The following is a 56,041-nucleotide window of genomic DNA, read 5'->3' on the forward strand; positions in this document are numbered from 1 at the left end:
CCGAGCACGGCATCAAGGTCAACGCCATCGCGCCGATCGCCTACACCCGGATGCTGACGCACTCGATCGACGGCGCCGGCCCGCAGGATGACCCGGCGGCGAAAGCGGTGCTGAATGACCTTGTGGGCCAATACCTTCAAAAGCTGGACCCGGCGCAAGTCGCGCCGGTGGCGGCCTTCCTGACGCACCGGGAATGCCCGGTTTCCGGAGAGATCTACACGGTCGGTGCCGGACATGTCGCGCGCTTCTTCATCGGCCGGACAAAGGGTTTCTACGACCCCGACCTGTCGATCGAGGATGTGCGCGACCATCTCGATGAGATTCGCGACGAAGCCGGCTACACGGTCCCCGGTGGGCCCGCCGACGAGATGGCGGAGCTGTTCGCGACCATCACGAACAGCTGAACGCCGTGCCGACGCCGTCCGGTGCGGGCGCCGGCCGCAGGCAGCCGTACGGCTGGCTGCCCGCGGGGCTCAATCGGGCGGCCGACTGGTGGGCGTAGTTCACGCAATACAGTCCGGTTTGATCGGCGCGGCAACGATAGTCGCCGAATGACAGCGAGTCACCGTTCGCCAACTCCGAGCCATTGCCGTTGATGAACGGGCCGGGATCGGCGCGCGAAGCACCCACCTGCAGGTTCGCCCCGTCGAAGGTCACCCAGCCGCCCTGCCAGCCGCCGTAGGACGTCGGGGGAGCGGGTGGTGGGTTGGTCAGGCTCACCAGGCAGAGCAGGGCGGCGCCCGTGTGCTTGGAATCGGTCGTGCAGGATGCTTTGCCGGCGGCGGCCGTGAATGCGATGTCGTTGCCGAGCGGTGTGGTCGCACCGTCCCGGATCGCGTCGTGATAGCGACCGGGGTCCGCGGGATGGCCGGCCTCGATCCACGCGACGACGTCGGAGATCGAGGCCCCGGCCGCCGGCGCGGCGTTCGGGGCCGGTGGTTTGCCTCCCGACGGGGTGGTCGCAGCGGTCGTGGGGGCATGGGTTTGCTGGGACTGGCCGGCGACGGTGTGGGAGCACCCGGCGACGAGTAACGACGCTGCCAGCAGCGCGGCAATCCGCATCTAGTCAGGCTAAACCGCCATGCTCGCAAAATAAGGCGCTGCGCGCGCGTTACGCCCGGCATGTCCGCTAACGTCGGGTTATGCATCAGCGCACCGTCCGCGCACGCACCACCGTCGGCACCGTGGAAGGTTTCACCCGCGACGCCGTCCACCGCTGGCGATCCATTCCGTACGCCCGACCGCCGGTCGGGCCCCTGCGATTGCGGGCGCCGCGGCCGGCGCAACCGTGGTCGGGGGTGCGGCACTGCCACGGCTTCGCCAACTGCGCGCCCCAGCAGCGCCGCTACACGATGCTCGGGGTCGGCCGCTACCAGCCGATGGGGGAGGACTGCCTCACCCTCAACGTCGTCACCCCCGAGGGCCCCGCCGAAGAACCGCTGCCCGTCATGGTCTTCATTCACGGCGGCGGCTACATCCTGGGCAGCTCGGCCACGCCGCTGTACGACGGCGCCGCGCTGGCGCGCCGCGGTTGCGTGTACGTATCGGTGAACTACCGGCTGGGCGCGTTGGGCTGCCTGGACCTGTCGTCCCTCTCGACCCCGGACATCGCCATCGACAGCAACCTGTTCCTGCGCGACCTGGTGATGGCGTTGCGCTGGGTGAAGGACAACATCTCCGCGTTCGGTGGCGACCCGGACAACGTCACCATCTTCGGGGAGAGCGCGGGCGCGCACATCACCGCCACCCTGCTGGCGGTGCCCGCCGCCGAAGGGCTGTTCGCCCGGGCCATCTCGGAGAGCCCGGCCGCCGGCATGGTCCGGTCGCAAGAGACCGCGGCGGAATTCGCGACGCGCTTCGCCGCGCTGCTGGGGGCGCGGCCGGAGAATGCCGCCGAGGTGCTGATGCAGGCGTCCCCGGCGCAACTGGTCGACGCCCAGCACCGGCTGATCGACCAGGGCATGGAGGACAGGCTGGGCGCTTTTCCGATCGGCCCGGTCGCCGGCGACGACGTTGTGCCCATCGACCCGGTCGAGGCGATGCGCGGAGGGCACGCGCACCGGGTGCCGCTCATCGTAGGCACCAATGCGGAAGAGGGGCGCCTGTTCACCCGCTTCCTCAAAATGCTGCCGACCAATCAAGAGATGATCGAGGAACTGTTGGCCGACACGGAACCGGCTGCGCGCGAACGCATTACGTCCGCATACCCGGACTACCCCGCGCCGTCGGCATGCGTCCAGCTCGGTGGCGACTTCGCCTTCGGGTCGGCGGCCTGGCAGATCGCCGAGGCGCATAGCGCGCACGCGCCCACCTATCTCTACCGCTACGACTACGCCCCCCGCACGCTGCGCTGGTCGGGGCTGGGCGCCACCCATGCCACTGAGTTGCTGGCCGTTTTCGACGTCTATCGCACCCGATTCGGCGCGCTGCTGACCGCCGCTGCCGATCGGCGCGCCGCGCTACGGGTCAGTAACCAGGTGCAGCGGCGGTGGCGGTCCTTCAGCCGCCACGGCGCCCCGGGCGACGACTGGCCCACCTACACCACCGCCGACCGTGCCGTCATGGTCTTCGACCGCAAGAGCCGCGTCGAGTTCGATCCACATCCGCACCGCCGGATTGCCTGGGACGGCTTCTCCCTGGCGCGGTGACCTGGCACGCTGACCCTCATGCATGCCGACACCGCACAAGTCATCGAAAGACCCGGCGACCTCACCGCCGCATGGCTGGAATCGATGGTCGGCGCCGGGCCCATCGCCGATTTCGCGGCGGAACGCATCGGCACCGGACAGATGAGCGAGTGCTACCGCGTCCGGCTCAGCTATGCCGATGGCGCCGCGACGCCCGGCAGGCCCGAGTCGGTGGTCCTCAAGGTCGCGGCGACCGACCCGGTGAGTCGGCAAACGGGGCTGGCGCTGGGCCTCTATGAGCGCGAGGTGCGTTTCTACGCCGACATAGCGCCGCGCCTGGGCGGCCCGATAGCGCCCTGCTACCACGCCGCCGTCGATACCGCGACGGGCGCGTTCGATCTGTTGCTGGGCGATGCCGGACCGGCCGTCGTCGGGGACGAAATCGCCGGTGCGACAGCCGAACAGGCGCACCTCTGTGTCGTCGAGCTCGGGCGGCTGCACGGGCCGCTGCTCGGCGACACCACCTTGGCCGAGGCCCCGTGGCTGAATCGGGAATCGCCGCTCAACCAGGCGATGATCGCCCCGCTGTACGCCGGGTTCATCGACCGCTACGGCGACCAGATCGCGCCGGAGCACCGCATGGTGTGCGAACGCCTGATCGCGTCCTTCGACGGCTACCTGGCCGCCGAGTCGGCGCCCGACCGGATCTGTGGGCTGATGCACGGCGACTACCGCCTGGACAACCTGTTGTTCGGCACCGCGGGGGCCGACCGGCCGCTGACGGTCGTCGATTGGCAGACGGTTTCCTGGGGTCCGGCCCTGACCGACCTGTCCTACTTCCTCGGCTGCGCGCTGCCCACCCCGGATCGCCGGGAGCAGTACGATGCGTTGTTGCGGGCCTATCACGAGGCGCTGGGGCCCGCGGCGCCGCTGTCGCTCGCCGACGTAGCCGAAGGTGTTCGCAGGCAAAGCTTTTTCGGCGTGATGATGGCGATCGTCTCGTCAATGCTGGTGGAACGCACCGAGCGCGGCGACCGGATGTTCATGACGATGCTGCAACGGCACTGTGATCACGTGCTCGACACCGACGCGCCGACGACCCTGCCCGCCGCCCAGATGCCCGAACCCCTGCGGCCCACGGAGGAGGACGAAGGTGCGCACGCGCCGACCGCCGAACCGCTGTGGAGCGAGAGCTGGTATGCCGACTTCGCCGATGCGGCACAGGGATTGGGCGGCTGGTTCCGCCTCGGCCTGATCGCCAACGAGCAGACGGCGTGGGTGCATGCGCTGCTCTGCGGGCCCGGCATGCCCACCGTGGCCGTCGACGCGCAAGTACCGCTGCCGGCGAACCCGTGGGACGTGCGCACCGAATCCTTCGAGCTCGGCCACGCCGCGCCCACCCCGCTGCAGACCTACCGCGTCCACCTGCACGCGCGCGCTCAGGCTTACCCCGATCCGTCGGCGTTGTTGCGCGGGGAGCCCGGCACGCCCGTCGAAATGACGATGAGCTTGGTGTGGGACACCGACGGCGTCCCGTACAAATACCGGTTGACGACGCGCTACGAGATCCCGTGCCGGGTCTCGGGCACGGTCACCATCGGTGACGCCAGCTACCGCGTCGAGTCGGCCCCCGGCCAGCGCGACCACTCGTGGGGCGTGCGTGACTGGTGGAGCATGGACTGGATTTGGAGCGCGCTGCACCTCGACGACGGCACCCACCTGCACGGCGTCAACATCCGGATTCCCGGCGCGCCGGCCTTCAGCATCGGCTACTCCCAGGACGCGCGGGGAACGGTCACCGAGCTGGAAACGGTAGAATCACGAGAGTCGTTCGGCGCCAACGGGTTACCGCTGGGGGCCACCTTGGCACTCAATCCCGGCGAGATCACTGCGGACGTCGAGGTCCGCGGCCAGGCGCCGGTGCGTCTGATCGCCGCGGACGGCCGGGTGAGCCAGTTCCCGCGAGTCTGGGCGACCATCCAGACGGCCGACGGACGCAACGGCGTCGGCTGGCTGGAATGGAACCGCAACCTCGCGTCAGAGTGAGCGGACGGGCCCCCGTCGTGGTGATGGGTGTTTCCGGATCGGGTAAGTCGACCGTCGGAGCGGCGCTCGCACGACGCTTGCGGGTGCCGTTCGTGGACGCCGACTCCCTGCACCCGCCGGCCAACATCGCCAAGATGGCGGCCGGTGAACCGCTCGACGACGACGACCGCTACCCCTGGCTGGACAAGGTCGGGGAGTGGTTGGCCGGCCACCGCGACGGAGGCGTGGCGAGTTGTTCGGCGCTCAAGCGCAAATACCGCGACCAGTTGCGCACGCACTGCCCGCAGGTCGAATTCCTGCACCTCGCCGGTTCACCGGCACTCATCAGCGGCCGGCTGGCCGCCCGGACCGGTCATTTCATGCCGGCCGGGCTGCTGCGCTCCCAATTCGACGCGCTCGAGCCGCTCGGCGCCGACGAGGCCGGCGCGACCGTTGATGTCGGCCCGGGCGTCGATGCCATCGTCGACGCCTACCTGCGCGGCGACGCGTGAGCCGTCAGGAAAGCTTGCGGCGGCCGGTCTTGACCTGTTCACCGAGTCGTTCGCGTGCGGTGTCGGCCAGGTAGCCGCCCCGAGCCCGGGCCGTGTCGGCGAGGTAGATGCCGCGCGCGCGGGCGGTGTCGGCGAGGTCCTCGCCGCGATCCAATGCCGTGCTCGCCAGGTCCTCACCGCGCTTGCGTGCCTTCTTGGCCAATTTCTCGCTGCGCTTGCGGGCCTTCTTCGCCAACGGCGCCGCCCAGTCGGCGGCTTCGTCGGCGAGTTCTTCGCTGCGCTTGCGTGCCTTCTTCGCCAACGGCGCGGCTCGCTCGGCCGCCTCGTCGGCCAGCTCCTCGCCCCGTTTGCGGGCCTTCTGGGCCAGCGGCTTGCTCCGCTCGGCGGCCGTGCTGGCGAATTCACGACCGCGTTCCAGCGCGGCCTCCGCGTACGGCGCGCCCCGTTCGGCCGCCGTGCTGGCCAGTTCGCGACCGCGTTCGGCGCCGATCTGCAGGCCGTGCACGATCTTTTCGCCCAATTCCGAAAAGTCGGTATCGAAGTGGGCGTCGTCGGAGCCGGGCAGCGCCGACGACACTCGCTCGGAGAGCCGCTCCGCCGCCCGGCGACCGCGCCACCCGAGCGACGGCTTGCCTGCCGTGTCGGCGGACGCGATGAGCAACCCGCCGACCAGGCTGAGGTCGGTGAGGAACTGCTGGCGCTTCTGCGCCTTCGCCTCCGGATCGCTCTCGTTCCAGAACGAGTGCGCCCCGAGGTTGGCCGGTAGCACCGTGAACGCGAGCGCGGCCGAGGCGACGCGCGGCAGTTTGCCGGTGGCCAGCAGCAGGCCGCCGCCGATCTGAACGGCCGCCGTGATTTGTGCGACCGTCTCGGGGTCACTCGGGATGTTGCCGCTCACCGAATTCGGCAAAGCCTGCAAACCATCCACCGCGGGGGCGGCGGCTGCGGCCGCCGATTTGGGGTTGAGCAGGGAATTGACTCCTTGGCCGACGAAAGCCACTGAAAGCAACGGGCGCGCGATTCTCCGGATCAACATGGCCGGTGGATTACCCGACTGGTTGGCGAACAAACCGTCCCACCCATACGCCCAGCTGAAGCGCCGTGGTGGGCGACACCGATAGGGTGAAACGCGTGAGGGCGTTGATCATCGTCGACGTGCAAAACGATTTCTGCGAGGGCGGCTCGCTGCCGGTGACCGGCGGTGCCGCCGTGGCGCCCGCCATCAACGACTACCTCGCCGGCGAGTCGGGCTACCGGCACGTCGTAGCAACCCAGGATTTCCACGTCCGGCCAGGCGACCATTTCTCCGACCGACCGGACTATTCATCGTCATGGCCACCGCACTGCGTCGCCGGAAGTGCCGGTGCGGAGCTGCGGCCCGACCTCGACACCAGCCGGATCGAGGCGGTCTTCCGCAAGGGCGCCCATGCCGCGGCATACAGCGGTTTCGAGGGCCTGGACCAGAACGGGACCCCGCTGTTGGACTGGCTGCGGGAGCGTGGTGTCGACGAGGTCGATGTGGTCGGCATCGCCACCGACCAGTGCGTCCGGCGGACCGCCGAGGATGCCGCGCGTGCGGGCCTGTCCACCAGGGTGCTGCTCAACCTGACCGCGGCCGTCTCGCCGGACTCGGCCGCCGAGGCGCTCCAGGCGATGCGGACCGCGGGCGTCGAAATGGTCGGGGGTCCGTGATGGGGTTGGCGCCGGATCGGGAGCATCTCCTGGCCGCCGTCGAGCGCTCGCCACAGGCGGCCGCCGCGCACGACCGCGCCGGATGGGTGGCGTTGTTCACCGACGACGGCCGGGTCGAGGACCCGGTCGGGTCGCGGCCGCACGCCGGGCAGGAGCAGATCGGCCACTTTTATGACACCTTCATCGGTCCGCGCGACATCAAATTCCACCGCGACCTCGATATCGTCGTCGACACCGTGGTGCTGCGCGACATCGAGCTCGAGGTTGCGATGGGCTCGGCGATCACGATGTACATTCCCGCGTTCCTTCGCTACGACCTGCGAGACGTCAACGGCGAGTGGCGCATTGGCGAACTGCGGGCCTATTGGGAACTTCCCGCGATGATGCTGCAATTCCTGCGGACCGGATCACGTGCGGTCGGACCCGCCCTGCAACTGTCGCGGGGCTTGTTGAGCAATCAGCGGTTGCGCGGCACCACCGGCTTCATGACGGGGTTCCGGCGGGTGGGTGCGCGGCACAAGAAGCTCGCCGAGGCATTCCTCGGTGCCGCCTCGCGCCAAGATCGGATCGCGGCCGCGCGCGCGTTATCACCGCGCGCCACAATCACTCTCGGCGACCACGACGTCCTCGACCTCGCTGAACTGGTCGAGCAGCTGGACGGCGGCGGGTCGACCAAGATGATCGGCGCGGGCCCAACGGTGACGATGTCGGTCCACTCCGGCCGTGGACGGGGAATACTGTTCGCCGACATGGCCTGGCGGGGCGACGCCATCAACCGGATCCGGTACTTTCCCGGCTGATCGCGACCCCGGTCAACGCAGCACCATCAACGCAAGCGATGCCACCGACATGCACAGGTACGCGCCGGGAAACGCGATGTTGTACAGGACGCGGGCGCGCAGGTGGGTCACGACTGCGCCGACGAAGAACAGCACCAGGCCGGTTGCGGCAGCGATTCCCAAGGCGGGAAGGCCCACCAGGCCCACGATCAGCCCCGCCGCGCCGGCCAGCTTGACCGCCCCCAGCGCCGGCAACCACGAACGCGGCACCCCGACTTCGGCGGAGTTCGCCAGGACGAAACCCGCCGGGATGAGATCGGCAACGGCGATCCCGGCGGTGATGGCGGCGGTAAACAGCGTGATCGCAACGTACGCGGTGTTCATCTGCGGCAAACCCTTGTCAGACAGCCGTTTTTGCGGCGGCGAGCCGGATGGTCGCCGCACGCGCTACGGCGCACAATCGATAAGGTCATGGTGCTGGCCTCCTTTGCAACAGAGAGCTTGATGGACGCAGTCATCTTCTTGACGGCTCCTGTGCGGAAAAGGTGACCCCGTGAGCGCCCCGAAAAATTTGACGGATCTCGCCCAGCGTTTCGACGCCGACCGGCGACACCTGAGGTCTGTCGCATTACAACTGCTGGGATCGGCGGCCGATGCCGACGACGCGGTTCAGTCGGCGTGGCTGAAGGCCAGCCGTGCTGATTTCGCCGCGGTCGACAACCTCACCGGCTGGTTCACCACGATCACCGCGCGCGAGGCCGTCGACCAGCTCCGGGCGCGCAAGCGACGTGCGGAACAGCCGCTGGCCACTCCCGAAGAACTGGACCGGATCGCCGCGACCGCGTCGCCGCCGGCGGACGAGCAAGCGCTCTTGACGGAGTCGGTGAGCAGCGCGCTGCTCGTGGTGCTCGACCGGCTCTCACCGGCGCAGCGAGTCGCATTCGTCCTGCATGACGTATTCGCGGTGCCGTTCGAGAGAATCGCAGGTCTGCTGGACCGGTCGCCGGAAGCCGCGAAGAAGCTGGCAAGCCGGGCGCGTGCGCGGGTGGCCCACCCGGGCGGCGAGCCCGAGCGCATGGCGAAGCACCTCGAGGTCGTCGAGGCGTTTCTCGCGGCGTCCCGCGGCGGTGATATCGCCGGTCTGCTCGCACTGCTGGCCCCGGACGTGGTGCGCAGGGTCGATCGGGCACTGGTCCCCGACGACGTGCCGACCGAGCTGCGCGGCGCCAAGCGGGTCGCGGAGGAGACCCGTCGATTCGCTCTCCGGGCACGGGCCGGCGCGGTCGTGCTCATCGACGGGGCTCCGGGGATCGCCATCGCGCCAAACGGGCGCGCTGAGGCGCTGCTGCTGATCGCCGTCGGAACCGATGACCGCATCCACGCGATTGACATCACCGGGGACGCCGGCCGCATTCGCCGGGCCGTGCTGGCCCTGCCGAGTTGGCCGATCCAGCAACACCACAGCCGCATCGGGTACCAAGGACAGGAGAAACAAACGGCCGGGCGGCCGGCAACGGGGCGAGAACGGGAGCACCATGCTCGATAAGCCGTTCGGGCGGCGCGGGCTGCTGCGCGGTGCCGGCGCGCTCACCGCGGCATCCCTGGCGCCGTGGGCGGCCGGCTGCGCACCGGAAGAAGACGCCTTGACGTTCTTCTTCGCGGCCAACCCCGACGAACGCGATGCCAGGATCCGCATCGTCGACGAGTTCGCGCGCCGCCACCCCGATATCAAGGTCCGCCCGGTGCTTTCGGCTCCGGGCGTGATGCAGCAGCTGTCGACGTTCTGCGCCGGCGGAAGATGCCCGGACGTTTTGATGGCGTGGGACCTCACCTACGCCGAGCTGGCCGCCCGTGGCGTGCTGCTCGACCTCAACACCATGCTGTCCCGCGACCAGGCCTTCGCCGCCGAGCTGAAGTCGGACGGCATCGGGGCGCTCTACGACAGCTTCACGTTCAGCGGGGGCCAATACGCACTCCCGGAGCAATGGTCCGGAAACTACCTGTTCTACAACAAGCGGCTCTTCGCCGAGTCCGGGGTGCCGCCCCCGCCCAAAACGTGGCAAAACCCGTGGAGTTTCACCGACTTCTTGAACACCGCCACCGCACTCACCAGGCGAGATCGCTCCGGGCGGGTGACCCAGTGGGGCTTCGTGAACATGTGGTTCTCCTACTATTCGGCCGGGCTGTTCGCCATGAACAATGGGGTGCCGTGGTCCACCCCGCTCAAAAACCCGACCCACTTCAACTTCGACCACGACGCCTTCATCGAGGCGGTGCAGTTCTATGCCGACCTGGCCAACAAGCACAAGGTCGCGCCCAATGCGTCCGAGGTGCAATCGATGTCCACGCCCGACCTGTTCGCGGCGGGCAGGGCGGCGATGGCCATGGGCGGCCACTGGCGCTACCAGACATTCATCCGGGCCGAGGGCCTGGACTTCGACGTCACGTCGTTGCCGGTGGGGCCGCGCCGGCAGGGCCAGCCCGCACATTCCGACATCGGTTCAACCGGATTGGCCATCTCCGCGAGCAGTCAACGCAAGGAGCAGGCATGGGAATTCGTGAAATTCGCGACCGGGCCCGTCGGGCAGGCGTTGATCGGTGAATCCAGCCTCTTTGTACCGGTTTGGCAATCGGCGCTCGACTCGGCCGGCTTCGCCAAAGCCCACCAGAACGTCGGCAACCTCGCCGTCCTCACCCAAGGGCCCGCGTACTCCGAAGGGCTCCCCGTCACCTCGTCATGGGAGAAGATCGTCGCCTTGATGGACCGCAGCTTCGGGCCCGTGCTGCGTGGATCACGGCCCGCCACATCGCTGGCCAGTTTGTCGCCCGCCATCGACGAGGTGTTGCGCAGCCCATGACATCGGTCGACGCCACCACGCGCACACCCGCCAAGGGCGCCGGTCCGTGGCGACGGCGGGCCCGCGCCGGCCGCTTGTTCGTGGCGCCCAATCTGGCCGCCGTTGCGGTGTTCATGCTGTTTCCGCTGGGATTCTCGCTCTACATGAGCTTTCAGCGGTGGGATGTCTTCCGCCCGCCAAAGTTTGTGGGCCTGAGGAACTTCCAAGAGCTCTTCACCTCGGACCCGCTCTTCCTCATCGCCATTCGCAACACCGTCGTCTTCACCGTGGGAACGGTTGTGCCGACCATCGGCGTGAGCCTCGTGGTGGCCGGCGTGCTGAACCGAAAGGTCAGGGGCATCGGCTTTTTCCGCACCATCGTCTTTCTGCCGTTGGCCATCTCGTCGGTCGTCATGGCGGTCGTCTGGCAGTTCGTCTTCAACACCGACAACGGATTGCTCAACATCATGCTGGGCTGGGCCGGGATCGGCCCCGTCCCGTGGTTGGTCGAACCCCGATGGGCGATGGCCTCGCTGTGCATCCTCAGCGTGTGGCGCAGCGTGCCCTTCGCCACCGTCATCCTGCTCGCGGCGATGCAGGGCGTTCCCGAGACCGTATACGAGGCGGCGCGAATCGACGGCGCCGGCGAGATACGGCAGTTCGTGTCGATCACGGTGCCGCTGATCCGTGGGTCGATATCGTTTGTGGGCGTCATCTCGATCATTCACGCGTTCCAGGCTTTTGACATGGTCTACGTCCTCAACGGCGCGAACGGCGGGCCCGAAACCGCCACCTATGTCCTGGGCATCATGCTGTTCCAGCACGCGTTCTCCTTCCTGGAATTCGGGTACGCCTCCGCGCTGGCGTGGGTGATGTTCGCCATCCTGCTCGTGCTGACCGTGGTGCAGCTGCGGATCACCCGGCAACGGTCTTGGGAGACTTCTCGTGGCCTCAGCTGAGCGGGTATTCACGCGCAATGTCGTTCGTAGCCTGATGGTCTACACCGCCCTGCTCGCCATCGCCTGGTGCTGGTTGTTTCCGATCGCCTGGGCCGTGTCCGGCTCATTGAAGCGGGAAGGCGAGATCACCGAGCCCAGGCTGCTGCCGGCGCACCCGCGGTGGTCCAACTACATCGAGGTGTTCTCGTTGATGCCGTTCGCGCGGATGTTTTTCAACACCGTGCTGTACGCCGGGTGCGTGACCGCCGGCCAGGTGTTCTTCTGCTCGCTGGCCGGATACGCGTTCGCCAGGCTGCAATTCCGCGGTCGCGACACGCTGTTCGTGTTATACCTTGGCACCTTGATGGTGCCGCTGACCGTGACCGTGATCCCGCAGTTCATCTTGATGCGGACCCTCGGCTGGGTCGACACACCCTGGTCGATGATCGTGCCGGGCTTGTTCGGCAGCGCATTCGGCACCTACCTGATGCGGCAGTTCTTCCGGACGCTTCCTACCGACCTGGAAGAGGCGGCGATACTCGACGGTTGTTCGCCGTGGCAGATCTATTGGCGAATCCTGTTGCCCCACGCCCGCCCCGCGGTGATGGTGCTGGCGGTGCTCACCTGGGTCAACGTCTGGAACGACTTCCTGTGGCCGCTGCTGATGCTCCAGCGCAACAGCCTGGCCACGCTGACGCTCGGCCTGGTGCGACTGCGGGGCGAGTATGTGGCGCGCTGGCCGATCATCATGGCGGCTTCGATGCTCATCATGCTGCCGTTGGTCATCATCTATGCCATCGCCCAGCGGTCCTTCGTCAGGGGAATCGCCGTCTCGGGGCTGAACGGGTAGCCCATGGCCTCAGTGACTTTCGAGCAAGCGACGCGGTGTTACGCCGGAGCCGACCGGCCGGCCTTGGACAGCCTCGACCTGGACGTCGGCGACGGCGAGTTCGTCGTCCTGGTCGGTCCCTCCGGATGCGGCAAGACCACCTCGCTGCGGATGGTGGCGGGGCTGGAATCGCTGGACTCCGGTCGCATCCGGATCGGCGACCGCGACGTCACCACCGTCGATCCCAAGGACCGCGACGTCGCGATGGTCTTCCAGAACTATGCTCTCTACCCGCACATGACGGTCGCGCAAAACATGGGCTTCGCCCTGAAGATCGCCAAGACACCGAAGCCCGAAATTCGCGATCGGGTCCTGGACGCCGCGAAATTGCTTGACCTGCAGCCCTATCTGGACCGCAAACCCAAGGACCTCTCCGGTGGGCAACGCCAGCGGGTGGCGATGGGACGCGCGATCGTCCGCCGGCCGCAGGTCTTCCTGATGGACGAGCCGCTGTCGAATCTCGATGCCAAACTGCGGGTGCAAACCCGCAACCAGATCGCGGCACTGCAACGGCGACTCGGCACCACCACCGTCTACGTCACCCACGACCAGGTCGAGGCGATGACCATGGGTGACCGCGTCGCCGTCCTGTGCGACGGTGTGCTGCAGCAGTTCGCCGCGCCACGCGAGCTGTACCGCAACCCGGTCAACGTCTTCGTCGCGGGTTTCATCGGGTCGCCGGCAATGAACCTGTTCACCCTGCCTATCGTCGATTACGCTGTGTCGCTGGGGGATTGGCACATCCCACTACCGCGTGAGCTCACCGATGCAGCGAGCGAAGTCGTCGTGGGGGTCCGCCCCGAGCACTTCGAACTGGGCGGCCTCGGTGTCGAGATGGAGGTCGATGTGGTCGAGGAGCTTGGGGCGGACGCCTACGTCTACGGCCGAATCACCGGCTCCGGCAAGGTCATTGATCAGCCCGTCGTTGCGCGTGCCGATGGGCGCCGGCCTCCGGAAAAGGGCAGCCGGGTGCGCCTGCACCCGGAACCGGGGCACCTGCACTTCTTCGGTGTCGACGGCCAACGAATCTGTTGAGGGGGGTGGGCCTATGGCGCCGGCGGTGAGTACGTTTCGTGCCGATCTGGTGTGTGAGGGCGGCGGTGTCCGGGGGATCGGGCTGGTCGGCGCGGTCGATGCGCTGTCCGGGGCCGGTTACCGGTTTCCCCGCGTCGCGGGTAGCAGCGCGGGTGCGATCGTCGCGTCGCTGGTCGCGGCGCTGCAGGTCGGGGGCGAACCGCTCAGCCGGCTCGCGGAAGTCATGCGGTCCATCGACTACCGGAAGTTCCTGGATCGCAGTCTGATCGGACACGTGCCGCTGATCGGCGGGGGATTGTCGCTGTTGGTGTCGGACGGTGTCTACCGTGTGGCCTACTTGGAGCGCCTGCTCGCCGGTCTGCTCGCCGACCTGGGTGTGCGGACGTTCGGTGACTTGCGCACCGGCGAGGAGCCGGACCAGTTCGCGTGGTCGCTGGTGGTGACGGCCAGTGACCTGTCCCGGCGCCGGCTGGTGCGCATCCCGTGGGACCTCGCTTCCTATGGCATCGACCCCGACGATTTTCCGGTCGCCCGCGCCGTGCACGCCTCGTCGGCGATCCCCTATGTGTTCGAACCCGTTCGGGTCAGCAACGCCACCTGGGTCGACGGCGGCTTGCTCTCCGATTTTCCGGTGGAGCTGTTCGACCGGCCCGATGCTGAGCCGCGATGGCCGACGTTCGGGATCCGGCTGTCCGCGCGTCCCGGCATCCCGCCCACCCATCCGGTGCACGGACCAGTTTCGTTGGGAATCGCGGCAATAGAGACACTGGTGAGCAATCAGGACAACGCCTACATCGACGACCCCTGCACCGTCCGGCGCACCATTTTCGTCCCGGCCGAAGAGGTCAGCCCGATCGACTTCAACATCACCGCCGAGCAACGCGACGGCCTGTATCAACGAGGATTGCAGGCGGGCCAACAGTTCCTGGGGACCTGGAGCTACCCGGACTATCTGGCGGCGTGTGGCGGACCGGCGAAAGGCGCTAAGTAGGAGTCAGGTCCCGCGTCGGGGCTTATCCGCGCGCGCAGCGGATCTCGTCGAGGCGATGTCCGACCCGCTGGACGTCGGCCGGCAACGGCAATTGATTGGTGACACGGGTGATTTCCACACCGATATCAACGGGGCTGATCGGCCAGAATTGGCGCCTCATGAGTTTGCTTGCAATGGCGGTGATCTCGTCGTCGCAAAGTCGCCGGCGGGCCAAGGCCGCCAGGGGCGCATATCCGGTTGTCGGCATGCCGGTGGGATAGCCGGCCCGCACGAAAGCCACGATGCTCGACACCCAAAGGGCCAGGTCCATTTTCCCACCTCGCTCACCGCCGCGATGTAAAGAGCGGCAGATCCTACAACTAGCAACGTACCATCGGCAACGTCATCAGCTGAGTAACGCCACACAGTTAAAACGCATTTTTTACTCGCCGGTGTTGCGCGGGCGGCGGCGCGATCTTGGCCACGATCCTCCTCCGGCGGGCGCGCCATAACGACGTTTGGCCGCAAGGCTTTCTAGGATTGCCGCGTGGTTGATCGCTACGGAACCGACGTCCTTGCCGCAGGCCGGCGCAAGCCCCGCTCGACCGAGCACCCAGCCGAACTGGGCCTCGTGGTCGAGGACGTGCAAACCGGGTACGTCGGTGCGGTGGTAAGAGTCGAGTACGGGCGGGTCGATCTGGAAGACCGGCGGGGGCACGTGCGCGGCTTCCCTTTGGGCCCTGGCTATTTGCTCGAGGGCCGTCCGGTGATCCTTACCGCGCCGCGTCGTGTGGCGCCTGCCGCCGCCGCGAGGACGGCATCCGGCTCGGTCGCCGTGCCGGGAGCCCGTGCCCGGGTCGCCCGCGCCAGCCGGATCTACGTCGAGGGGCGGCACGACGCCGAACTCATCGCGCAGGTGTGGGGCGAGGACCTGCGGATCGAGGGTGTCGTCGTCGAGCACCTCGGCGGCGTGGACGACCTGGTGGAGATCGTGGCGGAGTTCGCACCCGGTCCGGGGCGCCGGCTTGGTGTGCTCGTCGATCACCTGGTCACGGGTTCGAAGGAGGCGAGGATCGCCGACGCGGTGCGGCGAGGGCCGGGCGGCAGCGACACGCTGGTGGTCGGCCATCCCTACGTCGACATCTGGCAGGCGGTGAAACCCCAGCGGCTCGGTCTGGCGGGGTGGCCGGATGTGCCACGGCACATCGAGTGGAAGCACGGTGCATGCCGGGCGCTCGGCCTGCCCCACGCCGACCAGGCGGACATCGCCAGGGCATGGCGGCATATTCGGTCCCGGGTGCGTGACTGGAACGACCTTGAGCCGGCGCTGATCAGCCGGGTCGAAGAACTCATCGACTTCGTGACGCAGCCGGCATCGTGACGCGGCGGCCTTAGGCTAGGCTAAGCCGGGGTCCCGACCCCCGGGACAGAAATCGGGCGCATGCAGGGCGTATTCGGCGTACTAATCGGCACCTTTCTCATCGGTCTCCGCGAAGGCCTCGAGGCGGCGCTCATCGTGAGCATCGTCGGCGCCTTCCTGAAACGAAACGGCCAGCCGATACGGCCGATGTTTGCCGGCGTCGCCTCGGCGGTGCTGATCAGCGTCGCGGTCGGCGTGGGCCTGAACCTGTTCGCGACGAGCCTGCCGCAGGCGCAGCAGGAGATGATGGAAACCGTCATCAATGTCATCGCCGTGGTGTTTGTGACGTCGATGATCATCTGGATGAACGGCAACGCCGCGCAGGTCAAGGGCGAGCTCGAGCGCGATGCCCGGCAGGCGATCAACCGCGGCGGTGCGCTCGCCTTGGCCGCGATGGCCTTCCTCGCCGTCCTCAAGGAGGGCTTCGAGACATCGGTGTTCTTGTTGGCGGCCGCCCAGACGTCGCACGGCAACCGGTGGTTCGCCGTGCTGGGTGGTGCGCTGGGGATCGCGGCGGCGGTCGCGATGGGTGTCGCGCTGTACTTCGGCGGATTGAAACTCAATATCGCCCGGTTTTTCCGGGTCACCGGCGTGTTCTTGGTGTTGATCGCCGCCGGGCTGGTGCTGGGGGCGCTGCGCACCGCGCACGAGGCCGGCTGGGTGAATATCGGCCAGCGGCGGGTGCTCGACCTGTCTGCCTGGCTGCCCAGCAACTCGATCCTCGGCGCCGTGACCGCCGGGATGTTCGGGATACCCGCCGACCCCCGAATCATCGAGGTGGTGGGCTGGTTGCTCTACGCCGTACCCGTGCTCGCCATCTTCTTGTGGCCCGCTCACCTTGCCGCCGCCCCGCGGGCCAGGGGGCGCCTGTTGGCGGCCGCCTCGACGCTGCTGCTCCTCACCGCCGCCGGACTGGTGGCGCTGGTGCCGGGCGGTGGTCCTTCCGGCGGAGCGCGGACCCGCACCGTCACCGACCGCTCCGGCCACACCGCCACGGTGTCGATGGTGAACGGGCCGCACGGACGCGAGCTGGCCGTCGGCGCGCAGGGCAACTCAACCGTCCGCAACATCGTGCTCGTCCCGGCGGAGAACAAAATCGTGGACGGCTTGCCGGTACAGGTATGGCAAGCTTCCGAGGCTGCCGGGGCCGACGGCGCGTCGGAAGTCACGCTGGATCAGTTGCTGAGCATGACCGGGGGCCGGCTCCCGGTCGGTCTCGCGGCTGGGCGCACTCCGGGGCCGTTTCAGGGTCAATGGTCAACTACCACCGCGTATACCGTGCTTGCGCAAGGTGATTCCGTGCTAAATGCACAGGCAACGAGCAACCGCACGGCGGTTTTGACCGGCGGTGGTCTGACCGGGGCCAAGACCGTCAGTCTTGGCGGGCTTGCGACGGACTGGTCCACGTCCGCTGCCGAAGACCGGTCGGCCGCCGCGCAGATCGCGGCAAGTTATCTCAACCGTGCGGAAGCGCAACTGTGGAAGGTATGGCTTCCACTGACACTCGGTGGCTTCGCTCTGGCCTGCGTCCTTGGCGCTGTGGCCGCCGCGCGGCGCGGCACGCCGACCGAACAGGAAAGGAAGACGGTTGACACCGAATCGAACCGCCCGAAGGCACCGGCCCTTTGAGATCTGGCCATTCGCAACGGCTTTGGCCGCGGTTGCGGTGTTCTCAGCGACCGCATGTGGTCACTCGAATGGCAACTCGGGCCACGCCGAAGCGGGAAAGCCCACCGCCCCGAACGCGGTGAAGGTCACCATGGCCAATAACGCGGGCAAAGACGGCTGCGCCCTTGACAACACCAGCGTGCCCGCGGGGCCGGTGACCTTCACGGTGGCCAACACGAATGCGCCCGGGATCAGCGAAGTTGAATTGCTCAGGGACCAGCGGATCGTCGGCGAGAAGGAAAATCTCGCGCCCGGCCTGGATCCGGTCTCGTTCACGGTCACGTTGGACGGCGGCGCGTATCAGCTCTACTGTCCGGGCGCGAGCACCGAATACCAAACCCTCACCGTCACGGGCAAAGCACCGGCGACGCCGACGGGCACCTTGGCCGGCATCCTCAGCCAGGGCACCAAGGACTACGCGGGCTACATCGTCGGCCAGATCAGTCAGCTCAACGATGCCGTGAAGGCACTCGACGCCGCCGTGCAGTCGGGCAACGTCGACGCCGCGAAGAACGCTTACGCCAAAGCCCGGCTGTTCTGGGAGCGCTCGGAGTCCACCGTGGAGGGCTTCGTGTTGCCGGGCTTCGCGGTCGGCGACAATGCCGGCAGCCTGGACTATCTGATCGACATGCGTGAATCCACGCCGGTCGACGCCAAGGTCGGGTGGAAGGGCTTCCACGCCATCGAGCGCGACTTGTGGCAGGGTGGCGCGATCACCCCCGCCACCAAGGCATTCAGCAGCGAATTGGTCGGAAACGTCGGCAAATTGAACGGCATCGTCGCCAACCTGCAGTACAAGCCCGAGGACTTGGCCAACGGTGCCAGCGACCTGATCGAAGAGATCCAGAACACCAAGATCACCGGTGAGGAGGAGGCCTTCAGCCACATCGATCTGGTCGACTTCTCGGGCAACGTGGAGGGCGCTCAGCAGGCGTACGCTTCGCTGCGGCCGGGCCTGGAGAAGATCGACGCCAATTTGGTCAACCAGATCGATCAGCAATTCCACACGGTGCTGGCCACTTTGGACGGATACCGTGACCCGTCCTCGCTCGGCGGCTTCCGGCCTTACACCTCTGCGCTGAAGGCCAGCGATGCGCCGAAGCTCACCGCGGTCATCCAGCCGCTGCACCAGAGCCTGTCGACGGTCGCCCAAAAAGTCGTCTCGGCGGGCTGACCTCGTGACCGACGACACGACCGAAACCGACGAAGCCGCAGCGGTTTCGCGCCGGCGGATGCTTGGCGGGGCCGTGCTGGCCGGACTCACCGGCACCGCGGTCGGCGCCGCCGGTGGGGGCTTCGCCGGTTACGCGCTGGCAGCCGAACGCAAAGGCGATGACCACGACAACGTCGACCTGCGGCGTAGTTATCCTTTCTACGGCCAGGTGCATCAGGGTGGAATCGCCACGCCGCCACAGCGTTACGCCATGTTCATGTCCTTCTCGCTGGCCGCCGGCGCTGGCCGCACCGAGCTGCAGACCCTGCTGGCGCGCTGGTCGGCGGCGGCCGCGATCCTGCAGCAGGGAAAGCCCGTCGGCACCGTGCAGCCACAGGTCGAGGTGCAGCCGCCCGTTGATACCGGGGAGGCCTATGGGCTTAGTCCGGCCAGTCTTACCGTGACCATCGGGTTGGGACCGTCGCTGTTCGGCGATCGCTTCGGGCTGGCCGCACGGCGGCCCGCCCTGTTCATCGATCTGCCGACGCTCAACGGGGACAACCTGGACCCGCGCCTGCGCGGCGGCGATCTGTCGGTCCAAGCGTGCGCCGACGACCCCCAGGTCTGCTACCACGCCGTGCGAAACCTGGCCCGCCTGGGCCGCAACATCGTCTCGCCGTCCTGGGCGGTGCTGGGATTCGGACGAGCATCGGCCGGCCCGGGCCAGCACACGCCGCGAAACCTCCTGGGCTTCAAAGACGGAACCCGCAACATCGCCACGGATGCGGAGTACGAGCGGTTCGTCTGGGTCGAGGACAGCGACCAGCCGTGGATGAACGGCGGGACGTATCAAGTCGTGCGAAAGGTCCGGATGCTGCTCGAGACGTGGGACGTCGACCGCATCGGCAATCAGCAGCGGATCTTCGGCCGCACCAAAGAAGAGGGCGCGCCGCTGAGCGGCAAGGGCGAATTCGACACCCCCGACTTCACCGCCAAAGGCGCCGACGGCAACCCGCTGATCGACCCGATGTCTCACGTCGGCCTGGCGGCCCGGGAGAACAACGACGGCATCATGATCCGGCGCCGATCCTACAATTACACCGACGGTCTCGACGCCAACGGCCAACTCAACGCCGGCCTGCTGTTCATCTCGTATCAAAAAGATCCGCAAGATTTTATTCGCCTGCAGAACCGGTTGGGCGCCCACGACCTGCTCAACGAATACATCCGCCACATCGGCTCAGCAATCTTCGCGGTGCCGCCGGCGCCCGCCGAAGGCCACTACATCGGGCAAAGCCTTTTCAGCTAAGCAAATCTCCGAAAGAGTCGTCCGACGTTGGACGGCGCCGCGTTTCGGCTGTGTGATGTTTGGTGTCGCCCACGTAAATCAATCTCGCCCGCCGTCACACATCGGCCGTCGCAGAGCACTAACTCCGTGAAGCCGCAAAATCAGCGAAACGGAGGAAGTCATATGACCGACGCGCTCGTCATCGACGCCGCAGGCCTCGACAAGCTGTCGTGTAACGCCAGGGCCAACCCGGAGACCGGCAGGAAGACCCTGAAAGCCAAGACGGTGTGCGAGACGGGGTTCCGCAACATGACCTACGTACGCGACCTGGCGCCGATGCTGGTGGGCGAGCCGCCCGCGCTGCTCGGCGACGACTCGGCGCCCAACCCCTCCGAGACCGCGCTGGCGGCGCTGGGATCGTGCGTGTCGGTGGGCCTGCTGGCCAACGCGACGCATCGCGGGGTGACCCTGACCAAGATCGAGGTCGAGATGGAGGGCGACATCGACATCTCCGCGGTGTGGGGGGTGGGTGACACGCCCGAGGGAAAGCGGCTGGGCTTCAGTGCGGTGCGGTGCAAGGTGACGCTGGCCGGAGACGCTGACGACGCGACGCTCAAGGAGATCCACGACAACGCGATCGCCTGGTCACCCGTGGTGAACACGTTCGCCAACCCGGTGAGCGTCGACTCGACTCTGACCACCGAATAGGAATTGAGTCGGGAAGCATTCCGTGGCAACAACATTGACCAAGACCGAGCTTGCCGAGCTGATCAGGCTGGCCCGCGTCAAGCGGGGATCGAGCTGGACGAAGATCGCCGAATCGATCGGCAAGGACCCGGTGTGGACCGTCGCTGCGCTACTCGGGCAGCATCCGCTCTCGGCCGGCGACGCGGCAGCGGTCGCGTCGCTTCTCGACCTCGACGACGAGGCGGTAACGGTCCTGCAAATGATGCCGTACCGGGCTTCGGATGTGACCATGGCGGCAGACCCGACGATCTACCGGTTCCATGAGGCGCTGGCCGTCTACGGCCCGGCGATCAAGGAACTCATCCATGAAGAATTCGGTGACGGCATCATGAGCGCGATCAACTTTCAGATGAGCGTGCACCGGCGCCCGCACCCCGAAGGCGACAGAGTGGTCGTCACTTTTGACGGCAAGTTCCTCGATTACGCGTGGAAACACCCCGCCCAGGAGGTATCGAGATGACGGCGACGATGAATCCGGCTGCCAGTGAGTTGAATATCGAACTATTGGAAGACATCCGGGCCCATGCCGGGGCGCTGGACCGCGGCGAGCAGCAATCCCGTCGCAGTTTCCCCGCACTGGGTACCGCCGGCCTGCTCCGGCTGGGTGCACCGGCCAACGCCCACGGCAGGCTCCCCGACATGGCCGAAGTGATCCGGTTGATCTCCGGAGAATGCATGAGCACCGGGTTCTCGTTGTGGGCCCATCGCATGGCGGTGGAGTACTTGCTCACGGCGGCAACGCCTTACAGTACGGTGGCGGCCCGGCCGCTCCTTGCCGGGACCACGCTGGGGGTGACCGGCATGGCGTCGGCATTCAAGGAGGCGGCGGGCTGCGGAAGCCTGGAGCTGACCGCCACGCCGGTCAAGGGGGGCTACGTGGTGACCGGGCCGATCAGGTGGGCCAGCAACCTCTACCCCGACTCGACCATGGTGACCGCGGTGCGTACCGACGCCGGGGAGAGGCTGATCGTGGCCTTGCCGCTGAACACGCCGGGTGTGGTGGTGGGCGATCACTTCGACCTGCTGGCGATGGGTAGCACCGCCTCGTCATACCTGAACCTGACGGGCGCCTACGTACCCACGGAGCAGGTGTTGTCCCGTGACTTCGAGGACTTCCTGCAAGCGGTCCGCCCGACATTCCTCGTCTTGCAGTCGGCGATGTGTCTGGGCCTGACCCGGACTGCGGTAAACCAGGCCAAAATCGGTCTCGGCGGGGTGAACTCGGTTTTCAGCGCCCAGGTCGAGCACGTGGCGGAAAGGCTCGCCGATGCGGAAGCCACGCTGGCGGACCTTGCCGCAGCGGTGGGCGGTGACGAGTCGCCCACCAAGAAGGAGCTGTTGTCGCTGCGGCTCGACGCGGCCGAACTGTCCAGCGCCAGTGCGGATCTCGAGATCCGCACCGCCGGTGGCAAGGGTTATGCGAGCAGGACATCGGCCAGCCGTCGCTACCGGGAAGCGGCGTTCATCCCGGTCCAATCCCCTTCCGAAGGGCAGCTCCGCTGGGAACTGGCCGCATGCGCTTGAGTGCGAGACGATGGTGACCCCGGTGGCGGTGCCGCCGGGGGGCACCAAATCGGAACCCGTGGTCGGCGGGATTCCGCTGGCGGATCTGGTCCGCGACTTTCATCGGCCGATGGTCAATTTCGCCCGCACCATGGTGGATTCGGCGACGGTGGCCGAAGAGGCCGTGCAGGAGGCCTGGGTGCAGGTCCTGCAGTCCGCGGATTCATTCGAGGGGCGTTCCTCGGTCGGAACCTGGCTGTTCGGGATCGTGAAGAACACCGCGTCGCGGCATCGGCGCCGCGAATCCCGCATCCGCGACCACGAGGTGCTGTCCGCGGATGACGTCGACCCCCTGGTCGGCCGCATGCATCCCCCCGGCCATCCCGATGCGGGGCACTGGAGTATCCCGCCGTCGCGGCGCTTCCTGCCCGAGGACCACACCGTCGAGAACGAGCTCATCGGGTACGTCCGTGTGGCGCTGGACGCGCTACCCGAGCGGCAACGGCAGCTGGTCATCCTGCGGGACATCGTCGGCACGACTGCCGAAGAGGCGGCCGGCCTTCTCGAACTGACCGCCGAGGGGCAGCGCGCGCTGCTCTACCGCGCCCGCGGAAATCTTCGCCACGAACTGGAAAAGCGGTATCGCCGATGACCATCCACGACAACGCAGTCCCCGCGATCGACTGCGTCGACTTCGTCCGCCTCGTCGACGAACTCGTCGACTGCGACCCGCAACAGTGGGGACCGATAGTGGCCAAGCACCTCGACGAGTGCCCCCCGTGCCTGGTTTACCTGCAACAGATGCTGGATCTGAGGATTCTACTCAACCACGTCTTCGAGGGGGAGAAGCTCAGCGCGGAGCACATCACCGGGGTCATCAACGCGATCAACGCTTTACGGAAAGGCGAACACCCATGACTCTCGAAGCGCAAGCGCCGCGATTGGAGGACGAAGCGTCCCCGCCGAACGCCCTGCCCGGCTTGACTTCTCGCGGGACGCCGAACGTCGTCCCCGACGATCCGTTCGAGCCGCTCAGCGTCGGCGCCATGGTGGACCGAGTGGCCGCCATGGCCGTGGAAAAGGCGGCACACCCGTGGGCGTTTCTGATGCGCTCGTTGGTCGGCGGGGTGATGGTCGCCTTCGGAGCGCTGCTGGCATTGATGGTAAGCACCGGGGTCAAGACCCCGGGCGTCGCCAGCCTGTTGATGGGCCTGGCGTTCGGCATGTCGTTCGTCCTCATCCTGGTGTCCGGCATGTCGCTGATCACCGCCGACATGGCCGCGGGATTTCTGGCCGTCCTCAACCGCACCATGAGCGTCGGGGGCTACGCCTTTCTGGTTACCGTCGGCCTCATCGGCAACGTCCTGGGCGCGCTGGTATTCGTCACGGTGTGCGGGGCCGCGGGAGGCCCATACCTGGGCGCCTTCGCCGAACGGGCGGCTGCCGTCGGCGCGCAGAAGGCCGGCCAGCCGTTCTGGACCGCACTGCTGCTCGCCGTCGTGTGCACCTGGTTCCTGCAGACGTCGATGTGCATGTTCTTCAAGGCTCGCAGCGACGTCGCCCGCATGACCTTCGCATTCTACGGACCGTTCGCATTCGTCATCGGCGGCACCCAGCACGTGATCGCCAACGTAGGCTTCCTCGGTCTTCCCCTGTTGCTCAACCTGTTTCACCCGGCGGCACCGCGCGGCGGGATCGGTTGGGGGTTCGGCCAACACGGCCTGCTCACCAACCTCGGCATCACCACCGTGGGCAATCTGATCGGCGGCACGCTGTTGGTGGCATTACCTTTCTGGGTCATCGCGCAGCTACAACGACACCGCGCCTAGCCGGTGAGTGACCGCGCGGTTACGGCGGGCTTAACAAGTCCCGCGAAAGCCCTCCGTCCCGTTGGTTAGGGACTTAAGCCTCACGACCGACTGCCGCCTGGGTTTATAGCGTCGCCGGTGATGGAGGGAGAGCGAAATGTCCGGACCTGATCAACAGCGCGGCATCGTCGTCGCGGTGGACGGCTCGAAGGCATCGAATGCGGCGGCGATCTGGGCCGCCCACGAAGCGGCGATGCGTAAGATTCCGCTGACCGTCGTCCACGCGGTGACGACCCCGACCGCCACCTGGCCGCCGGTCCCATACCCCGAGTCTCTAGCGGTGCGGCTGGAAGACGAGGGCAAGAAGGCGATCATGCACGCGATCAAGCTCGCCGAGGAGGTGCTCCCGGCGGACCGAAAGGTCGCCATCCACCGGGAACTCGTGTACTCCAGCCCGGCACTGGCCCTGATCAACATGTCCGGCGAGGCAGAGCTGATCGTGGTGGGCACGGCGGGACGAGGGCTGCTGGCCCGGGGCGTGCTCGGTTCGGTCAGTGCGACCGTGGTGCGGCACGCCCATTGCCCGGTCGCGGTCATCCACGGCGACGACATGCCTGACGTGCACAACGCTCCCGTCGTCGTGGGGGTCGACGGGTCGCCGGCCTCCGAGCTCGCGATCGAAATCGCCTTCGACGAAGCCTCCCGTCGTGGTGTCGGCCTGACGGCCCTACACGCATGGAGTGACATCACGGTAAGCGAACTCCCGGAAGCGGATTGGTCTTCCCTGGAAGCGGAGGCCCACCGGAGCCTGGCCGAGAACCTGGCGGGTTGGCAGGAACGCTATCCGGATGTGACGGTGCAGCGACTGGTCGTACGTGACGGGCCGGCCAGGCAGCTCGCCGAAAAGTCGGAAACGGCCCAGCTCCTCGTCGTGGGCAGTCACGGGCGCGGTGGCCTGACCGGTGTGCTGTTGGGATCCGTCAGCAACGCGGTCCTGCATTCGGTTCGGACGCCGGTGATCGTCGCTCGGCCCGGGGCATCCGCCTGAAGTGCGGCGGGGCGAAGGACGGTTGCCGTCCAGGCACAAAGGGCGACAAGGTCGCGGTCGGCGTGCGCCACGGTGCGGTCGGGTCGCACCAGTGCGGCGGCGGCACGGCCTCGTTCTAGCCATGCCGCCAGCGGGCTGCCGGCCTCGGCGACCAGCACGGTCACGTGGCGCTGCCGCAGCGCCGCCTCGTCGGCCGCACCGGGGCGGGCGGTGCTGATCAACGCGAAACCGCCGCCGAGTACGTCGTCCAACCGTTGACCGTCGCGTAGCACCGGGTTCGGGCAGAGCGTGCCGGCGAGCCGGTGCGGTCGCACGAATCGGCGTACCAACGCGGAACGGTGCAGCGCAGGGGTTCTCGAGTCGACGACCTTATCTCGCAGGCCGGGGATGAGCCGCAGCCGTGGCAACACCGCCCGGCGGACCGCATTGCCCAGGCGGCCGCCGCCGGTCATGGCCCAACCGACGCTGAGCGCCAGGCGAATCATGGATCGGGTATGCGGTTTACGTTCCCGCTCATAGGTTTCCAGAACACCCGGCGCCAGGGTGCCGTGGTGGACTCCGGCGATCTTCCACGCGAGGTTGGCCGCGTCTCGCAGTCCCGCTCCCATACCTTGGCCGATGAATGGGGGAGTGAGGTGGGCAGCGTCGCCGAGGATGAAGACATTACCTCGACGCCAGCGGTCGGCGATCTGCGCGCGGAAGGTGTACTCGGCGACCCGCAACAGCGTCAGCTCGCCGATGGATACGGTGCTCGTCCACGGCTCGATCAACGGCCGCAATCGGTCCAGGCTGTCGAAGTCATTCGCGGTTTCGCCGGCCAGCAATTGGAACTCCCACCGGTATCGGGCCGGCCCGATGCGCATGTATGTCCCCGCGCGATCCGGGTCGCACACCTGGTGGACCCCGTCCCACTGGCGCAGATCCGCATCGCTTGCGATGTCCACAACCAGCCAGCGCTGCTGAAAGTTCAGGTCCCGCATGGCCGAGCCGATCCGGGCGCGCACCACGCTGTTGGCGCCGTCGCAGCCGAGCAGGTAGTCGGCGTCGACCTGATGAACGTGGCCGTCGGAGCGGTCGGTGAAGGTGACCCGGACGTGTGTTCCGTCCGTCACGATGTCGGTGACTTCGGCGTTCCCGCGTAGCCGGGCGTTGGGGTGGCGTTCGAGATTGGCCCGCAGCAGGGCCTCCAATTCCGGCTGGTCGAACATGTTGGCCGGCGGATAGCCGTGCACATCCCGCGCGGGATCGCGGTTGAACTCGGCCAGCGTGCGAAACCGGTTGTCTACCAGCCGCAGGCCCAGCGTCGGCCGAGAGATCGCGGCGAACTCGTCGGCGATCCCGAGGCGGGCGATGATGCGATAGATCTCATCGTCCAGGTGCACGGCGCGCGGCTGGGTGTACACGCCGGGCCAACGGTCGAGCACCAGGCAGTCAACACCGTACTGCGCCAACAACGTGGCGGCGGTGACGCCGGTCGGTCCGGCGCCGACGATGACGACGGGGACCCGGCAAGTGGACGGGGTGCTCACGCGAATCGGATTGCGGTGCGCTGCGTTCCGAGATCGATGGCCCCGTCGTCGGTGGCCACCGACGCCTCGACGACGTCGCCGTCATGCAGGTAATTCTGGTTGGCGGCCTGGCGCGAGAAGAACATCTTCCATTTCATGGCGGGCGGCAACAGGTTTCCGATGAGCTGCACGGGCTTCGGCGGCGCGCTCAGCGCGGTGCCGGCCGGGGTGCCGGTGAGCACCAGGTCGCCCGGGGCGAGTTCCTGGAACTGGGTGAGCGACTGCAGCGCCTCCAGTGGCCGGTACAGCATGTCGCCCTCGACGAGCGCGTTTTGACGTTCCTGGCCATTGACACGCAGGCGCAGGCGCAGATCGCCGAAGCGCTTGAGCTCATTGGCGGTGAGTAGCACCAGCTCCGGGCCGACCGGCGTGAACGTCGGATACGACTTTGCCTCGTAGAACTGGGTTTGCGGGAGTTGAATGTCCCGCGCGGAGACGTCGTTCGTGACGACCAACCCGGCGACGAAATCGTCCAGGTTGTCTTCGGAGATGGTGGTGCCGATGGCAATCGCACGACCGATGACCAGGCCGATCTCCACCTCGTAGTCGAGCAGCCTGACGTGCCGCGGTTTGACGATGTCATCGAAAGGCCCGTTGATGGACGCCGATGCCTTGCGGAAGAACGTGAGCGGGACTGACGCCGGATCCATGCCCGCGTCCCTGACGTGCGATTCGTAATTGGTCATCTGGGCGATGACTCGGCACGGCCGGGTCACCGGTGAGATCAAGTTGAGGGTGTCGACGGCAACGGTCTCGGTACCGTTGGCCGCCTTCTCGATGGCGGCCCGGTCGGCCAGCAGCGCTGCGGTGCTGGTGGCCGTGGTGTCGATCCTGACTGCGCCGTTGGCGGTCTTGAGCCACCAGGGGGTTTCAGAGGCGGTGTGCAGCACGGAAAGGGTCATGAGGTGGGAACTTTCAGTAGGCCGACCAGACGTTTGACATCGAATTCGTTGTCCGCGCGGAGCGCGGTGGCCATCGAAACCAATTCGCGCCGAGCCGATTTCGCGTCGGTTCCGAGGAAATCCCTGCTAGCCGGTGGTCCCCACTGAGCCAGCCCGGATGCGGTGAAGGGCGCCCAACCCGGGTCCAGCGTGTTGTCGAACAAGTCGCCATCGGTGAAGTGCTCGAACAGATAGCCATCGGGATCGCGCCAGTAGTCGAAGATCTGGCTGCCCTGAATGTGCCTGCCGATTCCCCAGGACCGGGAATAGCCGCGCGCACCAAGGTATTCGCCGCCGGCGGCCAGCGCGTCGAGATCGCTGACCTGATACGCCGAATGGACGTAGCGGTTGGCCGGACCGAGGGCCATCGCCAAGGTGTGATGGTCGGCCGGCGTCGAGCCACGGTCGCACCGGATGAAACTCATGGTTGGGCCCCGGTCGCGCTGGCCGGGGAAGTACAGGAAATCGCTGACGATCATGCCCAGGTTGTCCAGATACCAGTTCAGCGTCTCGACGTACTTGGTCGACTGCACCACCAGGTGGCCCAGGCGCTGCACCCGCGCGGGCTCTCGGGGCGGACGCTGGCCGGTGTTCACGCGCCGCATCTCGTTTCCGAAATTGAAGGCGGGTGGTCGTTGGCCCGGCAGTTCCGGGAGTTCATGCAATCCGGCGACGACGCGGACCGGCATGCCACTGGGGTCGATCAACTCGACCGACACCCCGCCGATGGTTTCCGGCAGCGGTCGCACGGATGCGCCTACGGAGTCCGCCAACCGGAGCACGTCGGCCTCGTCGGGCGCCCGGAACGCCGCGCCGGCGAAGCGGCTGCGCCGGCCGCGCCGCAAGATGAGGCACGGCGCTCCCGCCCACGTTCCGCGGAACTGCAGTTCGTCCGGGCCGTGTTGTGCCGTGTGGAAGCCGAACGCCCGCGCGAACGCCTCGGCCCGGGTCAGGTCCGGGCGCTCGAACTCCAACCACGCGATGTCGGCGACTTTGATCACCGGGTTACGCGACCGCCCCGGATGCTCGCCGGGCCGCGCGGTCTGCTCGCTGTGCGCCTTCAGGCGGGCGCTCTCGGTCAAATCCATGACTACTCCCAACTAACTGACGAAATCGTCACATACGAGAGAACGTTCAGTCAAGGATCTGACGGAATCCTCATAACTGATGCATACTGCTGTGAATGAGCACGATGGCAGAACCGACCAGGCTGGAGCGGCGCAAGCGGCGTACCCGGGCTGCGCTGGTCAAAGCCGCGCAGCGGCTGATCGCCGAGGGCAAGGTCAATGTCCCGGTCCTGGAAATCACCCAGGCCGCCGATGTCGGGATGGGATCCTTCTACAACCACTTCGACAGCAAGGAGCAGTTGTTCGAGGCCGCGGTCGCCGACGTACTCGACGCCTACGGCTCGATGCTCGACCGGCTCACCGAGGCCATCGAGGACCCGGCCCAAACTTTCGCCACCAGTTTCCGGCTGACTGGCCGGCTGTTTCGTCGGCACCCGCAGGAGAGCCGGATTCTGTTGGCCAACGGGCTGGAATTGCTGTCGTCGGAACGGGGTCTGGCGCCGCGCGCACTCCGCGACATCAAAGCCGGCGTGGCGGCCGGGCGGTTCGACGTCGAGGACCCCGAGTTAGCCCTCGCCATGGCCGGGGGTGCGCTGCTGGGCCTCGGAAATTTGTTGCGTGACCATCCCGATCGCGACGACGCGCGCGCCGCCGACGTCGTCACCGAGCACGTTCTGCGGTTGTTCGGGCTCAGCGCCGACGAAGCGCACGCCATCTGCCAACTCCCCTTACCGGACGGGGGACTTTTCGAAGGCTAGCGGGCGACGGCGTTGACGGCGAATGCGACGTTTCGACCCACTCCGCCGTCATCGCCGGCCTCGCCCGGCTTGGTCCACACCACGTGTGCGGTGCCGGTTATGTGCAGGGTGGCGCCGGTTGTGAAATCGAGGAACAGCAAAGCGGCCTCGTCGTCGACGGCCAGGTTGCCAAAACTGTTGAACATGTTGTTTCCCGGAAAATCCGGCCACCACAGTCGGCTCGGGGAGTCGACCCGGACGAACCCCGGCGGTCCTCCGCGATGTGACGCATCTCGACCACGGGTGGGATGGCTGGTGCCCAGAAAGAACGTGTCGGCCCGTGCAATCAACGCTTGGTCGGATGCGTCCAGAACGGCCGCGCGTCTCGCGGGTATTCGAGCAGGCGTAGCGAGCGTGGCCACATCGATGGTATGGCGATGAATGTACTTGGGGCAGTTGCCGTATGACTGATCGACGCGGATGGTCATACCACCGGGGTCCTCAGCACTGACTAGCTCGCCGTTGACCCGCAGCCTGCGGCGGGTGGCGAAGTCGATGGCGATCAGTCCCACCTGTTCGCCAGTAGGGATCTCGTGCAGGGGATCGCCGCCGCGGGGGAACGCCGACACCCGCAAGATGTCATGGTGGCCGCGGAGGAAACCCGGCGGTGCGGCCAACGGCGAGATCCAGAGGACCCCCGCGTGGTCGCGCGCTGTCAGCGCGGCGAACCGTTGTGATGCGAGAAATTTTGCGGCGCCCGGGGACAGCCCCGATGAGTCGAGCATGGCCTCGAGCCGCCCGGCCTCGGCTTCGACGCCCGCCCGGCGCTGCGTTTCGGTCTCGCCCTCGTGGAAGCCGGTTGCGGTCACATGGGCCGTAACACCGCCGCGCCCGCAAACCTTCCGTACATCGCTGGAAAACCAGCGGCTGTTGCCCCTAGGCGACCGACACGATGCGGGCAACCAGCTTGCCGCACCGGATGACGTCGATCGTCTGGCCCGCCGCAACCTCGTCGAAGTAGCGCCCCGCACGCTTTCGCAATTCGTCGAGCTCGACCCCGCCGCAGGCGTCGACCGGGCTCGGGGTCCTCTCCGTGTCACCGGCGGACACGATCTGTGCCAACAATCTGCCGCCGCGAACGACGCTGATCGTCTCCCCGGCCGCTACCCGGTCGAAGCAGCGCCCGGCGCGGGTTCGCAGTTCATCCAGACCGACCCACCCACCGGCATCCCGCGCCGCGAGTTTTGCAGAGCGCGCCGGGATGGGAGCCACCCTCCAGTCACCGACGGGCACCATCCGCGCGACGAGCTTGCCGCGACGGACGACATCGATGGTCTCCCCGGCGGCGACCCGTTCGAGATACGTGCAGGCGTCACTCCGAAGTTGGCCCAGGCCAATCGCTTCCCGCATTTCAATCCAATCCCTTCATCGGCTGGCCGGCGGCGCCAGCATGTCCTTCCAGCCGTCGTCTCCCGTTTTGCTCGAGTTTTCGACCGCGTACTTCACACCGTCGGGCCCCACCAGTTCGCCGCTCTGGGGGAGGTATACGGCCGGGGGAGGACCGCCGGGGGTGTAGACGCAGGGATTCGGCTGCTGCCCATTGCATTCCACGGTTCCCGATCCCGGCCGCTGCAGTGGATCGCTGGTCGGGGGTGGCGTCCCTGCCACCCTGTCGGAGGGCGCCGGGTTCAGGCCGTTGTTGATCGACGGCGCGGGTATCACCAGCCCAGGTTTCACCGGCTGGTCACATCGCGCCGCCGGCGCCGGGCAGGTGACGAGCTGGTTGGGGTCGCCGTACCACGGGTTGGTTCCCAACGGAACATAGGGTTTAGGGTCGCGGCACTCTCGGGGCGTCGCAGCTCGTTTACCGGGGACATCGACACACGGAAGGTTGCGTGCGCCGCGCACCGCGTTGGCAGGGGTGTCCTGCGGGATCTTGCAATAGGTTCCGGAGGGCATCGGCGCCAGGCTGGTATCCGCGGGAGACCGCCACTGGGATGCCGGGAGAAACCCGGTCAGGCACGGCGGGGGCTGGTTGATCGTCAGCGAGGTCCCCAGCGATGCGTAGCCTGGGAAGGCACTCGTGACCGTCTGGCCCTCCGAAGCGCCCTGCGGATAGGCCACCAGCAGTTGCTCGACGCCTTTGTGGTAGCGCTTGAGCATGTCGAGCACGATTTCGAGATTCGCCAGTGTCTGCGGGAGCGACTCTCGGACATCGCTGAACACCTCGTTGACCTGATCGGCGGTCGGCGCCGCTTGGGTCAGGATGCTTTGCAGGTGCTGGTCGTTTTCCGCGCTCTGCGCGGCCAGGATGTTCAGGTTGTGCGACCAGCGTTCGATCGAGTCGCCGGAGTCGACCTGGCTGTCGATGATGGGCCCGGAGTTTTGGACGATGTCGTTGATGTCGGAGATGTTGGTCTTGAAGTCACCGGCGATCGCCTGCGTCGCGTCGACCAGTCGTTGCAGCGCGGGGCCCAATCCGCCTACCGCTTGGGCTGTTTCGTCGAGCAGCGAGGCGATCTTGTCCTTGGGCAGCGCGGCCAGCCCCCGGTTGGCGGCATCGATCGCCGGCCCGATGTCGGTGGGGATGGTGCCCTTGGTGATGGTCTGACCGGGCGAAAAGTATTGGCGCGGGTTGCCCACCGACACCAGGTCGAGATACTGCTCACCGACCGCCGACACCGAATGCACGTTCGCCGACGCGTCAACCGGGATCCTGTAGCGATCGCCGATGCTCATCGTCACCCGCGCGCCCGTAGCGGTCGGGTCGACAGCGGTGACCGTGCCGATGGTTTCACCGCGATACGTCACGTTCGACGTCTTGTACAGGCCGCCCGACGCGGGCAGGTCCGCCTTCAGCATGTACTGCCCGATCCCGGCCGCAGCGGGAATCTGCAAGTAATACCAGCCCAGCGCAACCGCGGTGATTGCAGTCAGGACGCCGAACATGACCAGCTGGCGCTTGATGAAGCGGGTCAGCATTGCCTATCCGCCCTTTCGACCAGCGGGCCGCCCGGGGCGTCGTTGGGGTTCGGCGTGTATCGGACGTCCGGGATCATCGTCTCGGGGTCGCGGCCCCACGATTGCTCGAGCGCACGCAGCGCTCCGGAGAACCCGGTCCCGGTGAGGACCGCGTTGTCGACAGCGCTCATCGTCAGGTCGAGCGTCAGCGACAGGTTGAAGTAGTCGCCGCGGAACGCCTTGGGCACGGCGTCGATGTCGAACGGCCGCACGAGTATCAGCTTGAGTGCGCGAATCAGGTAGGGAGACCCACGCCCGAGTTCCCGCAACGGGCACTGCAGCGACAACAGGTCCTGGTGGAGGTCGCCCCGCGCGGCCGACAGGTATTGGTCGGCAACTCCGCTGAGCCGCCCGGTAGCGTCGACCGCGTCGATCAGAAGTTTCTGTTTGTCGGCGAAATGTTTGAGCAGTGGCGGGAATTCGGTGAGGACCCGATCCAGGACGTCCGAGCGGGGACCGACGTACGCCAGCAGCCGGTTGGTGGAATCGATGGCTCGGGTGATGTCAGCGCGTTGCTCGTCGAGCCGGGCGGTGAAGGTGTCCAGCTTGCCGAGAAAGGCACGGATCTGCTCGGCGCGACCGTTGACGATGTTGTAGACCTCGTTCTGCAGCACTTCGAGGTTCGGGATGCCTCCGCCGCGCAGCACGATGGCGAGACTCGCGAGCGTCTGCTCGGTCGTGGGGTAAGTGGACGCATTCTTGAGCGGGATGGTGTCGCCGTCCCTCAGTAGCTCCGGGGACGGGTTGGGTGGTGCGGCGAGCTCCACATGCTGCGAACCCAGCAGGCTGGTCTGCCCGATCTTGGCGGTCGCGTTCCTGGGCAACTTGACGTTCTTGCCCAGACGTAGCGTCAGCGTCGCGACCCAGTTCTTCAGTTCGATCGCGCGCACCGTGCCGACAAAGACATCGGCCACCCGCACCCGGCTGTTGTCGTTGAGGGCCAGCGTGTCGGGCATCTGCACGTAGACGGTGTAGTTGCCGGGCCCAGAGCCCGGGCCGCCCGGCATCGGTACGTTCGCGATTCCATGCCACTTCGCGCACGACGTCAGCATCACGACAGCAGCCAGTAGTGCGAATCCCTGCCGCGCCCGGTATCGGGCTCGAATAGCCAAGGCGCGCAATGCGTTCATGATCCCGCTCCCGTCGCCGCGGCCACGGGCGCCGGCGTCGGCGCGACCGGACCCGGAATCACACCCGGTCCGGGCGGCGGTGCCGGGATCGGTACCTGCGGGGCCCGCAGGCCGATCGGTGGCACCACCGGGTACTCGTCGTAGGCGTTCGGCGGCCCGGGCGGGGTCTGCAGCCCCGGGGGCGGGGGTCCGGTGTCAGGGCCGCCCATCAATTCGGCCAGTGATTCGGGGGTCAACAGGCCGCCCGTGATCGGCCCCACCTGTGTGCCCTGCATGCCCGGCGCGACAACCCAGCCGGGCTGGGTGTTGCGGTGCGAGAACGGGGTGTCGGGCACCCAGATTCCGGGCACCGTGGTGTCCTTGTATCCGTTCGGCGGGTGCAGCCTCGGCTCGGAGTAGGCGACCTCCTTGGGTAGCGCCTCGGCGGTGCTGAACAGGTTCAGCCCGAACGGCAGGTAGTTGAACTTGATCGCATCGAGGACTGGCGCCAGGTATTGCGCACACAGCTCGGCGGACTCTTGATAGCCCAGCCGGCTACCGGCCTGAATCATGCTGCAGAAGAACTGCATTGGGTTGGCGAAGTTAGGGATCGCTGGGATCGACATGACGGCCCCGTGCGACGGGTGGTAGATCTGGCTGAGGTTCGTCTCCAACGTCGGCAGGACGTGCAGGGCGGTCTCCAAACCGTTGAGTGGGTCGGGCTGGACCAACGTGGTGGTCAGGGTGGCGAGGTTGTCGAGGTCATGGACGAGCACCTCGCGGTTCTTGGTCAAGAACGGGCGCAGGGTGGAGAGCAGGCTGTCGAACTGCTGCAGCGCATTGGCGAGATCGTGGTCGGATCCGGTCAACTCGCCGGTGAACTGGGCCAGGTTCTTGTTCAGCGCGACGAACTGCTGGTCGTCTTTGTGCAGTGCGTTGACGAACTGGGCCAGGCTCTTCACCACCGCGAAGAAGTCGCCACGGCCCTCGTTCAGCGCGGTCAACGCCCGCGACAGGCTGTTCAGCGTGGTGTTGATCTGCTTGCCCTTGCCGGCCAGCCCGTCCGCGAATGACTCGATGGCATCACCGAACGGACCTTTGGGTTGCTCGGGTGTCGGGCCAAGTTTGGCGATGACGTTGGCGACGCCTTCGCGCAGTTGGTCCCACTCCGTGGGGACCTGCGTGCGCTCGATGGGGATCACGGCGTTATCGCCCATGACGGGACCACCTTTGTAGGGCGGCTCCAATTGAATGCTTCGTGACGCCACCAGCGTCGGGTTCACGATGACGGCGGACGCGTTGGCGGGCACCTTGTATTTGTTGTCGTAGTGAAACGTCACCTTCATCTTGTCGCCGGCCGGTTCGATCTTGTCGACGGAACCGACACGAACGCCCATGATTTGGACTTTGTCGCCGGAATAAAGCGCGTTCGCCGTTGGGAAATAAGCGATTACGGTGTTGGAAGTCAACTTCTGGTAGAGCCGCCAGCCGAGGGACCCGGCGACCAGGACCAGCAGTACCACCAGCACGCCGATTACCGTCCGGGGCCGCGGTTTGCGGAAGTTAAAGACGTTGCTCAATTCTGGCTACCTCCCGTGATGCCGCTGCCTCCCGTGCCGCCCGGGTTGATGAACGGGGCGGGCAGCTGCGGCCCGGGTCCCGACGGCGCGGGCGGCCCCGGCGGCAGCCCGGGTGCGAGCGTCGACGGTGGGGGGGTGGGGCCGGCGGGCTGCAGGTTCTCGGTGCGCGCGCCCGGCGGCGCCTGGACGGGCAGCGGTACCGGTGTGCCCGGGACATCTGGCGGCGCCTCGCCGGGGCGCGCGGCGATCGGGATTCCCGGTGACGGTGGCAGTCCGTTCGGGTTCGGCGGCGACGCGGCTACATCGATCGGTGCCGGGAAACTGCCACCGAACGGTCCGACGTCTACACCCGTGCACGGCAACGGGTTCCACGGCCTCGGCAGCGCGTCGGGCGGTGGGGTGTATGAACACGCCGTTCCGGGCGGGACGGCCGGTCCCGGGTGCTCTGGTGTGCCCTCCAGCACCGGAGGTGCGGGCGGCGGTGCGCCGTTGGGGAACCGGGTGCCGTTGGGGTCGGGCCAGCGGAACTCCGGAAGCCCGGCGCTGCGCCAGAAGTTCTCCGGGTCGATGCCGCGCTTCTTGAAGGCGGCGTCGACGAACGGCTGCAAGATCCAATACGGCAGCAGGTTGGACAGGACGATCTTGAAGTACGGTCCCGACGCCACCGATTCCCCTAGCGATGCGGCGAATTGGCTTACATACGTGAGGGTTTGAGCCAGGTCGTCTTTGCGTTCCACCAGCACATCGCTGATGGCACGCAACTGCTCCAGCACGGGATTGAGGTTGGGGTTGTCGTTGATGAACCCCTGCACCTCGGCCGAGAAGGCGGAAATGCTCTGCAGCAAGAGGCCGATGGCGCGGGCGCGTTCGTTGAACGCCGCCAGCAGCGTCTTCGCGTTGACCAGCAACCGGTTGATTTGTTCGCTGCGGTCACCGAGCACACTGGCCACTTGGTGGGCCTGAGCGAGTAAGTGCTTGACCTCTTCGTCGCGCTTACCGATGGTGTCGGAGAATTTGGTCAACCCGTCGAGCGTGGCACTCAAATGCGGGTAGGTCTGATTGATGGTCTGCGACAGGACATTCAGTGACTGCTTGACGGTGTCGATGTTCCAGCCGGTGGCGGCCTTGGTGATGTCGAAGTTCGCTTCGTAGAGCTGATAGGGCGTGGTGCTTTGGCCCAGTGGCAACACGGCCCCGGGCCGCAACTTCTGGGTTCCCCGTGGCTCGATCTCGAGCACCTTCTTACCCAGGATGGTGTCGGTCTTGATCGCGAGCCGGCTCTCGTTGCCGATGGTGTTGGGACCGATGTTGAACTTGATCACGACGTGGTCGCCGTCGATAGCGAACGCCTCCACCTTGCCGACATTCACGCCGGAGATGCGCACCTTATCGCCCTTGTTGAGCTGACCGGTGTCGGTGAACTGCCCGTAGTAACTCGGGCTGGCGAAGATCATCGGGATACTGGTCAAGCTTTGGCCGACGGCGACCACGAGCACGAGCACGGTGATGCCCATCAGCCCGACCCGGTTGCGGTTGAATTCCGTCAGCGTTCTCATTGCGGCGTGCACCTACCGGTGGGCTGCTGCCAGATCCGAACCGTGCGTACTGGACCGCCGGCCTGCAGTCCGTTCCACTTGATCGTGAGGTCGCAGACGTAGAAGTTCACCCAGTCTCCGTAGAGCCCGATGCTGCGTCCGATCAGGTTGAGCGCGGTCGGTGTCTTGTGGATCAGATCGCCGAGCTGATCGCGTTGGTCGACGAGCGGCTGCTGTAGAGCCTGCAGATAGTTGATCGCCTTGTGCAGCAGAGCGCGGTTGTCCGCGAGTAGGTCGGCCACCGTTCCGGCGGCGTTGCTGATGTTCGCGGTGCCGGCGGCCAGCGGGTCGGCGTGGTGTTGCAGCCCGGTGATCAATCTCTCGAAGTTGTCGACGGTCTGGTCGAATTCCTTGCGATGCCGAACGGTGGTGTCCAGCACGGTATTCAAGTTCTTGATCACCTCACCGATCGCGTGGTCGCGTTCGGCGATATGCGCGGTCGCCTGCGCGGTCTGGTCGAGGATGTCGTTGATGGTGCCGCCCTGGCCCTGAAACACGGTGATGATGGCCGACGCGATGGTGTTGACCTTGTCGGGATCGAGCGCCCGGAACAATGGCTTGAAACCACCGATCAGGGCGTCGAGATCCAGCGCCGGCGAGGTTCGTGACAGCGGGATGAATCCGCCCGGCGGCAGGACCCGGTCAACGCCCTCGCCCTCGCCGCGCTTGAGCTCTAAGTAGCGGTCGGCGAACAGATTGAGATAACGGATCTGCGCGGTCGTCGACTGGTAGAGCGGTATCGAGCGGTCCACATCGAAGTCCACCATTACCCGCTGGCCGCCCTCGATCAGCCGCACCGCCTTGACCTTGCCGATCTCCACTCCAGCGGCGCGGACGAACTGGCCGTTTTTCAGCCCGGTGGCGTTCCCGAATTCCGCGTGATAGTGGTTGGTGCTGTTGAAGCGCACCTGAGCGAACACCACGACGATCGACACGGTGATCAGCAGCAGCACCAGCGAGACGATGCCGAGCTTGATAGCGGAGCCGGTGATTTTCATGGGTTGATCGTGTTGTCCCCGACTTGACGGCCCCACACGTACTCGATTGCATACGGTGAGCCGGTGTCTAAGTGGTTGTAGGGCGCGAGGCTGGCGCCGGTGTCCACCACCAGACTTGGCGCCGGCCACAGGTCATGGGTGACGGCCTGCCAGCAACCCGGCGCACCCCCGGGGCCGCCGCGTGCGTTCACCCGCGGCAGATTGTCCGGATACACAAAGGGATTCGGCGCCCCGCCGACCAGCCCGGCCAGACCGAGGAGCCCCATGGTGGCCGCCGTGCCGGCCAATCCCGGGAGCGTGAGAATGCCTCCCAAGCCTGACGTCAGCTCGGTCATGGTTCTCAGCGCGTAGCCGTTGCCGCCGCCGGTCGTCGCATAGGCCGCCGGTTCTTCGTCGTAGTAATTGCGGATCGTGCAGAAGATCTCGGGGCTGTAGGTGTCGAGCAGCTGGGCGGTGGGCACCAGATCGGCGGCTCCGCGCTGAAAGTAGGGCCCGCCGCGGGCGAAGATGTCTTCGCCGGTGTTGCCCAACCCGGCCGCGGCCAACAACGCGGCATCCAGATCGGCTTCGTGCCGGTGCAGCGTGCGTGCCGTGATCACCGCGTTGTTGAGTGAGTCGAACAGGTCGGGTGCGGCCTTGGCGTAGACGTCGCCCAGGGCCGCCAGCCCTTGTATGTCATGCCGGATCTGCGGCATCTGCGGATTGATGTCGTCGAGGATGGCGTTGGCGTTGACGATCGATTGCCCGAACTTGTCGCCCAAGCCCGTCAACGCCTGCGCGGCTGCGGCCAGCGTCAGGTTGACCTTGACCGGATCCAGCTTCTCCGTGATGGAGGTGAGGGTCTCGAAGAGGGTATTGAACTCCGTTGTCACCGACCTCGCATCAATCACGTGCTGCGGTGTGATGCGTTGCGGTGTAGGGGTTTTCGGCGATGTCAACGACACGTACTTGTTGCCGAACACCGTGGTCGCCTTGATATTGGCGTCCACGTTGGCCGGGATCAGCTCGATGTACTTCGGATTCACGTTCAAGTCGAACTTGGCCGCCTGTGTGCCGTCACGCTCGATCTCCGAAATGCTGGCCACCCGGCCGATTTCCACGCCGTTGTAGGTGACCTTCGACCCCGGATCCATGACCAAACCGGCCCGTGGAGCCAACATCGTCAAGCGTGTAGTCGGCGTGAGCCGGCCCCGAAACTGCAACCAGACGACACCCAGTACCACCGCGAAGACCATCAGGAACACCAACGCGGCCGTCCTGTACGGCGGAATGCGTTGCGGGTTCTCCTTCACCGGGGCTGTCATTGGCGGCTACACGGTGAGGTTGAAGTTCGGGGTTTTGCCGTAGACCGCCATCGCGGTGAGCACGACGACCACAACGATCGTGATCAACGACAGCCGCATCGACCGACCGACCGCTTCACCGACGCCGACCGGCCCGCCAGTGGCGGTGTAGCCGTAGTAGCAGTGGGTCGTCATCACGACCACCGCAACCAGGATCACCTCCGCAAACGACCAGCCAACGTCGTTGAGGCGCAGGAATGTGTGGAAGTAGTGGTTGTACGTGCCGATCGACTGCCCGTAGAGCAGAACCGTGGTGACCTGCTGGGACAGGAAAGCCATGGTCATCGCCAACCCGTAGAGCGGGATGATGACGATCAGGCCGGCCACCACCCGGGTGGAGGCCAGGTAGGCGACCGACCGGATGCTCATCACTTCGAGCGCGTCGATCTCCTCACTGATGCGCATAGCGCCCAGTTCGGCGGTGGCGCCGGCGCCGACGGTGGCGGCCAGTGCCTGACCGGCGGCTACCGGTGCGACAAACCGCACATTGACCAGCGCGGCCAAGAATCCGGTGAACGCCTCGACACCGATGTTGCCCAGCGTCGCGTAGCCCTGGATGGCGACCAGCGAGCCCGCGGACAGGGTGATGAAGCCGACGATGGCCGCGGTGCCACCGACCACGGCCATCGCGCCGGTGCCCATCCCCATCTGGGCAACCATTCGCAGCAACTCTCTGCGGTAGCGGTGCATCGCGAAGGGGATCTGCCCGACGGCGGTCAGTGCGAACCAGACCATCTGCCCGATCTCGACCAGTGGCCGAGACGGGACGTCCCCGTACCGAATGACCAACGCCGATGTGCGCGGGAAGCGGACGCGTAGAGCTGCAATTGTGGACATCTCAGCGGCCTGTCCCGAACCGGACGCCGATGGTGGTCAGCGCTGCGTTGACCGCGAAAAGCGCGATGAAGCACAGCACCACCGTCTCGTTGACGGCAGTCCCCAAACCTTTGGACCCACCGCGCACGATCAGCCCCCGATAACAGCCGACCAGGCCGGCGATCAGCCCGAACGTCGCCGCCTTGACAAACGCGATCACCACCTCGGGCAGACCGGTAAGCGCCGTCAACGTGGAGAGGTAGGCACCGCTCGAGACGTTCTGCAGGTAGACGCTGAAGAGATAGCCGCCCCCCAGACCAACGGCGACCACGAGGCCGTTGAGCAGCACCGCGACGATTGTGGAAGCGACGACCCGGGGGACCACCAGCCGGTGGATCGGGTCGATGCCGAGCACCTCGAGCGCATCGATCTCCTCGCGGATGGTGCGCGCGCCGAGGTCGGCGCAGATGGCGGTGCCGCCCGCGCCGGCGACGACCAGCACCGTCACGATCGGGCCGAGCTGGGTGACCGCGCCGATCGCGGCACCGGCACCGGAGACGTCGGCGGCGCCGATCTCGGCCAGCAGGAGGTTGAGTGTGAAGATGAGGAGCACGGTTTCCGGGATGGACACCGCGATGGTGGGCAGCAGGGATACCCGCATGAGAAACCAGCCATTCCAGATGAACTCGCGCCACTCGAACGGCTGCCGCAGGGCTTTTCCGGTCAACACGCACATGCGGAAGAACCCGCCCGCCACTTCGGTGCCCGGGCGAATCCTGCTGCCTACTTTGCTGGCAACCGAGTGCGAGGTGGTCATCCGCGCCGCCCCTGACGTGGCCATGCGACGAGCCGCGACACCTCCGATGCTTCTTCGACTGGCCGGCGCCCAGTCGTTAGCCGAGGACCGCGGCGCTGTCCGTGATCGCGATCAGCACGCCGGTTCGTAGAGCGGCTGTTCAGCGAAAGGCCTTTGAGTGCGCGGCGTTTCGAATGAAACGGGATAGACGAGGAATCGGCACTCTCACACCCCACCCTTCGGCTCCATGCCGCCCTAGTTTGCGCCACGCATCACTATGGCATTAGACCGTACGGTCAGTCAATAACCTGAGGCGCCTGGGTGAGCTGCACGGGGAGGGCAATTGTCACGGGATCGCAGACCACTCAAATTATCTTGGTCATTACCAGGGGTTTTGACCGTTTTCGCCTGGCCGCCGCGCGTTCCTGCCGCCGCGGGCAAGAAAAGCCCCGGGCGTAGGAAACCGACCGCTCGTACAGTGATGGCGTTTGTGCGTCTCGGCATCGCCGGCGCCCAGATGGCCGGGCGCATCAAAATGGCAAGTGCTGCACCAATGTCCGCCCGGCGCAGGGCTATCCGGCGCTACGCGTCAGGCTGCCGGACCCGTGACGGCGGCTAGGCATTCGCGCACCACCGAGACGATGTCCGCGGACGGGTTCGCCCACTTGCTGAGTCCCAGGCGGTCGAGTAATAGTCCGCCGAGGAACACATCGACGAATGCCGCCCCGACTTGTTCGGGTGTCCGGGAAGCGGCGGGATCGAACCACACCCACATCCACTGCAGCGATCCCCACAGCTGCAGTGCCGCGAGTTCGACGTCGACACTTCGGAACACGCCGCTGTCTATGCCGCTGCGGATTTCGTCAATCGCAAGGGATTGCAGCTGATGGCGCAACTTGCGGACCTGCTGCATCGCCGGGTCATCGGACAGCTGAACCACCTCACGCTGGCTTGCCACCGTCGCGTCGCGGGCGACGACTTGGAGCAGTGCGGAGGTGTAAATGATTGCGGCGACGCGTTCGTGCGGTGCGGCAAGTCGGGCCCAGGCCATCTGTAGCGCATCGAGTTGGCGGGCGAGGTGGGTTTCTTCGAGCTCCCGCAACATCTGCGCTTTGGTTCCGAAGTGATGAACGATGGTGCCCTTCGACATGCCAAGCTCGTCGGCGATGTCGCCCATATTCGTTCTGTCGTAGCCGCGTTCGGCGACATAGCGGACAAACGCGTCGAAGATCTCGCCACGCCTACCAGGTCGAGGCATCGTCCATCCTTCGGCTCAAACTAACCGTACGAACGGTCTATCATAAGCGCCGCGATGTCAAGATCCCCTGAGGCTCCGCCACCGGCCCCGGACATTCTTGGGCAGAGCCCGAACCCGCCATGACGAATGGCGCCCCGGGCGGTCAGCTCGATGAATCCTTCAACACGCTATGAAGGACGGCGTGTCATAGCTTTGCTACGAGCAGGCCGTTCCCTCGCCGGCGTCTACAGCGCCCTGGGACCACCAAATCTCTCCGGCGCGGTTACGACATACGTGTTGGCCTTGGCTGTCGGTTTGATCTCACCCGCGGTGTACACAGTCATCAGCTCTCTGCCGTCGCTGTCGACGACACATACGTAGGTGTCCGTCTCAGCGTCGTAGTCGAAGCTGTCCCAGGCCAATAGGAATGCCAAGCAATTGCCGTCGCGGTCCGCGACGACCAGCTTGTGCACTCCGGAATCCCTCAATAGCTCGGCATCCTGTGCGCGCTGCTGAGGGACCTGGCTGGTGTGGAGCGTGGCGTGTGACATTTGTGTACTCCCTTAGCGAGGGTGTCTCCTACTAGCCTAGGCTCAACTGCTCACGTAATCCGAGCCTTGCGGGAAACGTTTCTCCCCGAATAACCACCCCGACCAGGGCACTACGGCCCCTGTCCAGAGGTCGTAAGTCGATTACCCGAAGAGATCGTGCTGCCGGCCCACCGCTAAGCGCTCGGGCGTCCCTGCGAGCTCCGGCCGGAAACGCGGGACGGGGTTCTGGGGCGCACCGCCACCAGCACCACCCCGGCGGCGAAGATGGCAGCGGTCGGCCACGAGAAATGCCCGTCCGGTGCGAAGCCGCCCTGCGCCAACAGGTGCAATCCAACGGCGGCCAGGAGGGCGCCGGTCAGCATGATCGCCTCGGCCCAACGATCGCCGAGCGGGAGACCGAAAGTGGGCAGCGGAACCGCGAAGAACCGCCGCTGCCACCAAAGCAACAGCAGCTCGATCGCTGTCACGACGCTCAGGATCGTGATCCACTCCAGCCGGACCAGCCACCACGCCACCGAACCCTCATGCGGTTGCGGGATCAAGCCGGCCGGATAAGCGACGATCGCGACGACGACGACCGGAATCATGTGCCACAGGTAGAGGGCCATCACGTTCGCATTGGCGGTGGACAGCACGCGCCGAACCGGGCGGTGATGCAGGACCCGGTCGATAATTGCCGCGAGCGCCATGGCCAGCCCCGCTTGCGTGCAGGCGAACGCCATCATCGCCACCGTCGGGGGTGACGTGTTCTCGATTGCCTCGCCCGGAACGCCGATCATGCTGACCGGATACGGTCCCACCCGGATCAGCAGCGCCAGAACGACGGCCGAACCGACGGCTAGCAGTACCGGTCTGCGGCCGGCCAACAGCCCACCGTGCCAAGCGATCCCAAGCTGGTAGAGCAGGCCCCAGCACAGCAGGTAGTTCAGCGAGCCGACATAGGGGACGTGGCCCGCCAGTGAGACGGCATCGACCAGCACGACGCCCGCGGCCAGCGCCGCCGGTGCCTTGAGCCCCCAACGCCTATGTGCGGCAACGGCAATCGGTGTCAGTGACACCACCAGGACGTAAACGGCGAGAAACCACAAGTGCATGGCGACGGCCCAACCCGCGTATTCCATCACCGTGCCCGCCACACGCCGAACCTGCAGAGCCACCACGACCAGCGAAACCAGCGCGACATACACGGTCGTGGGTCCCAACACCCGCGCCAGTCGATGCCGAATCCAGTCCTGGCGCGAGAAGCTGTCGGCCTCGCGGCGGTGCGACCATGACACCGCGCCTGCGTAACCGGCGACGAAGAAGAACACCGGGACCGCCTGGAAGATCCAAGTCAGCCACTGCGTCCACGGCATGTCGAGCAGCGGGTTCTCGCGACCGAATTGCCCGTCGTGGTAGGTCACCGAACCGGCAAGCCAGTGGCCCAGCACGATGAGAACCACACCCGACGCGCGGTAGAAGTCCACCGCCAGATTGCGGGCCGGTTTCGCGGTTTCTACGTCGTCCATCGGATCGCGGCAAGATCGATGCGGTGCACTCGCGCAACGGTACCCGCCCCGTGGCGTGAAGTCGCTGCGCGCACAATGACTCCATGAAGCAAGCTCGGCTCGCCAACCTGGAGGTCGGCCGCCTGGGCCTGGGCGCGATGGGCATGTCCGTGGCCTACGCGGGCGCCGGCAGCGACGACGCCGAGTCGATCCGCACCGTTCATCGCGCCATCGACCTGGGCGTCACGCTGATCGACACCGCCGAGGTGTACGGCCCCTACGTCAACGAAGAACTGCTCGCGCGTGCCCTGCAGGGCCGGCGTGATCAGGTGGTGCTGGCCACCAAGTTCGGCCTCATTTCCCACACGGAACGCAGCGGCCCGGACAGTAGCCCGGCCAACATCCGCATCGCGGTGGACGGTTCGCTGCGAAGGCTGGGCACCGATCACATCGACCTCTACTATCAGCACCGCCTCGACCGCGAGACCCCGATCGAAGACACGGTCGGTGCCCTGGCGGAGCTTGTCGCTGCGGGGAAGGTCCGGCACGTGGGCCTCTCGGAGGTGGGTGTGAACACGATCCGGCGCGCCCACGCCGTGCATCCCATCACCGCCGTGCAATCCGAATATTCGCTTTGGACGCGCGACCAAGAAGAGGCGATATTGCCGCTGCTGCGCGAACTGGGGATCGGGTTCGTCGCCTACTCACCGTTGGGCCGCGGCTTCCTCACCGGTGCCATTCGCTCCACCGAGGGGTTGCCCGACAGCGACTACCGCAAGACCAACCCGCGCTTCTTCGACGAGAACTTCCAGCACAACTTGAGAAGCGCGGATGAACTGCGGAGCATCAGCGCCGACGTCGGTGCCACTCCCGCTCAGGTCGCGCTGGCCTGGTTGTTGGCGAAAGGCTCCGACATCGTGCCGATTCCGGGAACGAAGCGCGTCACGCGACTCGAGGAAAACGTCGGTGCCGACGCCGTCGAACTGACGCCCGACCAGCTGTCCCGGCTCGACCGACTCACCCCACCCCGGGGTGGTCATCACGCCGAAGCGCAGATGGGATGGATCGACCGCTGATGGGCGCCGAGGTGGAAGTCATGCTGCGGCGCAAGGGCTTTCGATCGTAACGGAATAGCTAGTCCGCGCTGGCCAGAGCCGCAGCGCCGTAATGCTTTTCGATCAGCGCCCACGGGTCGGCGTAGGGGCCGCGTCCCTCGAGCCGGCGCTGCACCATCAGGACTGTACGCAAGACCGGGCGCAAGATCGGGCTCAGCAGTCGCACCATGGTTCGGGTGCGGCCCTGCGTCCCGGCGATCCACCCCAGGGTCTCGGACCAGTCGTGTTCCTGAAAGTCGAGCAGCGCCTGCGCTTCGGTGGTGTCGTACCAGCCGGTGAAGCTCCAGCCGCGGTCGTCGGCGGGATCGCCGGGCAGGCTGGCCGACGGGCCGAGGCCACCCAGCCCGACGGCTTCCATCAGGCCGTCCTCGAGCTCGCGTTGCGTGAGCACGTACGACTCGTTGCCGCCGATCAGTATCACCTTGCCCGCGATGGTGGCTTCCCGATCGACACCGTTGGCGAAAGCAAGCGCGACGTCGCGGGCGTCCACTGCGTGCATGCGGTTGTCGCCCGGCATCGACCGCATCAGGAGCAGGGAGTCGCCGTTGACCGTCGTGTGCGTGTCCGGCGAGATGACCCCGCCCAACCGGAAGAGCGCGTACGGCAGGCCGCTGGCGCGGATTGCCGCCTCGGCGAGCACTTTGTCCTGACCGTATTGATCGATCGGGTTCACCGGGGTGTCCGGGGTGATCCGCTCCGGCTGGCGGTAGGGGTTGCGCGATCCATACACCGCGGCGCTGGACGCCATCAGGAACAGGGGCGGGCGGGGGAGTGCGGAGCACGCCGCCAACAGGTTCTCGGTACCGCCCACGTTCACCTTGCGGGCCAGCGCCGGTCTGCGATAGGAGAGCGGGGACACGATCGCGGCGAGGTGAACGACGGCTTCGGGCCGATGGCTCGCGACGAGATCACGCACCGCCTCGGCGTCCAGAAGGTCGGTATAGGCCGGAATCAGCGTCCCGGGGTGGCGGCCGACGACCAGTTCTTTTTCGACGGCGACGGTGTTGTCGTTGCGCAGGTCCATCGCGACGACGGTGCGTCCCCGGTCGAGCAGGATCTGCGTGCAACGCTTGCCGACCTGTCCGAAGGCTCCGGTGACCAGAACGGTGGAGGCAGTCATGGCCTTATCACTGTCCGATCAGTCGGTTGGCGACCCGGCCGACCGCCCGGCGGATTCGGTCGGAGACATAAAGAGAAAACACGGGAGTGACGATATCCTCTCGCAGCCGAGTTAGCTTGGAGCTCTTGATGAACCATTGTCCGCCGATCTTTTCGTAGGTCTCGTGGTAATGCCCGTAGCCCACCAATGTGACCCCGGGTCCGAACCGGACGACGTCTTGCAGGGCCCACACCCCGCGCGCGGTCGTCGCCGAGGTGAGCGCGATTTCGGGAGCATGCACCTGGTGCGCGGTAGCCTGGGTCGGCCGCCCAAGCGCCTTGCGCGTGAACGCCACGAAATCGTCCGCGCCCTCGATCACCTTGCCGCCGGCCTCCGCCGTGTCACTGACGAAGTCATCGGTGAAGACGGTGCGCCAAGCCGCCCAGTCCTTGCTGTCGAGGTTCCGGCAATAGCGGGCCTTGAGCTGCTTGATGGATTCGACGGCCAGCAGCATGGCGGTGTCGGCGTCGGCCACCACGCCCTCCGCGCGCTCTGTCATTGCGGCTTGATCCTGTCCCTCAGCGTCCCGGCGTGACGTTTCACTGGCGAAGTGTAAACCTCTCAGCCTTTGAAGTAGACGACCTGATGGGTGGTGACCAGCAGGGCGCCATCTCGCGTCCACACCTGTGCGCTCTGGTCGAAGTAGCCGCGGGTGAAGCGATTGGCGTGCGCGGTGCACAGGACGAAGTCGTTGCCCACCCGGTCGAGTTCGTCCTGATCGGCGAGGAAGTACGCCGTCAACGAGATGGTTCCCGAGGGGACGAAGCCGCCGCGTCGCAGGAACACCCGCGGGTAGAAGGTGTCCGACAGCGCGGCCAGCACGGTGTAGTCGACCGGGCGTCGCGCGGCGTCGCGCACCCACAAGGTGGTCGTCGACGAGGGGCTCGGCTGCCCGTCTTTGCCCGGCATGGGGCCTTCGGCGAAGCGCATGTCGTAGAGGCTGGTCCAGCGAACGAGGCCCGGATCGGTAGCGGGCAGCTGCTCGGGGGTCGGCGCGTTTGGTGGGCGGCTTTCGGTATCGGCCCAACCGTCGCGGCGGACGGCGAACAGCGCCGTCGCCGTGGTCTTGACGTCTCCGTCCTGACTGAGTTCGACGATCCAGTGCTGGTTGGTGCGGTTGGTGCGTGCCGCCCGCAGCGAGATGTCGAAGTCGCCGTCGGCGATGGGCGCGGCGTAGTTGACCGTCAACGCCAGCGGCTCGCCGATCCGGTCGGGGTGCGATTCGACGGCGCGCAGCATGACCGCGGCCGTGATTCCACCGAAGGGTCCCACCATGTTGGCCCATTCCGGATGGGTCCGGCCGCGCCTGGTGTGGGCGTCGACGGTCTCCAGCCGGATGGCGTCGTCGAAGGGATGTGTATCGGTCATGCTGAGTACTGCAGACTACGGGTCTTCGACCCCGGCGTCGGACACGGGGCGGTCGAGAGACAACATCGGAAAGGTGAGCCAGGATGGGCAACTCCCAGGACAAATCTCCCGCTGAGCTGATCGACGCCAGGATCAAGGAGTTAGGGGATTGGCGCGGCGAGATGCTGGCCCGCATCAGGGAACTCATCAAGGACGCCGACCCGAATGTGGTCGAGGACTGGAAGTGGCGCGGTGTTCCGGTCTGGTATCACGACGGAATGATCTGTACGGGCGAGACCTACAAGAACGTCGTGAAGATGACCTTCGCCAAGGGCGCCTCGCTGAAGGATCCGTCGGGTCTGTTCAACTCCAGTCTCGATGGCAACACCAGGCGCGCGATCGACTTCCACGAGGGCGACAAGGTCGACGAAGAGGCATTGAAGGCGCTGATCCGCTCCGCGGTGGAGCTGAACCGGGCGTAGGGCGCCAACCTGTACAGCCGCGGGAGCGGTGCTGTACAGTCGCCCAGCACAAAGTCGACGCTCGAATGGGAGGCCATCCGGTGACGCCCGAGTCGGTCGAAGACTTCCGGAGCCGGGCCAGGGTGTGGCTGGCCGACACCCTCCCGCGGCTGGATTCCGGCGACGCGATGGTCCTGCAGCGCGACGAGCTGTCCTCTTGGCAGCGCGCCCGCGAACTGCAGAAGAAGCTGTACGACGGCGGATTCGCCGGCATCTGCTTCCCGCGCGAGTACGGCGGCCTCGGCCTGGGCTACGAGTACAAGAAGGCGTTCGACGCGGAGGCCCTGGCCTACGAGACGCCGCTCATGCTCAACGTTCCGTCCTTCGCCATCTGCTGCGCGACGATCCTCGACATGGGCAGCGAGGAGCAGAAGCGCACACACATCGCGGCCGCGCTGCGCGGCGACGAAGTGCTGGTGCAGCTGCTGTCGGAACCCAGCGGGGGATCGGACCTTGCGGGCGTCCTCACCCGCGCCGAACGCCGGGGCGGGCGGTGGATCCTCAACGGCGCCAAGACGTGGAGCACGTGGGCGTTCGCCGCCGACTACGGTTTGTGCCTGGCCCGGACCGACTGGAGCGTGCCGAAGCACGAAGGACTGACGATGTTCCTGGTACCGCTCCGGCATCCCGGTGTCACTATCAACCGCATCAAGCAGGTGAACGGCTCGGTCGAATTCTGCGAGGAGTTCTTCGACGACGTCGACCTCGGTGACGACGCCGTGGTGGGGGAGCCGGGGAAGGGATGGGACGTCGCGTCGCGCCAGCTCTACCACGAGCGTCGAACCATGGGTGACGGGTCGGAGTACACCAGCGGACCGGGAATCGCTGAGGCTCAAGACATTTCGGTTGACCTGCTGTCCCTGGTCGAAAAGACGAACCGGGCCGGCGGCGAACGAGTCCGCGAGCTGGTGGGTAGGGCCCTGGTCCATCGGGCCGTGCACGGACAACTCAGCGAGCACGTCTTCCACGCGGTGGCCAAGGGATCCCTGCCGCCCGCCGCGGGATCGATCATCCGGTTGTCCATGGCCGAGGTGCACGACGTCGAAAACGACACCGCGTTGGCCGTCGCCGGGCCGGCGGCCGTGGTCGACGACGAGGCGGGGTTGCTCGACATCGGCACCCGCTACCTGGGCCGTCAGATCGCCAGCATCGGCGGCGGGACCACGGAGATGGCGCGCAACGTGATCGGCGAGCGGGTGCTGAGCTTCCCCCGCGAGTACGCCGCCGACCGCGGCGTGCCGTTCAACCAGGTGCGACACGGAAAAGCCTGAGGGAGCGGGGAATTGAGCGACCGACTTCGCGACATCCGAGAGCTAGCGGGAGACTCCGAGGCCTACCGGGACGAACTGTACCGGCGCTGGACCGGTCTGCTCAGTTACCGCTACATCGGCCGCAAACACTCCTCGATGGACCTCGGGGAGATCGACGACACCGTCACCATCCGCCGCGACATGCGCAACGAGGCCGGGGGCATCATGGTGGCGCCATTGGCCATTTCCTCCCCGGAGGGCTGCCAGACCGACATGGTCGCGGTGCCCAATCCGGTCATCGCGTCGGTGCAGATCGTCGACCCGGGCTATGACGTCAGCCGGGTCGAGATCGTCGACTCCGGCGTCGTGCACCAGGGCCGCACCATGGGCTACGGGCGGTGCAAGATCGTCGACGCCGACAACCCGGATCGGGTGATCGCCTTCAACGAGGGGCAGGGGGCGATCATCGGCATCCCGCCGGAAGGTCTGGACCGGATGGATGTTTCGGGCACGGAGCTGGTGGTCGAGGACTCGCCGGACCTGCCGCCGCTGTGGCAGGCCTTCGGCGCCAGCAGGCGTGGCGACGGCCACTGGGTGCTGCCCGAGCTCAGTACCGAACTCGCTTCTCCGGACGCCGCGCTGCACATCGGACCGCAACACGTCGTGCTCGAAACAGCGGCGATCGATCTGGCCGCCGACGTCGCCGGGACCCGGAAGCTCCAAGTGGTCAGCTGGCACGTCATGTTCATGTCGCGCGGCAAGGTGGGTCCGTTCCGCGTCGAGGGCACCGCGCACCCGGGTGGGCCGGGACGCGTCGGCGTGCGCATGCTGCTGCACGACGAGGGCAACGCGGACAAGGCCGTCACCTCCGCCGCTGCGATCTTCGACATCGTCGGCTGACTCAACCCTGGTCATACATCTGCCCACATCTGTATGGTGCTAAAGACTCACACGACAGGAGAATTGCGGTGGCAGAACGGTTGGCCGGGAAGGTCGCGCTTATCAGCGGGGGCGCGCGGGGGATGGGCGCCTCGCACGTGCGGACGCTGGTGGCCGAGGGGGCCAAGGTGGTGTTCGGGGACATCCTCGATGACGAGGGCAAGGCCGTCGCTGCCGAGGTCGGAGACGCCGCCCGCTACCTGCACCTGGACGTGACGAAGCCCGAGGATTGGGACGCCGCGGTGGCCACCGTCCTCAGTGAATTCGGCGGCATCGACATCCTCGTGAACAACGCCGGCATCATCAACATCGGCACCTTCGAGGACTACGCGCTCTCGGAATGGCAGCGGATCCTCGACATCAACCTGACGGGCGTGTTCCTGGGTATCCGCGCCGTGGTGAAGCCGATGAAGGAAGCCGGGAGGGGATCGATCATCAACATCTCCTCCATCGAGGGAATCGCCGGCACCATCGCCTGCCACGGGTACACCGCCACCAAATTCGCCGTCCGGGGCCTGACCAAGTCGGCGGCACTAGAGCTCGGGCCCAGCGGGATCCGGGTGAACTCGATCCACCCTGGGCTCATCAAAACCCCGATGACAGAGTGGGTTCCCGAGGACATCTTCCAGACCGCGCTGGGACGCATCGCCGAGCCCAAGGAAGTCTCCAACCTCGTCGTCTACCTGGCCAGCGACGAGTCGAGCTATTCGACCGGCTCGGAGTTCGTCGTCGACGGCGGCACCACCGCCGGCCTGGGCCACAAGGACTTCTCCGCGGTCGACACCGCCGGGCAGCCGGACTGGGTTACCTAGCCGGAGCGAGTGATTCGGTCTCCTCGGGCGCCTTCTCGTCACTCGGCTTGGGCCAGGGCGACGGAACCGGGCGTTGCCGCACACGTTGGGGCCACCAGAACCACTTGCCCAGCAGCGCGGCGATCGATGGCGTCATCAACGACCGGACGATCAGGGTGTCGAACAGCAGACCCAATCCGATGGTGGTACCGACCTGGCCGATGACCGTCAGCTCGCTGACCGCCATTGTCATCATCGTGAAGGCGAACACCAGGCCCGCCGACGTGACGACCGAGCCGGTGCCCCCCATCGACCGGATGATCCCGGTGTTCAGGCCGGCGTGGATCTCCTCCTTGAACCGCGCTACCAGAAGCAGGTTGTAGTCGGCGCCCACGGCGAGCAGGATGATGACCGACATCGCGAGCACCATCCAGTGCAGCTCGATGCCGATGAGATGCTGCCAGATCAACACCGACAGGCCGAACGACGCGCCCAGCGAGAGCAAGACGGTTCCCACGATGACCGCTGATGCCACCACGCCCCGCGTGATGAGCAGCATGATGATGAAAATCAAGCACAGCGAAGAGATCCCGGCGATCAACAGGTCATAGGTGTTGCCGTCGCTGAGGTCTTTGTAGATCGACGCGGTGCCCGCCAGATAGATTTTGGAACCCTCCAGCGGCGTGCCCTTGAGCGATTCGTAGGCGGCCTTCTTGATGGCGCCGATGTGCGAAATGCCTTCGGCCGACATCGGATCGCCGTCATGGCTGATGATGAAACGCACGGCATGGCCGTCGGGGGAGATGAAGTTCTTCATCCCCTTCTTGAACTCGGCGTTGTTGAAGGTCTCCGGCGGCAAGTAGAACGAGTCGTCGTTCTTCGACGCATCGAACGCCTTGCCCATTGCATTGGAGTTCTTCTGCGCCTCGTTCTGCTGATCCTGCAGACCCTTCTGCGTCGCATACATGGTCAGCATCGTCGTTTTCATGGCCTTCATGTTCTCGATCATCGACGGCATCAGCGCCACCATCTGGGGCATCAGTGTGTCGAGATGATCCATGATCGGCAGCAGGCTCTCGATGTCGTCGGTCATGATGTCGATGCCGTCGAGGCCGTCGAAGACGGACCGCAACGACCAGCACACCGGGATGTCGTAGCAGTGCCGTTCCCAGTAGAGGTAGCTGCGGATGGGGCGGAAGAAGTCCTCGAAATCGGCCATGTGCTGGCGTAATTCGTTGATGTCGATGGTCATGTCGTGCATCTTCTTGACCATCTGGTGCATGTCGTTGGCCATCTGCGCAGTGATGCTCGACATCTTTTCCATGCTGTCGATGGTCGTCTGCATCATGTCGGCCTGATGCAGCATGTCGGCCATCTGGTCTTCCTGATACTTCTGGTTCATCTGCTGGGTGACGCCTTGCATGCTGATCTGGAACGGGATCGAGGTGTGCTCGATCGGCGTGCCCTGGGGCCGGGTGATTGCTTGCACGCGACCGATTCCCGGCACCCGGAAGACCGTCTTGGCAATCTTGTCGATGACCAGGAAGTCCGCGGAGTTGCGCAGGTCATGGTCGGCTTCGATCATCAGCACTTCGGGATTCATCCGCGCCTGGGAGAAGTGCCGGTCCGCGGCCGCGTAACCCTCGTTGGCGGGGAGGTCGGCGGGCAGATAGTTGCGGTCGTTGTAATTGGTGCGGTAGCCGGGCAGGGTCAGCAATCCGACGAGGGCGATCCCGATCGTCAAAACCAGGATCGGGGCGGGCCAGCGGACCACGAGCGCGCCGACCTTGCGCCACCCGCGAATCCGTTGGGTGCGCTTGGGTTCGAGCGTCTTGCGGAAACGCGTCGCCACCGAAATCACCGCGGGACCGAGCGTCAACGCGGCCGCCACGACCACCACCATGCCGATGGCCAACGGGATGCCCAGCGTCTGGAAGTAGGGCAGGTTGGTGAAGTGCAGGCAGAAGGTGGCGCCGGCGATGGTCAGGCCTGACCCGAGCACCACATGTGCGGTGCCCTTGTACATGGTGTAATACGCGTCTTCGCGTGATTCACCCACGGCGCGGGCTTCCTGATATCGGCCGATCAAGAAGATCGCATAGTCGGTGGCGGCCGCGATCGCCAACGTGACCAACAGGTTGGTGGCGAACGTCGAAAGCCCAATGATCTTGTAATAGCCCAGGAAAGCGACCATCCCACGGGCGGCCGAGAGTTCGAAGACCACCATCAACAACGTGAGTAGCACGGTGACGACCGAGCGATAGACCAACAGCAGCATCCCGATGATGACCGTGAAGGTGGCCGCGGTGATGAGCTGCAGGCTGCGGTCGCCGGCGGTGTGCTGATCCGCCGATAGAGCGGCGGGCCCGGTGACGTAGGCCTTTACCCCTTTTGGCGGGGTCAAGCTCTTGACGATGTTTTGCACCGACTCGACGGATTCGTTGGCCAGGGCTTCGCCCTGGTTACCGGCCAGATACACCTGGACGTAGGCGGCCTTGCCGTCGTTGCTCTGCGCGCCCGCCCCGGTCAGTGGATCGCTCCACATATCCTGAACGTGCTCAACGTGTTTGGTGTCGGCGTCGAGCTTCTTGACCATCTGGTCGTAGTAGGCGTGGGCGTCGGCGCCGAGGGGATTTTGGCCCTCGAGCACGATCATGACCGAGCTGTTGGACTTGTACTCGTTGAAGATCGCGCCCATCCGCTTGGTCGCGACGACCGACTGCGCATCGTCGGGAGTCATCTCCACCGAGCGCATCTTCCCGACCTCGTCCAACTGGGGGACGACGACGTTGAGCACCGCGATGAGCGCGATCCAGCCGAGGATGATGGGCACGGCGAAGGTTCGGATGATCCGCGGAATCTTGTCCCGCACCGGTTCTTGGGCGACGGGGATGGTGTCGGTGCGGGCGTCGTCGACGTGTGCGCTCATGCGGATTTCACCAAGCAGAAGGTCAGGGCGTGCACGCGGTCGGTCAGGTTCTCGGCCTTGACTTCGTCGTCGATGGTGATGCGACAACCGAGGGAATCACCGTCGCTTTGCGCCGAGAGGTTCGGGAAGACGGAGGGGGCGGTCGTGCTGAGCACTAGCGTCCAGGGCAAGGTCGCATTGTCGACCCGCTTCGGGTCAGAGGACAGGTCCAAGTAATTCACGTTGGCGGTGCGGGCCGAGCCGAAGACCTCGTACTTGACGACCTTTGGCTTGAACGGCTTGGAGTCATCCAGCCGCGGGCTCGTCATGACGCCCGTGTCGTGGGCTCCGAAGAATGACTTGACCCGGGCCACGGCGAAGCCGCCGACCACCAGGACCGCGACGATCAGCATCGGCAACCACGCGTTGCGCACAACCTTCACCTCAGGTGGTTCCTTCCCCATCAGGCCGCCGTCCTCGGTCAGCGTCAGTGTGACCTGTACACCAACGCATGGGCGGGGAAGCGCCACGACTTACGTTGCACCGCAATGGTTCTCGCTGATCACTATGATGCGTGCGCGCTCGATCGCCCGAAGTTGGGACGGTAGCCCAAGCGCACCAGCGGCCGCCCCCGGTACCGACACCTACTTCATGAAGCGTCTTCGGATACCGCCTGATGAGCATAGTACATAATGTGCATACCTTGCACGCCATGCAATAATTGCGCGCGGTGTTTCAAATCACTTTGTAAAGATGCTGTTGACCAGCGCAGCGGCCCGCTCGACATAGGGCATCGGCGTGTCGTCCGCGGCGCCGGCTTCCCCGCTTGACCAGCGCTCGATTCCCGAACGCACGGCCGTCAACGCCAGCGCGGCGATCAACGCGACTATCTCGTCGTCGGCTCGCATGCCTTGGCGGCGCGCTACAACATCGGTCAGGTGATTCTGGAACCGCTCCAAGTCGGCGAGGAATGCCGCCAGTACCGCCGGGGAAGTTTTGGCGAGTTCCAGCATGCCGGCCGCTTGTTCGCGTTTCGGGGGCACGTCGCGGAGATGGTGCGCCGCCAGCGTGATCAACTCTTCCAACACCACCGAATAGGGGGCGGGCCCGGCCGCGACGAAATCGGCTACCAGCTCCGGAGGTATGTCCGAAGGGCCGTACGCGATCGCGGACTCTTTGTTCGGGAAGTAGTTGAAGAAGGTGCGCGTCGACACCCCCGCATCGGCGCAGATCTCATCGATGGTCACCTTGTCGAATCCGCGTTCCAGTGCGAGGCGCACCGCGGCGTCGCGAATGTCAGCGCTCGTCTGGCGCCGACGACGCTCCCGCAGACCCACCGGGTTGGACATAGCACCTATAGTTGCACGTTCTGCACAATTTGCAGTCAAAAGGCGGCGGATTCGGGTCGCGCGGACCTCCGGCGAGTGGCCGGCGTCGTTCCCGGCTTGGGCTCGCCTAACGGGCCAGCCAATCGTGTGCCCGTCATCAGTCTGCTAAAACACGCTGCCGCACAAGGGGATCGATCGATGCAGGGGAGTTGTCGCCAGCCGCCTCTAGGCGCGGGGCGTGACGAGGGCGTCCCGAAGGTGATCGCATTGACTGGCGAAGAAGTTCACCGACACCGGCGCCTTGTCCGCGATCTGGTCGAATGCGTGAAAGGCTCCAAGGGCGATCTCCTCGTGCACGGGAACACCCGCCTCGCGCAGGCGCCGGGCGTATTGCAGGCACTCCTCATAGAAGAGGTCCAACGTCCCGACCCCGATCCAGGCCGGCGGCAGGCCGGACAAATCGTCCCGACGGGCGGGGGCCGCTTCTTTGGGGTCGGCACCGTTGAGGTACCAGCGCCACGCCAACTGGTTGTCGCTCGCCGTCCACATAATGCGCCGCTGGCCGTCCCGTTCGGTGCCGGTCCGATCGTCCAGCATCGGATACACCAACATCTGAAAAGCCAGTTTGACGTCGGTGCGGTCGTGAGCCCACTGCGCCAGCGCCGCTGCGAAGTGTCCACCGGCGCTGGCCCCGCCGACGGCGATTCGCTCCGGGTCCACCCACGGTTGGCGCGCGAGCCACAGCAGTGCCGCGTAACAGTCTTCAATCGGGGTCGGATAAGGGTGCTCGGGCGCCAAGCGGTGTTCCACGGCCGCGATCGCGACACCCGTGCGGTGGGACAGCTTGCGAAGGTATTTGTCGTCCTGGGCGGCGTGACCCATGATGGTGCCGCCGCCG

At 66.2% G+C, this 56,041-nt stretch carries 55 protein-coding genes and 1 pseudogene (2 of these 56 cut by a window edge); 29 read left to right on the forward strand and 27 right to left on the reverse strand.

Features of this window, described 5'->3' with window-relative positions:
• Positions 1-404: pseudogene (locus A5750_RS00945) on the forward strand (SDR family NAD(P)-dependent oxidoreductase); it begins 336 nt to the left of the window's first position.
• Here the strand turns inward: A5750_RS00945 and A5750_RS00950 are convergent.
• The gene (locus A5750_RS00950) at positions 391-1,062 is read right to left on the reverse strand and encodes a hypothetical protein (RefSeq protein WP_066948897.1); all 672 of its coding nucleotides are present in this window, start codon (positions 1,060-1,062) and stop codon (positions 391-393) included. The pseudogene A5750_RS00945 and the gene A5750_RS00950 sit on opposite strands and share 14 nt — an antisense overlap.
• Positions 1,063-1,142: 80 nt before the next feature.
• Here A5750_RS00950 and A5750_RS00955 point away from each other — a divergent pair, with 80 nt between their 5' ends.
• From A5750_RS00955 to A5750_RS00965, 3 genes are read left to right on the forward strand one after another with little or no spacing between them, the layout of a single operon-like run.
• A complete protein-coding gene (locus A5750_RS00955; protein ID WP_066948895.1) occupies positions 1,143-2,648 on the forward strand; it encodes a carboxylesterase/lipase family protein in 1,506 nt (501 codons plus the stop codon).
• Between the two features lie 18 nt (positions 2,649-2,666).
• Positions 2,667-4,673 (forward strand): phosphotransferase, encoded by a 2,007-nt coding sequence (locus tag A5750_RS00960; protein ID WP_067260704.1) that lies wholly within the window; start codon positions 2,667-2,669, stop codon positions 4,671-4,673.
• Complete coding sequence (locus A5750_RS00965; RefSeq protein ID WP_066948886.1) at positions 4,670-5,164, forward strand: gluconokinase; 495 nt, start codon at positions 4,670-4,672, stop codon at positions 5,162-5,164. The genes A5750_RS00960 and A5750_RS00965 overlap by 4 nt, the downstream gene beginning before the upstream one ends.
• Before the next feature lie 4 nt (positions 5,165-5,168).
• Here A5750_RS00965 and A5750_RS00970 read toward each other — a convergent pair whose 3' ends face one another.
• Positions 5,169-6,200, reverse strand: coding sequence for a DoxX family protein (locus A5750_RS00970; protein ID WP_067260707.1), 1,032 nt, complete (start codon positions 6,198-6,200; stop codon positions 5,169-5,171).
• Positions 6,201-6,295: 95 nt separating this feature from the next.
• On the opposite strand from A5750_RS00970, the gene pncA reads away from it, so the two are divergent.
• Both pncA and A5750_RS00980 read left to right on the forward strand, forming a co-directional pair.
• Positions 6,296-6,856 (forward strand): pyrazinamidase PncA, encoded by a 561-nt coding sequence (gene pncA, locus A5750_RS00975; protein WP_082948140.1) that lies wholly within the window; start codon positions 6,296-6,298, stop codon positions 6,854-6,856.
• Positions 6,856-7,656 (forward strand): ketosteroid isomerase family protein, encoded by an 801-nt coding sequence (locus A5750_RS00980; protein WP_067260711.1) that lies wholly within the window; start codon positions 6,856-6,858, stop codon positions 7,654-7,656. The genes pncA and A5750_RS00980 overlap by 1 nt, the downstream gene beginning before the upstream one ends.
• A 12-nt stretch (positions 7,657-7,668) precedes the next feature.
• Here the strand turns inward: A5750_RS00980 and A5750_RS00985 are convergent, their stop codons facing one another.
• Positions 7,669-8,019 (reverse strand): DoxX family protein, encoded by a 351-nt coding sequence (locus A5750_RS00985; RefSeq protein ID WP_066949130.1) that lies wholly within the window; start codon positions 8,017-8,019, stop codon positions 7,669-7,671.
• A 169-nt stretch (positions 8,020-8,188) separates the two neighbouring features.
• Here A5750_RS00985 and A5750_RS00990 point away from each other — a divergent pair, with 169 nt between their 5' ends.
• Genes A5750_RS00990 through A5750_RS01015 form a run of 6 tightly spaced genes read left to right on the forward strand, consistent with a single transcriptional unit; the run spans position 8,189 to position 14,325 of the window.
• A complete protein-coding gene (locus A5750_RS00990) occupies positions 8,189-9,181 on the forward strand; it encodes a sigma-70 family RNA polymerase sigma factor (RefSeq protein ID WP_066948870.1) in 993 nt (330 codons plus the stop codon).
• Complete coding sequence (locus A5750_RS00995) at positions 9,171-10,493, forward strand: sugar ABC transporter substrate-binding protein (RefSeq protein WP_067260714.1); 1,323 nt, start codon at positions 9,171-9,173, stop codon at positions 10,491-10,493. The genes A5750_RS00990 and A5750_RS00995 overlap by 11 nt, the downstream gene beginning before the upstream one ends.
• Positions 10,490-11,431 carry a carbohydrate ABC transporter permease gene (locus tag A5750_RS01000; protein WP_066948864.1) on the forward strand — a complete coding sequence of 314 codons (942 nt, stop codon included), beginning with the start codon at positions 10,490-10,492 and terminating at the stop codon, positions 11,429-11,431. The genes A5750_RS00995 and A5750_RS01000 overlap by 4 nt, the downstream gene beginning before the upstream one ends.
• A gap of 34 nt (positions 11,432-11,465) precedes the next feature.
• Positions 11,466-12,260, forward strand: a complete 795-nt coding sequence (locus A5750_RS01005) for a carbohydrate ABC transporter permease (RefSeq protein ID WP_066948861.1) — start codon at positions 11,466-11,468, stop codon at positions 12,258-12,260.
• Positions 12,261-12,263: 3 nt separating this feature from the next.
• Complete coding sequence (locus A5750_RS01010; protein WP_066948858.1) at positions 12,264-13,334, forward strand: ABC transporter ATP-binding protein; 1,071 nt, start codon at positions 12,264-12,266, stop codon at positions 13,332-13,334.
• 13 nt (positions 13,335-13,347) lie between these two features.
• Complete coding sequence (locus tag A5750_RS01015) at positions 13,348-14,325, forward strand: patatin-like phospholipase family protein (RefSeq protein ID WP_067260718.1); 978 nt, start codon at positions 13,348-13,350, stop codon at positions 14,323-14,325.
• A 22-nt stretch (positions 14,326-14,347) separates the two neighbouring features.
• On the opposite strand, the gene A5750_RS01020 is transcribed toward A5750_RS01015, so the two are convergent.
• The gene (locus A5750_RS01020) at positions 14,348-14,635 is read right to left on the reverse strand and encodes a DUF3349 domain-containing protein (RefSeq protein WP_066948850.1); all 288 of its coding nucleotides are present in this window, start codon (positions 14,633-14,635) and stop codon (positions 14,348-14,350) included.
• A 216-nt stretch (positions 14,636-14,851) separates the two neighbouring features.
• Between A5750_RS01020 and A5750_RS01025 the strand changes: the two genes are divergently transcribed.
• From A5750_RS01025 to A5750_RS01075, 11 genes are all read left to right on the forward strand, one after another.
• Complete coding sequence (locus A5750_RS01025) at positions 14,852-15,685, forward strand: DUF3097 family protein (protein ID WP_066948846.1); 834 nt, start codon at positions 14,852-14,854, stop codon at positions 15,683-15,685.
• Positions 15,686-15,745: 60 nt separating this feature from the next.
• Complete coding sequence (efeU, locus tag A5750_RS01030) at positions 15,746-17,353, forward strand: iron uptake transporter permease EfeU (protein WP_066948841.1); 1,608 nt, start codon at positions 15,746-15,748, stop codon at positions 17,351-17,353.
• 37 nt (positions 17,354-17,390) lie between these two features.
• Positions 17,391-18,566: an iron uptake system protein EfeO gene (gene efeO / locus A5750_RS01035; RefSeq protein ID WP_197505319.1), complete on the forward strand. Its 1,176-nt coding sequence runs from the start codon at positions 17,391-17,393 to the stop codon at positions 18,564-18,566.
• A 4-nt stretch (positions 18,567-18,570) separates the two neighbouring features.
• On the forward strand, positions 18,571-19,854 hold the full coding sequence (efeB, locus tag A5750_RS01040) for an iron uptake transporter deferrochelatase/peroxidase subunit (protein WP_066948838.1): 1,284 nt from the start codon (positions 18,571-18,573) through the stop codon (positions 19,852-19,854).
• A gap of 162 nt (positions 19,855-20,016) precedes the next feature.
• Entirely contained in the window at positions 20,017-20,541 is a 525-nt protein-coding gene (locus tag A5750_RS01045; protein ID WP_067260721.1) for an OsmC family protein, read from the forward strand.
• A gap of 22 nt (positions 20,542-20,563) precedes the next feature.
• Positions 20,564-21,040 carry a cyanase gene (gene cynS, locus A5750_RS01050; RefSeq protein WP_066948831.1) on the forward strand — a complete coding sequence of 159 codons (477 nt, stop codon included), beginning with the start codon at positions 20,564-20,566 and terminating at the stop codon, positions 21,038-21,040.
• Positions 21,037-22,104 (forward strand): acyl-CoA dehydrogenase family protein, encoded by a 1,068-nt coding sequence (locus A5750_RS01055; RefSeq protein ID WP_066948827.1) that lies wholly within the window; start codon positions 21,037-21,039, stop codon positions 22,102-22,104. Before cynS ends, A5750_RS01055 begins: the two co-directional genes overlap by 4 nt.
• A 10-nt stretch (positions 22,105-22,114) precedes the next feature.
• Positions 22,115-22,735 carry an RNA polymerase sigma factor gene (locus tag A5750_RS01060; RefSeq protein WP_066948822.1) on the forward strand — a complete coding sequence of 207 codons (621 nt, stop codon included), beginning with the start codon at positions 22,115-22,117 and terminating at the stop codon, positions 22,733-22,735.
• Positions 22,732-23,001: a hypothetical protein gene (locus tag A5750_RS01065; protein ID WP_066948818.1), complete on the forward strand. Its 270-nt coding sequence runs from the start codon at positions 22,732-22,734 to the stop codon at positions 22,999-23,001. Before A5750_RS01060 ends, A5750_RS01065 begins: the two co-directional genes overlap by 4 nt.
• Complete coding sequence (locus A5750_RS01070) at positions 22,998-23,912, forward strand: formate/nitrite transporter family protein (protein ID WP_066948814.1); 915 nt, start codon at positions 22,998-23,000, stop codon at positions 23,910-23,912. Before A5750_RS01065 ends, A5750_RS01070 begins: the two co-directional genes overlap by 4 nt.
• Positions 23,913-24,048: 136 nt before the next feature.
• Positions 24,049-24,939 carry a universal stress protein gene (locus A5750_RS01075; RefSeq protein ID WP_067260722.1) on the forward strand — a complete coding sequence of 297 codons (891 nt, stop codon included), beginning with the start codon at positions 24,049-24,051 and terminating at the stop codon, positions 24,937-24,939.
• Here the strand turns inward: A5750_RS01075 and A5750_RS01080 are convergent.
• Genes A5750_RS01080 through A5750_RS01090 form a run of 3 tightly spaced genes read right to left on the reverse strand, consistent with a single transcriptional unit; the run spans position 24,831 to position 28,536 of the window.
• Positions 24,831-26,468: a bifunctional 3-(3-hydroxy-phenyl)propionate/3-hydroxycinnamic acid hydroxylase gene (locus tag A5750_RS01080; protein WP_231989083.1), complete on the reverse strand. Its 1,638-nt coding sequence runs from the start codon at positions 26,466-26,468 to the stop codon at positions 24,831-24,833. The genes A5750_RS01075 and A5750_RS01080 overlap by 109 nt on opposite strands.
• Positions 26,465-27,409 (reverse strand): fumarylacetoacetate hydrolase family protein, encoded by a 945-nt coding sequence (locus tag A5750_RS01085; protein WP_066948802.1) that lies wholly within the window; start codon positions 27,407-27,409, stop codon positions 26,465-26,467. The genes A5750_RS01080 and A5750_RS01085 overlap by 4 nt, the downstream gene beginning before the upstream one ends.
• Entirely contained in the window at positions 27,406-28,536 is a 1,131-nt protein-coding gene (locus A5750_RS01090) for a VOC family protein (protein ID WP_066948799.1), read from the reverse strand. Before A5750_RS01090 ends, A5750_RS01085 begins: the two co-directional genes overlap by 4 nt.
• 95 nt (positions 28,537-28,631) lie before the next feature.
• On the opposite strand from A5750_RS01090, the gene A5750_RS01095 reads away from it, so the two are divergent.
• Positions 28,632-29,273 carry a TetR/AcrR family transcriptional regulator gene (locus A5750_RS01095; RefSeq protein WP_066948796.1) on the forward strand — a complete coding sequence of 214 codons (642 nt, stop codon included), beginning with the start codon at positions 28,632-28,634 and terminating at the stop codon, positions 29,271-29,273.
• On the opposite strand, the gene A5750_RS01100 is transcribed toward A5750_RS01095, so the two are convergent.
• The 13 genes from A5750_RS01100 to A5750_RS01160 all read right to left on the reverse strand — a co-directional run bounded on the left by A5750_RS01100 (position 29,270) and on the right by A5750_RS01160 (position 43,806).
• The gene (locus A5750_RS01100; RefSeq protein WP_067260725.1) at positions 29,270-30,121 is read right to left on the reverse strand and encodes a pyridoxamine 5'-phosphate oxidase family protein; all 852 of its coding nucleotides are present in this window, start codon (positions 30,119-30,121) and stop codon (positions 29,270-29,272) included. The genes A5750_RS01095 and A5750_RS01100 overlap by 4 nt on opposite strands.
• A gap of 67 nt (positions 30,122-30,188) precedes the next feature.
• Positions 30,189-30,662, reverse strand: coding sequence for a type II toxin-antitoxin system Phd/YefM family antitoxin (locus A5750_RS01105; RefSeq protein ID WP_067260728.1), 474 nt, complete (start codon positions 30,660-30,662; stop codon positions 30,189-30,191).
• Between the two features lie 15 nt (positions 30,663-30,677).
• Entirely contained in the window at positions 30,678-32,234 is a 1,557-nt protein-coding gene (locus A5750_RS01110; RefSeq protein ID WP_066948784.1) for an MlaD family protein, read from the reverse strand.
• Entirely contained in the window at positions 32,228-33,403 is a 1,176-nt protein-coding gene (locus tag A5750_RS01115) for a virulence factor Mce family protein (RefSeq protein ID WP_066948780.1), read from the reverse strand. The genes A5750_RS01110 and A5750_RS01115 overlap by 7 nt, the downstream gene beginning before the upstream one ends.
• Positions 33,400-34,962: a virulence factor Mce family protein gene (locus tag A5750_RS01120; RefSeq protein WP_066948776.1), complete on the reverse strand. Its 1,563-nt coding sequence runs from the start codon at positions 34,960-34,962 to the stop codon at positions 33,400-33,402. Before A5750_RS01120 ends, A5750_RS01115 begins: the two co-directional genes overlap by 4 nt.
• Positions 34,959-36,518 (reverse strand): virulence factor Mce family protein, encoded by a 1,560-nt coding sequence (locus A5750_RS01125; protein ID WP_067260732.1) that lies wholly within the window; start codon positions 36,516-36,518, stop codon positions 34,959-34,961. Before A5750_RS01125 ends, A5750_RS01120 begins: the two co-directional genes overlap by 4 nt.
• On the reverse strand, positions 36,515-37,555 hold the full coding sequence (locus A5750_RS01130; RefSeq protein ID WP_066948769.1) for a virulence factor Mce family protein: 1,041 nt from the start codon (positions 37,553-37,555) through the stop codon (positions 36,515-36,517). The genes A5750_RS01125 and A5750_RS01130 overlap by 4 nt, the downstream gene beginning before the upstream one ends.
• Entirely contained in the window at positions 37,552-38,859 is a 1,308-nt protein-coding gene (locus A5750_RS01135) for an MCE family protein (RefSeq protein ID WP_067260736.1), read from the reverse strand. Before A5750_RS01135 ends, A5750_RS01130 begins: the two co-directional genes overlap by 4 nt.
• A gap of 6 nt (positions 38,860-38,865) precedes the next feature.
• A complete protein-coding gene (locus A5750_RS01140) occupies positions 38,866-39,735 on the reverse strand; it encodes an ABC transporter permease (RefSeq protein WP_066948763.1) in 870 nt (289 codons plus the stop codon).
• A 1-nt stretch (position 39,736) separates the two neighbouring features.
• On the reverse strand, positions 39,737-40,450 hold the full coding sequence (locus tag A5750_RS01145; RefSeq protein ID WP_369806105.1) for an MlaE family ABC transporter permease: 714 nt from the start codon (positions 40,448-40,450) through the stop codon (positions 39,737-39,739).
• A gap of 649 nt (positions 40,451-41,099) precedes the next feature.
• Positions 41,100-41,768 (reverse strand): TetR/AcrR family transcriptional regulator, encoded by a 669-nt coding sequence (locus tag A5750_RS01150; RefSeq protein WP_066948758.1) that lies wholly within the window; start codon positions 41,766-41,768, stop codon positions 41,100-41,102.
• Positions 41,769-41,992: 224 nt separating this feature from the next.
• Positions 41,993-42,298: a hypothetical protein gene (locus A5750_RS01155; protein WP_066948754.1), complete on the reverse strand. Its 306-nt coding sequence runs from the start codon at positions 42,296-42,298 to the stop codon at positions 41,993-41,995.
• 173 nt (positions 42,299-42,471) lie between these two features.
• On the reverse strand, positions 42,472-43,806 hold the full coding sequence (locus A5750_RS01160) for an acyltransferase (protein ID WP_066948750.1): 1,335 nt from the start codon (positions 43,804-43,806) through the stop codon (positions 42,472-42,474).
• Between the two features lie 83 nt (positions 43,807-43,889).
• Between A5750_RS01160 and A5750_RS01165 the strand changes: the two genes are divergently transcribed.
• Complete coding sequence (locus A5750_RS01165) at positions 43,890-44,861, forward strand: aldo/keto reductase (RefSeq protein WP_067260740.1); 972 nt, start codon at positions 43,890-43,892, stop codon at positions 44,859-44,861.
• A 58-nt stretch (positions 44,862-44,919) separates the two neighbouring features.
• Here the strand turns inward: A5750_RS01165 and A5750_RS01170 are convergent, their stop codons facing one another.
• The 3 genes from A5750_RS01170 to A5750_RS01180 form a co-directional block, all read right to left on the reverse strand.
• Positions 44,920-46,020 (reverse strand): NAD(P)-dependent oxidoreductase, encoded by a 1,101-nt coding sequence (locus tag A5750_RS01170; RefSeq protein WP_066948743.1) that lies wholly within the window; start codon positions 46,018-46,020, stop codon positions 44,920-44,922.
• Positions 46,021-46,027: 7 nt separating this feature from the next.
• Entirely contained in the window at positions 46,028-46,558 is a 531-nt protein-coding gene (locus tag A5750_RS01175) for a nuclear transport factor 2 family protein (RefSeq protein ID WP_067260745.1), read from the reverse strand.
• 62 nt (positions 46,559-46,620) lie between these two features.
• The gene (locus tag A5750_RS01180; protein ID WP_067260748.1) at positions 46,621-47,427 is read right to left on the reverse strand and encodes an acyl-CoA thioesterase II; all 807 of its coding nucleotides are present in this window, start codon (positions 47,425-47,427) and stop codon (positions 46,621-46,623) included.
• Between the two features lie 83 nt (positions 47,428-47,510).
• On the opposite strand from A5750_RS01180, the gene A5750_RS01185 reads away from it, so the two are divergent.
• From A5750_RS01185 to A5750_RS01200, 4 genes are all read left to right on the forward strand, one after another.
• Entirely contained in the window at positions 47,511-47,888 is a 378-nt protein-coding gene (locus A5750_RS01185) for a DUF1801 domain-containing protein (protein WP_066948732.1), read from the forward strand.
• An 80-nt stretch (positions 47,889-47,968) separates the two neighbouring features.
• The gene (locus tag A5750_RS01190; RefSeq protein ID WP_066949124.1) at positions 47,969-49,198 is read left to right on the forward strand and encodes an acyl-CoA dehydrogenase family protein; all 1,230 of its coding nucleotides are present in this window, start codon (positions 47,969-47,971) and stop codon (positions 49,196-49,198) included.
• Between the two features lie 12 nt (positions 49,199-49,210).
• On the forward strand, positions 49,211-50,077 hold the full coding sequence (locus tag A5750_RS01195) for a hypothetical protein (protein WP_067260753.1): 867 nt from the start codon (positions 49,211-49,213) through the stop codon (positions 50,075-50,077).
• A gap of 68 nt (positions 50,078-50,145) precedes the next feature.
• Positions 50,146-50,928, forward strand: coding sequence for an SDR family oxidoreductase (locus tag A5750_RS01200; RefSeq protein WP_066948725.1), 783 nt, complete (start codon positions 50,146-50,148; stop codon positions 50,926-50,928).
• Here A5750_RS01200 and A5750_RS01205 read toward each other — a convergent pair.
• The 4 genes from A5750_RS01205 to A5750_RS01220 form a co-directional block, all read right to left on the reverse strand.
• On the reverse strand, positions 50,921-53,836 hold the full coding sequence (locus tag A5750_RS01205) for an RND family transporter (RefSeq protein WP_066948721.1): 2,916 nt from the start codon (positions 53,834-53,836) through the stop codon (positions 50,921-50,923). The two genes, A5750_RS01200 and A5750_RS01205, sit on opposite strands and share 8 nt — an antisense overlap.
• The gene (locus A5750_RS01210) at positions 53,833-54,279 is read right to left on the reverse strand and encodes an MmpS family transport accessory protein (RefSeq protein WP_197505326.1); all 447 of its coding nucleotides are present in this window, start codon (positions 54,277-54,279) and stop codon (positions 53,833-53,835) included. Before A5750_RS01210 ends, A5750_RS01205 begins: the two co-directional genes overlap by 4 nt.
• 276 nt (positions 54,280-54,555) lie before the next feature.
• Complete coding sequence (locus tag A5750_RS01215; RefSeq protein WP_066948717.1) at positions 54,556-55,164, reverse strand: TetR/AcrR family transcriptional regulator; 609 nt, start codon at positions 55,162-55,164, stop codon at positions 54,556-54,558.
• A 204-nt stretch (positions 55,165-55,368) separates the two neighbouring features.
• On the reverse strand, positions 55,369-56,041 hold the 3' portion of the coding sequence (locus tag A5750_RS01220; protein WP_066948713.1) for an alpha/beta hydrolase. Its footprint extends 257 nt past the window's final position; only the last 673 of its 930 coding nucleotides appear in the window; its start codon lies beyond the right edge, outside the window; its stop codon occupies positions 55,369-55,371.

The sequence above is a fragment of the Mycobacterium sp. 852002-51613_SCH5001154 genome, from assembly GCF_001667425.1.
In the GTDB taxonomy this organism is placed as follows: Bacteria; Actinomycetota; Actinomycetes; order Mycobacteriales; family Mycobacteriaceae; genus Mycobacterium.

Bases quoted from the DNA above. Each gene is read 5' to 3' on its own strand.
- A5750_RS00950 (WP_066948897.1), bottom strand. From the start codon at position 1,062: ATGCGGATTGCCGCGCTGCTGGCAGCGTCGTTACTCGTCGCCGGGTGC.
- A5750_RS00955 (WP_066948895.1), top strand. From the start codon at position 1,143: ATGCATCAGCGCACCGTCCGCGCACGCACCACCGTCGGCACCGTGGAA.
- A5750_RS00960 (WP_067260704.1), top strand. From the start codon at position 2,667: ATGCATGCCGACACCGCACAAGTCATCGAAAGACCCGGCGACCTCACC.
- A5750_RS00970 (WP_067260707.1), bottom strand. From the start codon at position 6,200: ATGTTGATCCGGAGAATCGCGCGCCCGTTGCTTTCAGTGGCTTTCGTC.
- A5750_RS00980 (WP_067260711.1), top strand. From the start codon at position 6,856: ATGGGGTTGGCGCCGGATCGGGAGCATCTCCTGGCCGCCGTCGAGCGC.
- A5750_RS00985 (WP_066949130.1), bottom strand. From the start codon at position 8,019: ATGAACACCGCGTACGTTGCGATCACGCTGTTTACCGCCGCCATCACC.
- A5750_RS00995 (WP_067260714.1), top strand. From the start codon at position 9,171: ATGCTCGATAAGCCGTTCGGGCGGCGCGGGCTGCTGCGCGGTGCCGGC.
- A5750_RS01000 (WP_066948864.1), top strand. From the start codon at position 10,490: ATGACATCGGTCGACGCCACCACGCGCACACCCGCCAAGGGCGCCGGT.
- A5750_RS01005 (WP_066948861.1), top strand. From the start codon at position 11,466: ATGGTCTACACCGCCCTGCTCGCCATCGCCTGGTGCTGGTTGTTTCCG.
- A5750_RS01010 (WP_066948858.1), top strand. From the start codon at position 12,264: ATGGCCTCAGTGACTTTCGAGCAAGCGACGCGGTGTTACGCCGGAGCC.
- A5750_RS01015 (WP_067260718.1), top strand. From the start codon at position 13,348: ATGGCGCCGGCGGTGAGTACGTTTCGTGCCGATCTGGTGTGTGAGGGC.
- A5750_RS01020 (WP_066948850.1), bottom strand. From the start codon at position 14,635: ATGGACCTGGCCCTTTGGGTGTCGAGCATCGTGGCTTTCGTGCGGGCC.
- efeU (WP_066948841.1), top strand. From the start codon at position 15,746: ATGCAGGGCGTATTCGGCGTACTAATCGGCACCTTTCTCATCGGTCTC.
- A5750_RS01045 (WP_067260721.1), top strand. From the start codon at position 20,017: ATGACCGACGCGCTCGTCATCGACGCCGCAGGCCTCGACAAGCTGTCG.
- A5750_RS01055 (WP_066948827.1), top strand. From the start codon at position 21,037: ATGACGGCGACGATGAATCCGGCTGCCAGTGAGTTGAATATCGAACTA.
- A5750_RS01060 (WP_066948822.1), top strand. From the start codon at position 22,115: ATGGTGACCCCGGTGGCGGTGCCGCCGGGGGGCACCAAATCGGAACCC.
- A5750_RS01065 (WP_066948818.1), top strand. From the start codon at position 22,732: ATGACCATCCACGACAACGCAGTCCCCGCGATCGACTGCGTCGACTTC.
- A5750_RS01070 (WP_066948814.1), top strand. From the start codon at position 22,998: ATGACTCTCGAAGCGCAAGCGCCGCGATTGGAGGACGAAGCGTCCCCG.
- A5750_RS01075 (WP_067260722.1), top strand. From the start codon at position 24,049: ATGTCCGGACCTGATCAACAGCGCGGCATCGTCGTCGCGGTGGACGGC.
- A5750_RS01085 (WP_066948802.1), bottom strand. From the start codon at position 27,409: ATGACCCTTTCCGTGCTGCACACCGCCTCTGAAACCCCCTGGTGGCTC.
- A5750_RS01090 (WP_066948799.1), bottom strand. From the start codon at position 28,536: ATGGATTTGACCGAGAGCGCCCGCCTGAAGGCGCACAGCGAGCAGACC.
- A5750_RS01095 (WP_066948796.1), top strand. From the start codon at position 28,632: ATGAGCACGATGGCAGAACCGACCAGGCTGGAGCGGCGCAAGCGGCGT.
- A5750_RS01105 (WP_067260728.1), bottom strand. From the start codon at position 30,662: ATGCGGGAAGCGATTGGCCTGGGCCAACTTCGGAGTGACGCCTGCACG.
- A5750_RS01110 (WP_066948784.1), bottom strand. From the start codon at position 32,234: ATGCTGACCCGCTTCATCAAGCGCCAGCTGGTCATGTTCGGCGTCCTG.
- A5750_RS01115 (WP_066948780.1), bottom strand. From the start codon at position 33,403: ATGAACGCATTGCGCGCCTTGGCTATTCGAGCCCGATACCGGGCGCGG.
- A5750_RS01125 (WP_067260732.1), bottom strand. From the start codon at position 36,518: ATGAGAACGCTGACGGAATTCAACCGCAACCGGGTCGGGCTGATGGGC.
- A5750_RS01130 (WP_066948769.1), bottom strand. From the start codon at position 37,555: ATGAAAATCACCGGCTCCGCTATCAAGCTCGGCATCGTCTCGCTGGTG.
- A5750_RS01135 (WP_067260736.1), bottom strand. From the start codon at position 38,859: ATGACAGCCCCGGTGAAGGAGAACCCGCAACGCATTCCGCCGTACAGG.
- A5750_RS01140 (WP_066948763.1), bottom strand. From the start codon at position 39,735: ATGTCCACAATTGCAGCTCTACGCGTCCGCTTCCCGCGCACATCGGCG.
- A5750_RS01145 (WP_369806105.1), bottom strand. From the start codon at position 40,450: ATGTGCGTGTTGACCGGAAAAGCCCTGCGGCAGCCGTTCGAGTGGCGC.
- A5750_RS01150 (WP_066948758.1), bottom strand. From the start codon at position 41,768: ATGCCTCGACCTGGTAGGCGTGGCGAGATCTTCGACGCGTTTGTCCGC.
- A5750_RS01155 (WP_066948754.1), bottom strand. From the start codon at position 42,298: ATGTCACACGCCACGCTCCACACCAGCCAGGTCCCTCAGCAGCGCGCA.
- A5750_RS01160 (WP_066948750.1), bottom strand. From the start codon at position 43,806: ATGGACGACGTAGAAACCGCGAAACCGGCCCGCAATCTGGCGGTGGAC.
- A5750_RS01165 (WP_067260740.1), top strand. From the start codon at position 43,890: ATGAAGCAAGCTCGGCTCGCCAACCTGGAGGTCGGCCGCCTGGGCCTG.
- A5750_RS01170 (WP_066948743.1), bottom strand. From the start codon at position 46,020: ATGACTGCCTCCACCGTTCTGGTCACCGGAGCCTTCGGACAGGTCGGC.
- A5750_RS01175 (WP_067260745.1), bottom strand. From the start codon at position 46,558: ATGACAGAGCGCGCGGAGGGCGTGGTGGCCGACGCCGACACCGCCATG.
- A5750_RS01180 (WP_067260748.1), bottom strand. From the start codon at position 47,427: ATGACCGATACACATCCCTTCGACGACGCCATCCGGCTGGAGACCGTC.
- A5750_RS01185 (WP_066948732.1), top strand. From the start codon at position 47,511: ATGGGCAACTCCCAGGACAAATCTCCCGCTGAGCTGATCGACGCCAGG.
- A5750_RS01205 (WP_066948721.1), bottom strand. From the start codon at position 53,836: ATGAGCGCACACGTCGACGACGCCCGCACCGACACCATCCCCGTCGCC.
- A5750_RS01210 (WP_197505326.1), bottom strand. From the start codon at position 54,279: ATGGGGAAGGAACCACCTGAGGTGAAGGTTGTGCGCAACGCGTGGTTG.
- A5750_RS01215 (WP_066948717.1), bottom strand. From the start codon at position 55,164: ATGTCCAACCCGGTGGGTCTGCGGGAGCGTCGTCGGCGCCAGACGAGC.